The organism is Streptomyces bikiniensis, from assembly GCF_000716625.1.
Classification (GTDB): Bacteria; Actinomycetota; Actinomycetes; order Streptomycetales; family Streptomycetaceae; genus Streptomyces; species Streptomyces bikiniensis.
The window spans coordinates 1-57,671 of the sequence record NZ_JNXJ01000017.1 but is presented as its reverse complement, the minus strand read 5'-3'; the positions used below and the strand labels follow the sequence as shown (position 1 = coordinate 57,671).

The 57,671-nt window shown below is 75.4% G+C and carries 39 protein-coding genes and 1 tRNA gene (1 of these 40 running past the window's edge); 21 read left to right on the top strand and 19 right to left on the bottom strand.

Going from position 1 to position 57,671, the window contains the following annotated elements; all coding sequences use genetic code 11:
* From OO47_RS16005 to OO47_RS15965, 9 genes are all read left to right on the top strand, one after another.
* On the top strand, window positions 1-940 hold the 3' portion of the coding sequence (locus tag OO47_RS16005) for a coiled-coil domain-containing protein (protein ID WP_030210571.1). 380 nt of this gene lie to the left of the window's left edge; only the last 940 of its 1,320 coding nucleotides appear in the window; its start codon lies off the left edge, out of view; its stop codon occupies window positions 938-940.
* Window positions 937-3,558 (top strand): tetratricopeptide repeat protein, encoded by a 2,622-nt coding sequence (locus OO47_RS16000; protein ID WP_030210569.1) that lies wholly within the window; start codon window positions 937-939, stop codon window positions 3,556-3,558. The genes OO47_RS16005 and OO47_RS16000 overlap by 4 nt, the downstream gene beginning before the upstream one ends.
* 2 nt (window positions 3,559-3,560) lie before the next feature.
* Window positions 3,561-4,928 (top strand): PP2C family serine/threonine-protein phosphatase, encoded by a 1,368-nt coding sequence (locus tag OO47_RS15995; protein WP_030210563.1) that lies wholly within the window; start codon window positions 3,561-3,563, stop codon window positions 4,926-4,928.
* Between the two features lie 109 nt (window positions 4,929-5,037).
* Entirely contained in the window at window positions 5,038-6,354 is a 1,317-nt protein-coding gene (locus tag OO47_RS15990; RefSeq protein ID WP_030210560.1) for a VWA domain-containing protein, read from the top strand.
* Window positions 6,355-6,395: 41 nt separating this feature from the next.
* On the top strand, window positions 6,396-7,757 hold the full coding sequence (locus tag OO47_RS15985; protein WP_030210559.1) for an FHA domain-containing protein: 1,362 nt from the start codon (window positions 6,396-6,398) through the stop codon (window positions 7,755-7,757).
* Window positions 7,758-7,829: 72 nt separating this feature from the next.
* Window positions 7,830-8,234: a globin gene (locus OO47_RS15980; protein WP_030210558.1), complete on the top strand. Its 405-nt coding sequence runs from the start codon at window positions 7,830-7,832 to the stop codon at window positions 8,232-8,234.
* 545 nt (window positions 8,235-8,779) lie between these two features.
* Window positions 8,780-12,142, top strand: coding sequence for an ABC transporter permease (locus OO47_RS15975; RefSeq protein WP_030210557.1), 3,363 nt, complete (start codon window positions 8,780-8,782; stop codon window positions 12,140-12,142).
* Window positions 12,143-12,930: 788 nt separating this feature from the next.
* The gene (locus OO47_RS15970) at window positions 12,931-15,711 is read left to right on the top strand and encodes an FtsX-like permease family protein (protein ID WP_030210552.1); all 2,781 of its coding nucleotides are present in this window, start codon (window positions 12,931-12,933) and stop codon (window positions 15,709-15,711) included.
* A complete protein-coding gene (locus tag OO47_RS15965; RefSeq protein WP_030210550.1) occupies window positions 15,708-16,715 on the top strand; it encodes an ABC transporter ATP-binding protein in 1,008 nt (335 codons plus the stop codon). The genes OO47_RS15970 and OO47_RS15965 overlap by 4 nt, the downstream gene beginning before the upstream one ends.
* Window positions 16,716-16,791: 76 nt before the next feature.
* On the opposite strand, the gene OO47_RS15960 is transcribed toward OO47_RS15965, so the two are convergent.
* The 7 genes from OO47_RS15960 to OO47_RS15930 all read right to left on the bottom strand — a co-directional run bounded on the left by OO47_RS15960 (window position 16,792) and on the right by OO47_RS15930 (window position 26,199).
* Window positions 16,792-17,463, bottom strand: a complete 672-nt coding sequence (locus tag OO47_RS15960; RefSeq protein WP_030210547.1) for a hypothetical protein — start codon at window positions 17,461-17,463, stop codon at window positions 16,792-16,794.
* Complete coding sequence (locus tag OO47_RS15955) at window positions 17,460-17,885, bottom strand: acyl-CoA thioesterase (protein WP_030210544.1); 426 nt, start codon at window positions 17,883-17,885, stop codon at window positions 17,460-17,462. Before OO47_RS15955 ends, OO47_RS15960 begins: the two co-directional genes overlap by 4 nt.
* A gap of 7 nt (window positions 17,886-17,892) precedes the next feature.
* Entirely contained in the window at window positions 17,893-19,557 is a 1,665-nt protein-coding gene (gene ettA / locus OO47_RS15950; RefSeq protein ID WP_030210542.1) for an energy-dependent translational throttle protein EttA, read from the bottom strand.
* Window positions 19,558-19,849: 292 nt separating this feature from the next.
* Window positions 19,850-21,301, bottom strand: a complete 1,452-nt coding sequence (locus OO47_RS15945; RefSeq protein WP_030210540.1) for a Cys-Gln thioester bond-forming surface protein — start codon at window positions 21,299-21,301, stop codon at window positions 19,850-19,852.
* 225 nt (window positions 21,302-21,526) lie between these two features.
* A complete protein-coding gene (locus OO47_RS37790) occupies window positions 21,527-22,117 on the bottom strand; it encodes a single-stranded DNA-binding protein (protein ID WP_078489677.1) in 591 nt (196 codons plus the stop codon).
* 325 nt (window positions 22,118-22,442) lie between these two features.
* On the bottom strand, window positions 22,443-24,587 hold the full coding sequence (locus tag OO47_RS15935; RefSeq protein WP_407696309.1) for a YfjP family GTPase: 2,145 nt from the start codon (window positions 24,585-24,587) through the stop codon (window positions 22,443-22,445).
* A 1-nt stretch (window position 24,588) separates the two neighbouring features.
* Window positions 24,589-26,199: a dynamin family protein gene (locus OO47_RS15930; RefSeq protein ID WP_030210531.1), complete on the bottom strand. Its 1,611-nt coding sequence runs from the start codon at window positions 26,197-26,199 to the stop codon at window positions 24,589-24,591.
* Window positions 26,200-26,501: 302 nt separating this feature from the next.
* Here OO47_RS15930 and OO47_RS15925 point away from each other — a divergent pair.
* Window positions 26,502-26,574, top strand: a tRNA-Arg gene (locus OO47_RS15925).
* Between the two features lie 251 nt (window positions 26,575-26,825).
* Complete coding sequence (locus OO47_RS15920) at window positions 26,826-28,637, top strand: TerD family protein (protein WP_030210528.1); 1,812 nt, start codon at window positions 26,826-26,828, stop codon at window positions 28,635-28,637.
* 468 nt (window positions 28,638-29,105) lie between these two features.
* Here OO47_RS15920 and OO47_RS15915 read toward each other — a convergent pair whose 3' ends face one another.
* The gene (locus tag OO47_RS15915) at window positions 29,106-30,092 is read right to left on the bottom strand and encodes a LysR family transcriptional regulator (RefSeq protein ID WP_051715691.1); all 987 of its coding nucleotides are present in this window, start codon (window positions 30,090-30,092) and stop codon (window positions 29,106-29,108) included.
* Between the two features lie 101 nt (window positions 30,093-30,193).
* Between OO47_RS15915 and OO47_RS15910 the strand changes: the two genes are divergently transcribed.
* From OO47_RS15910 to OO47_RS38430, 3 genes are all read left to right on the top strand, one after another.
* Entirely contained in the window at window positions 30,194-31,114 is a 921-nt protein-coding gene (locus OO47_RS15910; protein ID WP_030210518.1) for a zinc-binding dehydrogenase, read from the top strand.
* 14 nt (window positions 31,115-31,128) lie between these two features.
* Window positions 31,129-32,244 (top strand): alpha/beta fold hydrolase, encoded by a 1,116-nt coding sequence (locus OO47_RS33370; protein ID WP_037624243.1) that lies wholly within the window; start codon window positions 31,129-31,131, stop codon window positions 32,242-32,244.
* 177 nt (window positions 32,245-32,421) lie between these two features.
* Window positions 32,422-32,556, top strand: a complete 135-nt coding sequence (locus tag OO47_RS38430) for a hypothetical protein (RefSeq protein ID WP_267883694.1) — start codon at window positions 32,422-32,424, stop codon at window positions 32,554-32,556.
* A 13-nt stretch (window positions 32,557-32,569) separates the two neighbouring features.
* Here the strand turns inward: OO47_RS38430 and OO47_RS15890 are convergent, their stop codons facing one another.
* Window positions 32,570-33,919 (bottom strand): esterase-like activity of phytase family protein, encoded by a 1,350-nt coding sequence (locus OO47_RS15890; RefSeq protein ID WP_030210515.1) that lies wholly within the window; start codon window positions 33,917-33,919, stop codon window positions 32,570-32,572.
* 200 nt (window positions 33,920-34,119) lie between these two features.
* Between OO47_RS15890 and OO47_RS15885 the strand changes: the two genes are divergently transcribed.
* From OO47_RS15885 to OO47_RS15875, 3 genes are all read left to right on the top strand, one after another.
* The gene (locus OO47_RS15885; protein WP_030210512.1) at window positions 34,120-34,560 is read left to right on the top strand and encodes a hypothetical protein; all 441 of its coding nucleotides are present in this window, start codon (window positions 34,120-34,122) and stop codon (window positions 34,558-34,560) included.
* Window positions 34,561-34,773: 213 nt separating this feature from the next.
* A complete protein-coding gene (gene pucL / locus OO47_RS15880) occupies window positions 34,774-35,691 on the top strand; it encodes a factor-independent urate hydroxylase (RefSeq protein ID WP_030210509.1) in 918 nt (305 codons plus the stop codon).
* Window positions 35,692-36,065: 374 nt separating this feature from the next.
* Window positions 36,066-37,343 (top strand): IS701 family transposase, encoded by a 1,278-nt coding sequence (locus tag OO47_RS15875; RefSeq protein ID WP_030210508.1) that lies wholly within the window; start codon window positions 36,066-36,068, stop codon window positions 37,341-37,343.
* Window positions 37,344-37,504: 161 nt separating this feature from the next.
* Here the strand turns inward: OO47_RS15875 and OO47_RS15870 are convergent, their stop codons facing one another.
* The 3 genes from OO47_RS15870 to OO47_RS15860 form a co-directional block, all read right to left on the bottom strand.
* Entirely contained in the window at window positions 37,505-39,535 is a 2,031-nt protein-coding gene (locus tag OO47_RS15870; protein WP_030210506.1) for a helix-turn-helix domain-containing protein, read from the bottom strand.
* Window positions 39,536-39,723: 188 nt separating this feature from the next.
* Window positions 39,724-40,605, bottom strand: coding sequence for an AfsR/SARP family transcriptional regulator (locus OO47_RS15865; RefSeq protein ID WP_030210504.1), 882 nt, complete (start codon window positions 40,603-40,605; stop codon window positions 39,724-39,726).
* A 619-nt stretch (window positions 40,606-41,224) separates the two neighbouring features.
* Window positions 41,225-42,898 carry a vWA domain-containing protein gene (locus tag OO47_RS15860; protein ID WP_078489676.1) on the bottom strand — a complete coding sequence of 558 codons (1,674 nt, stop codon included), beginning with the start codon at window positions 42,896-42,898 and terminating at the stop codon, window positions 41,225-41,227.
* A gap of 151 nt (window positions 42,899-43,049) precedes the next feature.
* Here OO47_RS15860 and OO47_RS15855 point away from each other — a divergent pair, with 151 nt between their 5' ends.
* Complete coding sequence (locus OO47_RS15855; RefSeq protein WP_030210499.1) at window positions 43,050-43,775, top strand: helix-turn-helix domain-containing protein; 726 nt, start codon at window positions 43,050-43,052, stop codon at window positions 43,773-43,775.
* 15 nt (window positions 43,776-43,790) lie between these two features.
* On the opposite strand, the gene OO47_RS15850 is transcribed toward OO47_RS15855, so the two are convergent.
* Complete coding sequence (locus OO47_RS15850; protein ID WP_030210498.1) at window positions 43,791-44,675, bottom strand: ABC transporter permease; 885 nt, start codon at window positions 44,673-44,675, stop codon at window positions 43,791-43,793.
* Window positions 44,672-47,452, bottom strand: coding sequence for an alpha/beta fold hydrolase (locus tag OO47_RS15845; RefSeq protein ID WP_030210495.1), 2,781 nt, complete (start codon window positions 47,450-47,452; stop codon window positions 44,672-44,674). The genes OO47_RS15850 and OO47_RS15845 overlap by 4 nt, the downstream gene beginning before the upstream one ends.
* Before the next feature lie 130 nt (window positions 47,453-47,582).
* Here OO47_RS15845 and OO47_RS15840 point away from each other — a divergent pair, with 130 nt between their 5' ends.
* A complete protein-coding gene (locus tag OO47_RS15840) occupies window positions 47,583-48,020 on the top strand; it encodes a GNAT family N-acetyltransferase (protein WP_030210493.1) in 438 nt (145 codons plus the stop codon).
* A 256-nt stretch (window positions 48,021-48,276) separates the two neighbouring features.
* Here OO47_RS15840 and mmsA read toward each other — a convergent pair whose 3' ends face one another.
* Genes mmsA through iolC form a run of 4 tightly spaced genes read right to left on the bottom strand, consistent with a single transcriptional unit; the run spans window position 48,277 to window position 53,566 of the window.
* A complete protein-coding gene (mmsA, locus tag OO47_RS15835; RefSeq protein WP_030210491.1) occupies window positions 48,277-49,788 on the bottom strand; it encodes a CoA-acylating methylmalonate-semialdehyde dehydrogenase in 1,512 nt (503 codons plus the stop codon).
* Between the two features lie 13 nt (window positions 49,789-49,801).
* Entirely contained in the window at window positions 49,802-51,664 is a 1,863-nt protein-coding gene (gene iolD / locus OO47_RS15830) for a 3D-(3,5/4)-trihydroxycyclohexane-1,2-dione acylhydrolase (decyclizing) (RefSeq protein ID WP_030210489.1), read from the bottom strand.
* 40 nt (window positions 51,665-51,704) lie between these two features.
* Window positions 51,705-52,568: a 5-deoxy-glucuronate isomerase gene (iolB, locus tag OO47_RS15825; RefSeq protein WP_030210487.1), complete on the bottom strand. Its 864-nt coding sequence runs from the start codon at window positions 52,566-52,568 to the stop codon at window positions 51,705-51,707.
* Window positions 52,569-52,579: 11 nt separating this feature from the next.
* Entirely contained in the window at window positions 52,580-53,566 is a 987-nt protein-coding gene (gene iolC / locus OO47_RS15820; RefSeq protein WP_051715703.1) for a 5-dehydro-2-deoxygluconokinase, read from the bottom strand.
* Between the two features lie 161 nt (window positions 53,567-53,727).
* Between iolC and OO47_RS15815 the strand changes: the two genes are divergently transcribed.
* Window positions 53,728-54,696 carry a sugar phosphate isomerase/epimerase family protein gene (locus OO47_RS15815; RefSeq protein ID WP_051715689.1) on the top strand — a complete coding sequence of 323 codons (969 nt, stop codon included), beginning with the start codon at window positions 53,728-53,730 and terminating at the stop codon, window positions 54,694-54,696.
* 274 nt (window positions 54,697-54,970) lie between these two features.
* Complete coding sequence (locus OO47_RS15810; protein WP_030210480.1) at window positions 54,971-55,168, top strand: helix-turn-helix transcriptional regulator; 198 nt, start codon at window positions 54,971-54,973, stop codon at window positions 55,166-55,168.
* A gap of 158 nt (window positions 55,169-55,326) precedes the next feature.
* Here the strand turns inward: OO47_RS15810 and OO47_RS15805 are convergent, their stop codons facing one another.
* Window positions 55,327-57,531: an MMPL family transporter gene (locus OO47_RS15805; protein ID WP_051715688.1), complete on the bottom strand. Its 2,205-nt coding sequence runs from the start codon at window positions 57,529-57,531 to the stop codon at window positions 55,327-55,329.
* Window positions 57,532-57,671: the final 140 nt, after the last annotated feature.

Sequence of the window (57,671 nt, the reverse complement as noted above, 5' to 3'; positions counted from 1 at the left end):
GCTGGAGGGCCTGGTGCGGCGGATGAACGAGCTGTACGCCTCCTCGCTCGACCTGGTCGTCACCGCCGACGCCGTCTGGTCGGCGCTGCCCGCCCGGATAGACCTGCTCGCCGCCGAGCTGGGCCGGACGCGGTCCCTCGCGCACTCGGTGGGCGTGCGGCCGGGCGAGCACCCGGCCGGGGATGAGCTGGAGGAGATCACGGCCGAGCTGTCCCTGCTGCGCTCCCAGGTGATCACGGACCCGCTGGCCTTCTGGCGTCCCGCGGCGGGGAGTTCGACGCCCGGCGGGGGCCGCCCCGACACCGGGCGGTACGACCGGGCCGCCCTGGCCCTGGAGGACGTGCGGCGCGAGATCGAGGCCGTCCTCGCGGTCCGGCAGGACTCCGAGGACCGGCTGCTCCGGCTGCGGGACGTGCTGTCGCGGGCGGACCGGACGCTCGCCGAGGCGCGGGCCGCGCGCGGCGAGGTCCTCGCGAAGATCGCCGCCTCCGAGGTGCCGGCCGTGAGCGGGCCGCCGACGGCGCTCCAGGAGCGGCTGGTGGCCGCCGCCGAGTACCGCAGGCACGCCCAGTGGCACCGGCTCTCCCCGCTCCTGGACTCCCTGGAGCGGGAGGCGGAGGACGAACTGCTGCGGGCCCGCGAGTCGTTGACGGCGGTGACCGCGCCGCTCGCGGTCCGGGCGGAGCTGCGCGGCCGGCTCGACGCGTACCGGGCGAAGGTGGCACGGCTCGGGGCGGCGGAGGACCCGCTCCTGATCGAGCGGTACGACACGGCCCGGCGGATGCTGTGGAGCGCGCCCTGCGACCTGCGGGTCGCGGAGGAGGCGGTGCTGCGCTACCAGCGGGCGGCGGCCGAGGTGCTGTCCGCCTCCGGGGGCGCGGAGGGCCCGGGGGCGGAAGGCGCGGGGAACGCGGAAGGCGCGGGAGGGCGACAGTGGTGAGCGGGGAGACGGGCGCGGGGACCTGCCAGCGCCCCTCGTGCGAGGGCTCGTACGAGGACATGGGCGGCGGCGAGCTGTACTGCGACACCTGCGGGCTCGCGCCGGTCGTCGCGCCCGGCGGGATGATCGGCCCGACGCGGACCGGGCTGGCCGTGCCCGGCCGGTCCACCCGCACGGGAACGGGCGCGGGGTCGGGTACGGGCACGGAGACGGGCACGGGCACGGGGACAGGAGCGGGCGCGGGGATCGGCGGGCTGGACTCCCGCTCCGCGCGCAGCGGTTCGCGGGCCTCGTCCCGCTCCTCGACTTCGCGCCGGTCGGTCTCGGGGCGCCTCTCGCGCTCGCTGTCCGGGACGTCCACGGGCCGTTCGGTGTCGGTGCGCAGCTCGGGCCCGTCGACCGGGCAGTCCGCCCGGAACCGGCTCGGCGCGGGCCTGGTCGCGGTCCCGGAGGTGCCGCGCCCCGACCCGCGGGCCGCGGTGATGGAGAACCCCGAGGTCCCCGAGCGGAAGCGGTTCTGCTCCCGCTCCGACTGCGGGGCCCCGGTGGGCCGCGCGCGGGGCGACCGGCCGGGCCGCACGGAGGGCTTCTGCACCAGCTGCGGGCACCCGTACTCCTTCGTGCCGAAGCTGCGGGCCGGGGACATCGTCCACGGCCAGTACGAGGTGGCGGGCTGCCTGGCGCACGGCGGTCTGGGCTGGGTCTACCTCGCCGTCGACCGGGCCGTCTCGGACCGCTGGGTCGTCCTCAAGGGCCTGCTGGACACCGGCGACCAGGACGCCATGGCAGCGGCGATCTCCGAGCGCCGCTTCCTCGCCGAGATCGAGCACTCCAACATCGTCCGGATCTACAACTTCGTCGAGCACCTCGACCAGCGGACCGGCTCCCTGGACGGCTACATCGTCATGGAGTACGTCGGCGGCAAGTCGCTCAAGGAGATCGCCAACGGGCGCCGGACGCCCGACGGGCGGCGCGACCCGCTGCCGGTGGAGCAGGCCTGCGCGTACGGCATCGAGGCCCTGGAGGCGCTCGGGCACCTGCACAGCCGGAACCTGCTGTACTGCGACTTCAAGGTCGACAACGCCATACAGACCGAGGACCAGCTGAAGCTCATCGACATGGGCGCGGTCCGGCGGATGGACGACGACGAGTCCGCGATCTACGGCACGGTCGGCTACCAGGCGCCGGAGGTGGCCGAGGTCGGCCCCTCGGTGGCGAGCGACCTGTACACGGTGGCGCGCACGCTCGCCGTGCTGACCTTCGACTTCCAGGGCTACACGAACGTCTTCGTGGACTCGCTGCCCGACCCGGAGAACATCGCGGTCTTCCGGACGTACGAGTCGTTCTACCGCTTCCTGGTACGGGCCACCGACCCGGACCCGGCGCGCCGGTTCGCCTCCGCGCAGGAGATGGCCGAGCAGTTGACGGGCGTGCTGCGGGAGGTGGTGGCGGTCCAGTCGGGGCGGCCCCGGCCGGCGCTCTCGACGCTGTTCGGCACGGAGGTGCGGGTCACGGACACGGAGCTGTTCGCGGAACCGACGGAGGACGTGTCCCTGCTGGGGGCGCGGCGGGTCCGGGGGGGCCGGAAGGCGCGCCCGGGGACGGGGGGCGCCACCGGTGCCGGTGCCGTGGTTCCGCCGCAGACCGGTGCCGGGGCCGTGGTTCCGCCCGGGGCCGGGCTCGGGGGGCTGCTCGCGCCGCTGGACACGCCCGCCGTCGCGCTCGCGCTGCCCGTGCCGCACGTCTCCCCGGCCGACCCCAACGCCGGTTTCCTGGCCGGTCTGGCGGCCGCCGCGCCGGGCGAGCTGCTCGGGGCGCTCCAGGCCGCGCCCGCGCCCTCCGTCGAGCTGCGCCTGCGCACCCTGCGGGCCCAGCTGGAGCTGCGCGACCTGCCGGCCGCCGCCCGGACGCTCGCCGGTCTGGAGGAGCGGGACCCGGACGACTGGCGGGTCGTCTGGTACCGGGGCGTCGCCTCGCTTGTGACCGGGGACCACGAGCACGCGGCCCTCGCCTTCGACGCGGTGTACGACGCCTTCCCCGGCGAGCCGGCGCCGAAGCTGGCCCTGGGCGTCTGCGCCGAGGTCCTCGGCCAGTTGGACAACGCCGCCGAGTACTACCGCCTGGTGTGGACGACCGACCCCGGTTTCGTCAGCGCGGCCTTCGGGCTCGCCCGGGTGCGGCTCGCGGCGGGCGACCGCGCCGGGGCCGTACGGACCCTGGAGTCCGTGCCGGAGGCGTCGATCCACTACACGGCGGCCCGGGTCGCGGCCGTGCGGGCGCGGCTGCGGCGGCGCCCGCCGTCCGAGCCGCTCGGCGCCGACCTGACGGCCGCCGCGGCACAGGTCTCGGCGCTCCAGGGCTTCGGCCTGGACGCGGTGCGCCGGGAGCGGTTGGCGACGGAGGTCCTCGGAACGGCCCTCGACTGGGTACTCTCCGGGAGTCCCGGTGCGGCACCGGGCGGCGGCGCGCTGCTGCTCGGGAGCGAACTGGACGAGCGCGGACTGCGCTTCGGCCTCGAACGCGCGTACCGGGTGCTGGCCCGGCTCGCCCAGCAGGGCGGGGAAAGGATCGAACTGGTGGAGCGGGCCAACCGCTTCCGCCCCCGGACGTGGGTGTGAGGATGTCCCAGAAGCCGAAGCCGTCGCACGGACTCGCCGCCTGCCCGGGCTGCGCGGAGCCGCTGGATTCGGGTGACCGGTTCTGCGGGGCGTGCGGTTACGACCTGTCGGCCGCACCGGCCGCCGGGGAGGGCCCCGACCGCCCGACCGTGGCGATCGGCACGCCCGTGAACTGGCCGGACGCCCCGCCGCGCGAGCCCGGTTCGCTCTCGACCATGACCCAGCACCCCGGCGACCTGCCGGGCACCGACTCGGGCGGCCACGACCTGCCGGCGGACGGCGCGGCTCCCGCCGCCCCCGCCGCCGGTCCCGCCGACCCCGGTCCCGCCGCTCCCGGCCCCGCCGCCACCGGGGACTTCGAGCTGGCGGCGCCCGATCCCCGGGCGGCCGTACGGGTCGACGACCCGGTGCCGGCTCCGGCTTCCGTACCGGTTCCCGAGGCGGTGACGGGGGCGGCGCACGGTGCCGGGCTCTGCGTGGCCTGCCGGGCCGGGCGGGTGGACACCGACGGTTACTGCGAGAACTGCGGGCACGCGCAGCCCCGCGAGCGCGACCACATGGAGCGGGAGTTCGGCGGCGTGGCCGCCGTCAGCGACCGGGGGCTGCGCCACCACCGCAACGAGGACGCGTTCGCGGTCTCCGCGACCACCCTGCCCGACGGCTCCCCCGCCACCCTGGCCGTCGTCTGCGACGGCGTCTCCTCGGCGACCCGCCCCGACGAGGCCTCCGCCGCCGCCGCGGAGGCGGCCGGGGCCGCGCTGTGCGCCGCGCTGCCCCGCGGCACGCACCCGCAGCAGGCCATGCACGAGGCGATCGTCGCCGCCTCCGAGGCCGTCAACTCCCTCGCGGAGAAGGCGGCCGACGGTGAGCCCCAGCGCAACGCGCCCGCGTGCACCATCGTCGGCTCCGTCGTCGCGGATGGCCTGCTCGTCGTCGGCTGGGTCGGCGACAGCCGCGCCTACTGGGTGCCCGACGACCGGACCGCCCCGGCCGCCCGGCTCACCGAGGACGACTCGTGGGCCGCGCAGATGGTCGCGGCGGGCCTGATGAACGAGGCCGAGGCGTACGCGGACGAGCGCGCCCACGCGATCACCGGCTGGCTCGGCGCCGACGCGTACGAACTGGACCCGCACACGGTCGCGTTCAAGCCGGACCGCTCCGGCGTGGTGGTGGTCTGCACGGACGGCCTGTGGAACTACGCGGAGGACCCCGCGGACATGGCGCGGGTCGTCCCGGCCGACGCGGCGGACCACCCGCTGCACGGCGCCCGGGTCCTGGTCGGGCACGCCCTCGACGGCGGGGGGCACGACAACATCACGGTCGCGCTCGTCCCGTTCGCCGTCCCCCCGCAAGGGGCAGGATCCGCCTGAGCGTTCACCGGCCCCGTCCTTCCCCCTCGCCGTCGCCGTCGCCGTCGCCGTCGCCCAGTAGCTGTTGCACCGCCGTTGTCCCGTCGCCGTTGCCCGAGGAGCCGAACTGATGGCGAACTTCTCCAAGCCGAGCGTGCCCCGGTTCTCGGTGGACGTGTACCAGAACGAGTTCCTGCCGGAGGGCGGCCGGGACGTCAACGCGATCGTCACGGTCACCTCGACCGGCGGCGGCGCCGTCGGCGCGGGCGCCCACGGCGCGGCCGGCGTGGTGATCATGGTCGACTGCTCCGGCTCGATGGACTACCCGGCCGCCAAGATGCGCGGGGCGCGGGAGGCGACGGCCGCCGCCGTCGACACCCTGCGCGACGGCACCTCCTTCGCCGTCGTCGCCGGCACGCACGTGGCGAAGGAGGTCTACCCGGGGAACGGGCGGCTCGCCGTCGCCGACGCCCGCACCCGGGCCGAGGCCAAGGAGGCGCTGCGCCGGCTCACCGCGAGCGGCGGCACGGCGATCGGCACCTGGCTGCGCCTCGCGGACCGGCTGCTCTCCTCCACCGACCTCGCCATCCGGCACGGCGTCCTGCTCACCGACGGGCGCAACGAGCACGAGTCCCCGGGGGCGCTGCGGGCCGCGCTCGACGCCTGCGCGGGCCGGTTCACCTGCGACGCGCGCGGGGTCGGCACCGACTGGGAGGTCAAGGAGGTCACCGGGATCGCCTCGGCGCTCCTGGGCACCGCCGACATCGTCGCCGACCCGGCCGGCCTCACGGCCGACTTCACGGCGATGATGGAGCAGGTGATGGGCAAGGGCGTGGCGGACGTGGCGCTGCGCCTGTGGACCCCGGTCGGGGTGGAGATCGCCTTCGTGAAGCAGGTGGCGCCGACGGTCGAGGACCTCACCGGGCGGCGCACGGAGGCGGGGCCGCGCGCCGGGGACTATCCGACGGGCTCGTGGGGCGACGAGTCCCGCGACTACCACGTGAGCGTGCGGGTGCCGCGGGCCGCGGTCGGCCAGGAGATGCTGGCCGCCCGGGTCTCCCTGATCGCCCCGGACCCGGCGGGCGGCGATCCGCGCCCGCTGTCTCAAGGGCTGGTACGGGCGGTGTGGACGGACGACCTGTCGATGTCGACGTCGATCAACCCGCAGGTGGCGCACTACACGGGTCAGGCCGAACTGGCGGACGCCATCCAGGCGGGTCTGGATGCCCGCAAATCGGGCGATCACGACGGCGCGACGGCCAAACTGGGCCGTGCCGTGCAGCTCGCGGCGGCCTCCGGCAATGCCGATACGGCGAAACTGCTTTCGAAGGTGGTCGACGTGGTCGACGCGGTGGCGGGTACTGTGCGTTTGAAGGCGAAGGTCGCCGAAGCGGACGAGATGACACTCGAGACCCGCTCCACGAAGACCGTTCGCGTCAAGAGGTAGCCCGGTCACCGGGCCGGACGACGAGAGGGGGAAGCACCGACATGCCGACCTGCCCGAACGGACACCAGTCGGTCTCCGACGACTGGTGCGAGGTCTGCGGCCATCGCATGGCCGCGGCGGGCGCGCCGACGGGTGCCGTACCGCCGTCTCCCCCGCCGCCGCCCCCCGCGTACGGATACCCCGGCCCCGGCGGCCCGGGTGGACCCCATGGCCCTGGCGGCCCGGGCGGTCCCGGCGGTCCCGGCCTGCCTCCGGCCGGTCCCCCGCCGAGCGCTCCCGGCGGCTTCGGTCCCGGTGGCGACCCGAACGCCACGGCCCAGGCGGAGCTCTGCCCGCAGTGCCGCACGCCGCGTGAGCACATGGCGCCGTTCTGCGAGGAGTGCCGCTGGAACTTCCTCACGAACACGGCGACCTCGTACACGCCGGTGGCCCCGGCCAACCTTCCGCCGCGGCAGCCCGGGCCCCCGCCCGGCCTGAACCTGCCGCCGGGCTTCCAGACCCCGCCGCCGGGCGCCCCGCAGGCGCCGCAGCAGCAGGACCCGTTCGGGTACCAGGGCTCGCGGCCCTCGCAGGTGAACCGGCCGGCGGAGCCGCTCGGCGCCGAGCCCACCCACCACCAGTCCCCGCCGCAGCGCCCGCAGCAGCACCAGGGGCCGCCGCAGCCGCCGGGACAGCAGCAGGCGCCCCAGCAGCCGCCGGGGCAGCAGCAGCACCAGGCCCCCCAGCAGCACCAGTCGGCGCCCCCCGCGTACCTCCAGGCACCGGCCCAGGCGCCCGCCCAGGCCCCGGCGCCCCCCGCGCCGCCGCAGCCGCGCGCGGACGACGACTGGCTCCTGCCGCCGCCGTCGCAGCACCAGCCCCCGCAGGCTCCCGCGCACCAGGGCCCGCCGCAGCCCCCCGCACACCAGGGGCCCCCGCCGCAGCAGCACCAGGCACCCCAGCCGCCCCCGCAGCAGCACCAGGGGCCGCCGCAGCAGTTCCATGCGCCGGAGGCGCCCCGGAGCTGGAGCGCGGTCATCGGTCCGGACCGCGCGTACTTCATGGCGATGATGCAGCGCAGCGGCCCGGAGGCCACGGGCCTGAACCTGCCCGCGTACTCCCCGGACAAGCACCTGCCGCTCCAGGGCAACCAGGTCTCCATCGGCCGCCGCCGGCACTCCACCGGCGAGTCCCCCGACATCGACCTGTCGGTGCCGCCGGAGGACCCGGGCGTCTCGCACCAGCACGCGGTCCTGGTGCAGCAGCCGGACGGCTCGTGGGCGGTGGTGGACCAGAACTCCACCAACGGCACCACGATCAACGGCGGTGAGGAGCCGATCCAGCCCTACGTCCCCGTCCAGCTCCAGGACGGCGACCGGGTGCACGTCGGCGCCTGGACCACGATCACGATCCGCCGGGGCTGACCCCGCGGAGGGGCGGGGGCCGGGGGTCTTAGGCCTCCGGTCCTCGGTCGGGGCATCTGAGACGATGGAGCGGTGAGCGAGATTCCCGGGGAAACGGCACAGGAGCGGACCTTCTACGAGCAGGTCGGCGGCGAGGAGACGTTCCGCCGTCTCGTCCGCCGCTTCTACGAAGGCGTCGCGGAGGACCCGCTGCTGCGCCCGATGTACCCCGAGGAGGACCTCGGCCCCGCCGAGGAGCGCTTCGCCCTCTTCCTGATCCAGTACTGGGGCGGGCCCCGCACCTACAGCGACCGCCGGGGCCACCCCCGCCTCCGCATGCGCCACGCCCCGTTCGCCGTCGACCGGGCCGCCCACGACGCCTGGCTCCGCCACATGCGGACCGCCCTGGACGAGCTGGACCTCGCGCCCGCGTACGAGGCGGAACTCTGGCGGTACTTCACCTACGCCGCCGCCTCGATGGTGAACACGGCGGGCTGACCCCGCCCCTCCCCCCCTCCCCCCCGCCCTCCGGTCCGCACGATTCGCGTCGTACGGCGGCATGTTCCGGTCAGCAGGGCGGCGGCGTGCCCCGCCCCGCCGGGGCGACCCGCTTCCTGGCGGGCCTCGGCCCGGACGACCTCACCCTGAGGATCGTGGAAACCGGGCACGGGGACGGTCGTACGGACGGCCGTACGGGCGGTCGCACCGCCGCGTCCCCCGGCGGGCCCGCCGCCGCCCGGCCCCCGTGCTCGTCGGCACCTGCCGGGCGCTCGCCGCGCTCGGGCCGCTGCGCGCCTGTCCGCGCGGCGGGGCGGGCGCCAGGTGCGTACGGGCAGCGCCGGGGGCACGTCCGGGCAGCCCCCGCGTACGGAAGGGCACATTCCGGAGTCGGGGCACCGGATAACGGTCACGATCGCGTCAAGGTGGGCCCGCAAGCGGTTTCCAGCCGTACGTGCGTTCTGAAAGCATCCGGGGGGGGAGTTTCAGGGGCGTTCGGAGAGCGTTCGACGCGCGCACCGCGATCAGGGCGGCCAGGGGGACGGGTGACGGGGTTCGTATTTCTGCGTGTCGGGGCGCACCGGCTGCTGCTCGCCGCCGCGCTGCTCGCCGTGCTCCTGACCACCACCGTCCTCGCCACCCTCGCCGCCTTCTCCGGTTCCATCGGGGACGCCGCGCTCCAGGCGGGCCTGCGGGGCCGGTCCGCGGCCGCCGCCTCGCTGCTCGTGAGCGGCCGGGTGCCCGCCGAGAAGCGGGCCGGCGCCGACGCCGCCGTGCGCGACGGGACGCGGGCGTCCTTCGACGGGCTGCCGGTGACCGTGCGGCGGCTCGAAAGCTCGGGGCCGTACGCCCTGCCCCGGAGCCTCCGGCCGGCCGCCGCCCGCGAGGGCGAGCCCGACCTCACCCACTTCGCGGCGCTCGACCGCTCGCGGCTCTCCCTCGTCCGGGGCTCCTGGCCCTCGGCCGCCCGGACCGGCGGCGTGGTCGAGACGGCGCTGCCCGAGGAGGCGGCCCGGCGCCTGAAGGCCGGCCCCGGCACCCTGCTCGACCTCACCGACCGGCTCACCGAACGGCGGGTGAGGGCCCGGATCACCGGCGTCTACCGGCCCGTCGACACCACCGACCCGTACTGGCGGCTCGACCCGGCCGGCGGCCGCGGCGTGCGGACGGTGTCGTTCACGACGTACGGGCCGCTGCTCACCGACCCGGCCGTCCTCGCCTCCGGTGCCCTGGCGCCCGGCGACACCTCCTGGCTCGGCACCGCCGACTTCACCGGCTTCACCACGGACCGGATGGACGCGCTGCGCGCCGCCGCGACCGAGGGCCCGAAGGCCCTGGCCGAGAACCGGGCCGCGTTCGGCGCGACGGTCTCGGCCTCCACCGGGCTGCCGGCCGTCCTCGACCAGACCGGGCGGGCGCTGCTCGTCTCCCGCTCCACCCTCCTGATCGTCGCCGTGCAGCTGGTGCTGCTCGCCGCGTACGCGCTGCTGCTCGTCGCCCGGCTGCTCAGCACCGAGCGCTCCGGCGAGACGGCCCTGCTGCGGGCGCGCGGTGCCTCGCGGCGCCGGATCGCCGGCCTCGCCGCCGCCGAGGCGCTGCTGCTCGCCCTGCCCGCGGCGGTCGCGGCCCCGCTCCTGTCCGGGCCGCTGACCCGGCTCTTCGCCGAGCGGTCCGCGCTCTCCTCGCTGGGCGTGCGGCTCGACACCTCGCCCTCGCCCGGGGTGTGGCTGGTCGCCGCCGTGGTGGCGCTGTGCTGCGCGGCGGCCGTCGTGGCGCCCGCGCTCGCCGCCGGGGACGGCGCGGCCGTCCCGTTGCGCGAGGCCCGCTCGGCGTCGCTGCCCGGCGCGGTGCGGGCCGGGGCGGACCTCGGGCTGCTCGCCGTCGCCGCCGTCGCGTACTGGCAGCTCCAGCGGCCGGCCGCGGCGGGCGGCACCCTCGGCGCGGACGGGGGCGGCGGGGGCTCCGTCGATCCGGTGCTCGTCGCCGCGCCCGCCCTCGCCCTGCTCGCCGGGACCGTCCTGACGCTGCGGCTGCTGCCGCCCGCCGCCCGGCTGGCCGAGCGGCGGGCGGCCGGCGGGCGCGGGCTCTCCGCCGCCCTCGCGGGCTGGCAGTTCAGCCGCCGCCCGCTGCGGGGCGCGGGCCCCGTCCTCCTGCTCGTGCTCGCCGTGGCGATGGGCATGCTGGCCGTCGGGCAGAGCGGTTCGTGGGAGCGCTCGCAGCACGACCAGGCCGACTTCCGGGCCGGTACGGACATCCGGGTCCTGAGTCCCGGTCCCGGCGAGCCCACGCGGACCGAGCGTCTGGGCGCCGTGCCGGGCGTCACGGCCGTGGCGCCCGTGCACCGCACCGACACGGACGCGTCCGGCCGGAGCGCCACCGTCCTCGCCGTGGACACCCGCGACGCCGCGGGCGGGATGCTGCTGCGCCCCGACCTCGCCGGGACCACGGCCCCGTCGCTGCTCGCCCCGCTGGCCCCGAAGCCCGGGCCGCGCCCCGGGCTCGCGCTGCCCGCCGGGAGCCGGGCGCTCGCCGCCGACCTGCGGGCCGCCGCGCCGGCGGGCAGCGGGCCCTCCCGGGTCACGGCCGTCCTGGAGGACCCGAGCGGCGTCCCGTACCGGCAGGCCCTGGGCTCGCTGCCCTCCGACGACCGCGTCCACCGGCTGTCCCTCGACCTCGGCGCCCTCACCGCCGCGCCCGGCGCCGACGGCGGCCGGGGCTCCGGCGGGCTGCTCACGCTCACCGGCCTGGAGTTCGACGGCGGGATCGCCAAGGGCCCGCGCCACAACCGGACCGTCCGCGTCGAGGGGCTGACCGCCACCGGGGCGGACGGCGGGACGCGGACGCACGCGCCCGCGGAGGTCCTGGCCGGCTGGTCGTCCGAGATCGAGCAGACCGAGAGCGGCGAGGGCGGGACGAGCCGCGCGGCGGCCGGCGGGCCCGGTCGGCCCGCACCCGGCGGCGGCCCCGCGCCGTACTCCGTCTCGTTCGAGGCGCGGGGTCCGGCGGCCGGCGATCTCCACGCGGTGCCGGAGGAGTACGCCCTGCGCCTCGGGGCCCCCGCGTCGAAGCCGCCCGAGCGGCTGCCCGCCGTGGCCACCGGGGCCTTCATGGCGGCGACCGGCGCCAAGCCCGGCGACACCGTCGCGGTCACCGTCGGCGGCCTGCGCGTCCCCGTCTCCGTCGACCGGGTCGTCGAGGAGCTGCCGACCACCGGGCCGGGCGCCCGGACGGCCGCCGACCCGTCCGCCGCCGCGTCCGCGGACGGCGGCGCGGTCCTCCTCGACCTGGCCGCCGTCAACGGCTACCTGGCCGGGACCGGCGACGGGACCGCGTCCCTGCCGGCCACCGAGTGGTGGCTGACCACCGCCCCCGGGCGGACGGCCGAGGTCGCCGCGGCCCTGCGGGCCCGCCCCGACGCGGACCCGGCGCAGGTCCTCGTACGCGACGAGATCGCCGCCGAGCTCCTCGGCGACCCGCTCGGCGCGGGCCCCGACGCGGCCCTGACGGCGGTGGCGGCGGCCGCCGCCGCGCTCGCCGCCGTCGGCTTCGCGGTCGGCTCGGCCGGCGCGCTGCGGGAGCGGTCCGCCGAGTTCGGGGTGCTGCGGGCGCTCGGCACGCCGCAGCGGCGCCTGGCCCGCCTGATCGCCGCCGAACAGGGGCTGCTCATCGGCATCGGACTGCTCGTCGGCACCGGACTCGGCACCGTCCTGGCCCGGGCCGTCGTCCCCCTCGTCGTCCTCACCGGCCAGGCCGCCCGCCCCGTCCCCCCGGTGCTGGTCGAACTGCCCGTCGGCCGGGTCGCCCTGCTGATCGCCGGGGTCGCCGCCCTCCCCCTGGCCATCGTCGCCACGATCGCCCTGCGCCGCACGGACCCGGCCGTGACCCTGCGCCACCAGGGGGCGAACTGATGCCACCGACCGACGAACACGGGGGCGGGGTGCCGGGCGGGTCCCCGGAAGCCGAGCCCCCGGGCACGGGCGGCATGCCCGCCCCCGGTCCGAACCGGACCTCCGGCCAGGCCCCGAACGAGGCCCCGACCACGGGCGGGACACCGGCCCCGGACACGAGCCGAACCCCGGACGGGTCCTCAGGCCGGGCCCCGGACGAGGCCCCCGGCGCAGACGGGGCACCGACCCGGATCGCGAGCCGAACCCCGGACCGGTCCTCCGGCCGGATCCCGGACGAAGCCCCCGGCCCAGACGGGGCACCGACCCGGATCGCGAGCCGAACCCCGGACCGCTCCTCCGGCCGGATGCCGGGCGACGCCCCGGGCACGAACGGGCCCTTCGGCCGGTCCCCGGACAGGGTCGCCGCCCCGGGCCGGGGCCCCTCCGCCCCCGGCGGCGACAGCACCGACCAGCCCGACGTACGCAGGAAGGCACCCGACATGCCCCGGCCCCGGTCCTCCCGGCCCGACCAGCCTTCCGGCCCCGACCGTCCCTCCGGAGCCGGCGACCGGCCCACCGGACCCGAGGATCGGCCTTCCGGGACCGGCGACCGGTCCACCGGACCCGGCGACCGGCCTTCCGGACCCAAGCACCGGTCTTCCGGTTCCGACAACCGGCCTTCCGGGACCGGCGACCGGCCCACCGGGCCCAAGCACCGGCCATCCGGGACCGGCGACCGGTCCACCCGACCCGGCGGCCGGCCCCCCGCGCCCTCCCCGGTCTCCGCGCGCAGCGCATCCGCGCCCTGGGTGCGGACCCGGCTGCGGACCGCGCCCCGGGCCGCCGCGGCGCTCGCGCTGCTCGTCCTGGTCACCGCCTACCTCGCGGCGGCGCTGCCGCGCGCCGTCGACCGGTACGAGACGGAGGGCCTCCGGCACGACGTCGCGTCCGCCGCGCCCCGCGACAGCGTCCTCGAACTGACCTCGCCGCTGCCCGTCGCCACCCCGTCCCAGTACGCGGCGGCCCTGTCCCCCGAGACCCTCCGGAAGCGGAGCGACGAGCTGCGGGCCCTGCTGCCCGACCCGATCCGTACCGACCCGGCGCAGACCGCCCACGGCGTCCGCACGGTCGCCCGGCTCGAAGGGCTCGACCCCTGGCTGCCCCGGCCCGACGGGATCTCCCCCCGGTTCGTGCTCTCCTCCCCGTCCGGCCTGGACCGCCACGCGACGCTCCGGCAGGGCAGGCCCGCAGCGGGCGGCCCCCTCCGCCCGGAGGCGGTGGTGACCGTGAAGACCGCCGAGGCCCTGCGCCTGAAGCCCGGCGCGGTCGTGCACGTGCCGAGCCGGAACGGCGAGCGGGTGGCCGTCACGGTCACCGGCGTCGTGGAGCCGCACGGCCCCGAGACCCCCTACTGGGCGGTGGAGCCGCTGCTGCGGGCCCCGGCGCTCGCCCCGCTGGTGGGCGACGAGGTGAAGCACTTCTGGCAGGCGGCCCTGCTCCTCTCCCCCGGCTCGGCCGCCTCGCTGCTCGCCACCGCCGGCGAGCCGGAGGTCTTCTTCCGGTACGCGCCGACCGCCGGCCACCTCACCGCGCGGGACACCGACCGGCTCTCCGCCGCCCTCCACTCGGTCGGCGGCGGCCCCGACCTGGTCAGAATGACCAGGGCCGTGGGCGGCAACGCCACCGTCACCACCGGGCTCGACGAGATCGTCGACGCGTACCGCTCGATGCGCGACGCGATCGACCCGGTCGTGGCCGTCGCCGTCTTCGGGATCGGCGCGGTCGCGGCCGTCGTCCTCGCCATGACCGGCGGCCTCTTCGCCGCCCGCCGCGACGCCGAGCTGGCGCTGCTGCGCTCCCGGGGCGCCTCCCTCACCGGCATCGGCCTGCGGCTGCTCGGCGAGACGTCGGCGGTCGCCGTGCCCGCCGCCGCGCTCGCCCTCGGCCTCGCGGTCGCGACGGTCCGCCCGCCCGGCGGCACCTACGGGGCGGCCGGCGGGCCGGGCGGACCCGGTTGGCTCGGCGGGATCCCCCTCACCCCCTCCCTCCTCGCCGCCTCCGCCGTCGCCCTGGTCGCGATGCTCGTCCTGCCGCTGCGGGCGGTCGTGCTGCACCGGCACCCGCGCCTGCACGGCGGCCGCGACGACCTGCTGACCGCACGCCCCTCCCGGCGCCGCACCGTCCTCGAACTCACCCTGCTCGCCCTGGCCGTGGGCGCCGTCGTCTCGCTGCGGCTGCGCGGCGCGGGCGACCCCGGCGACCACCTGGTGAGCGCCGCCCCCGTCCTGGTCGGCCTGATCGCCGCCATGGTGCTCGTACGGGTCCATCCGCTGCCGCTGCGGTGGCTGGGCCGCCCGGCCCGCCGGCTGCGCGGGGCGGTCGGCCCGCTGGCCCTGGCCCGCGCCGGCCGCTCGTCCTCGACCGGCGCGCTCCCGCTGCTCGCCCTCGTCCTCGCCCTGACCACGGCGGCCTTCGGCGGTTCCGTCCTCGCCGGCGTCGCCGACGCCCGCGACCGGGCCGCGCTCCTGTCGACCGGCGGGGACGCCCGGATCGACGGCTCGGTCGAGTGGACCCCGCTGCCCGCGGGCCTGGCCGAGGCCGTGCGCGGTACGGCGGGGGTGCGGGACCTGGCGCCGGTGCAGATCGAGTACGGGGTGGCCCTGCCGTCCCACCGGGGCTCCTCCGCCCGGGCGATGAGCGCCCCGCTCGTGGGCGTCGACCCCGCCTCGTACACCCGGCTGGCACAGCGGACCGGCTTCGGCCCGTTCCCCGCGGAGCTGCTGGCCTCGACGGGGAAGGGCGGGCCGGGCGCCACGGCCGACACCGGCCGGGTGCTGCCCGCGATCGCCTCGCCGTCGGTGGCCGAGCGGATCGGCCGCGAGCCGCTGGAGGTCGTGGCGGCGGCCGGGACGTTCCGGGTGAAGGTGGTCGGCGTCCGGGCGGCCACCCCGGCCGTGCCCGGCGCGGACTTCCTCCTCGTCAACGGCACCGACCTCACCCGCAGGGCGGCCACCACGCTGCTCGTCGCGGGCCCGGTGGACGGGACCGCGCTGCGGAGCGCCGTGCGGGCCCGGACGGACGCCTTCCGGGTGACGCTGCGGAGCGAGGAGCGGGCCGGTTACGTGGACTCGCCGCTCCAGACGGGCGCCGAGCGGATCTATCTGGGCGCGATCGGCACGGGCGCCGGTTACGCCGTGGTGGCCGTGCTGCTCTCCCTCGCGCAGAGCGCACCGGAGCGGAACGCGCTGCTCGCCCGGCTGCGGACGATGGGCCTGACCAGGAAGCAGGGGCGGCGGCTGCTCGGTCTTGAGGCGCTGCCGCAGGCCGTCCTCGCGGCGCTCGGCGGCGTGCTGGCGGGCTGGGCGACGGTGCCGCTGCTCGCGCCGGGCGTCGACCTGTTCCGGCTGGCGCTGGCGACGGCCCCGGGGCTCGCCCGGATCGACGGCGCCCCGCTGCGGGCGGACCCGTGGTCGCTGCTCGTGCCCGCGCTCGCCGTCGTGCTCCTGACGGCGCTCGCGGCGGCCGGGCAGGCCTGGTGGGCGGGGCGCAGGGGCTCGATCAAGGAACTCAGGGCGGGAGACGCACGATGACGAAGACCGGGATCCAGGGCGGGGCCGGGACCGCAGGCCCCGGGAACACCGGGGCCTCGGGGGACGCCACCCTCGAGGAGCTGGAGCGGCGGGCGACGGCGCGGCGGGACCGGCCCTCGTACGGGCACGACGCGCTCATCGCCTGCGACCGGCTCGTCCGCGTCTTCACCACGGACGGGGTGGAGGTGCAGGCGCTCCAGGGGCTCGACCTCCTCGTGAAGGAGGGCGAGCTGATGGCCCTGGTCGGCGCGTCGGGCTCCGGCAAGTCGACGCTGATGAACATCCTGGCGGGCCTGGACGTGCCGACCGCCGGCGCGGCCCGGGTCGCGGGCCGCGACCTGCTCGCGATGGACGGCGGGGCGCGGCTGCGCTACCGGCGCGAGGTCGTCGGCTTCGTCTGGCAGCAGACCGCCCGCAACCTCCTCCCCTATCTGACGGCCGCCCAGAACGTGGCGCTGCCCATGCAGTTGCGGGGCCGGTCGAAGGCGCGGCGGAAGACGGAGCGGGCGGAGGAGCTGCTGGCGATGCTGGGCATCACGGAGATCCGCGACCGGCGGCCGCACCAGCTCTCCGGCGGCCAGCAGCAGCGGGTGGCCATCGCGGTCGCCCTGGCCAACGACCCGGCCGTGCTCCTCGCCGACGAACCGACGGGCGAGCTGGACTCGGCCACCGGCGAGCAGGTCTTCGCGGCCTTCCGCCGCGCGAACGAGGAGCTGGGCACGACGATCGTGATCGTCACCCACGACCAGGCGGTGGCCTCCGAGGTGCGCCGCACGGTCGCCATCCGGGACGGCCGGACCTCCTCGGAGGTGCTGCGCCGCACGGAGGTCGACGAGCAGGGCCGGGAGTCCCTGGTGGCCCGGGAGTACGCGATGCTCGACCGCGCGGGCCGCCTCCAGCTCCCGGCGGAGTACACGCAGGCGCTCGGCATGGAGCACCGGGTGGCCCTGGAGCTGGAGCAGGACCACATCGGGGTCTGGCCGGACGACGCGGACCGCCGATAGGCCCCGCCGACGCGGACTGCTGATAGGCCCCGCCGACGCGGACCGCCGACAGGCCCCGCGGGGCGGGCGGCCGGGGTCAGCGCCCCGGGGCCACCGGCAGCGCCATCGGTACGGTACGGAGGGCGACGGAGCCGTACGGCGTGCGCAGCCGCAGCCACGGGCCCGAGGCGAACAGCGCGACCGGGCCCTCCTCCGCCCCGGCGGGCGGCAGGAAGCCGAGGGACTGGGCGGCGTGGACGGCCCGCAGGGGCAGTCCGGTGCCGCCGAGGGTCCTGGACCAGATCTCGCGGCCGATCCGCTCGCGCTCGGCCCGGGTGCGCCGCTCCTCGGGCAGCTCCTCGTCCCGCGTGCGGAACTCGGCGACGGCCGCCGCGACCGCGCCCCGCATCTCGGTGGCGCCCGGCAGGCCCGCGACCGGCCGCCAGCCGGAGCGCGGCGGCAGGACGCCCGCCCAGGGCGGCCCGGTCACGGTACCGGGGACGACCGCCTTGCCCGCCGTCTCCTCGATGCCGTCGAGGAGTTCGCCGGCGGAGACGGTGACGTCGAGGTCCACGGCGTCGACGAGCCGGGCCGTGCGGATCGCGAGCACCTCGAACGACGGCGGACGTCCGAAGACGGCCAGCGCCCCGCCGCCCGCCTGGAGGCGGACGGCGGCGGCCCGGTCGTAGTGGACGAGCCGGGTCAGGAAGGCGGCGAGGGCCGCCGCCTCCCGGGCGTCGGCGAAGTGCAGCGGCGCGAGGACGGTCATGCGGCGGAGGTCATCCCGTCGTCCACGTACTCCTCCAGGAAGGAGCGCTCCTCGGCGGTGATCCGCCGGGGCCGCTGCGCCTCCAGGTCGAAGGGCACGACGACCGTGGACGCCCGTACGTAGACGGTGTCGGGGTCCTTGATCTCGTACGCGATCGTCAGCGACGCCGCGCCTATCTTCGTGACCCACGACTCGACGGTCACCGGCTCGTGCCGGTGGACCAGCGGCCGCACGTAGTCGATCTCGTGGCGGGCCACGACGGACCCGCCGGAGAACGAGGGGGAGCCGTTCCCCGGCGCCAGGCGGAACATGAAGTCGATCCGCGCCTCTTCCAGGTACCGCAGGAAGACGACGTTGTTGACGTGCCCGAAGGCGTCCATGTCCGACCAGCGCAGGGGGCAGCTGTAGAGGTGCCTCGCCATGGGTCCGTCAGCCCCGGGTCAGCTTCTTGTGGGTGGCGCGGTGCGGACGGGTCGCGTCCGGGCCGAGCCGCTCGATCTTGTTCTTCTCGTACGACTCGAAGTTGCCCTCGAACCAGAACCACTTGGAGTCGCCCTCGTACGCCAGGATGTGCGTGGCGACCCGGTCGAGGAACCAGCGGTCGTGGGAGACGACCACGGCGCAGCCGGGGAAGTCGAGGAGCGCGTTCTCCAGGGAGGACAGGGTCTCGACGTCGAGGTCGTTGGTGGGCTCGTCGAGGAGCAGCAGGTTGCCGCCCTGCTTGAGGGTGAGCGCCAGGTTGAGGCGGTTGCGCTCGCCGCCGGAGAGCACGCCGGCCGGCTTCTGCTGGTCCGGGCCCTTGAAGCCGAACGCGGAGACGTAGGCGCGGGACGGCATCTCGACCTGGCCGACGTTGATGTAGTCCAGCTCGTCGGAGACGACGGCCCACAGCGTCTTCTTCGGGTCGATGTTGGAGCGGCCCTGGTCGACGTACGAGATCTTGACCGTCTCACCGATCTTGATCTCGCCGGAGTCGGGCTTCTCGAAGCCCTGGATCATCTTGAAGAGCGTGGTCTTGCCGGCGCCGTTGGGGCCGATGATGCCGACGATGCCGTTGCGCGGCAGGGTGAAGCTGAGGTCGTCGATGAGGACCTTGTCGCCGAAGGCCTTGGAGAGGTTGTTGACCTCGACGACGACGGAGCCCAGGCGCGGGCCCGGCGGGATCTGGATCTCCTCGAAGTCCAGCTTCCGCATCTTGTCGGCCTCGGCGGCCATCTCCTCGTAGCGGGCGAGGCGGGCCTTGGACTTGGCCTGGCGGCCCTTGGCGTTGGAGCGGACCCACTCCAGCTCTTCCTTGAGGCGCTTCTGGCGCTTCTCGTCCTTGCGGCCCTCGACCTTGAGGCGCTCGGCCTTCTTCTGGAGGTAGGTCGAGTAGTTGCCCTCGTACGGGTGGGCGCGGCCGCGGTCGAGCTCCAGGATCCACTCGGCGACGTTGTCGAGGAAGTACCGGTCGTGGGTGATGGCCACGACGGTGCCCTTGTACTGGGCGAGGTGCTGCTCCAGCCAGTTCACGGACTCGGCGTCGAGGTGGTTGGTGGGCTCGTCGAGCAGCAGGAGGTCGGGGGCCTCCAGGAGCAGCTTGCAGAGCGCGACGCGGCGCTTCTCGCCACCGGAGAGGTTGTTGACCGGCCAGTCGCCGGGCGGGCAGCCCAGGGCGTCCATGGCCTGCTCCAGCTGGGCGTCGAGGTCCCACGCGTTGGCGTGGTCCAGGTCGTCCTGGAGCTTGCCCATCTCCTCCATGAGCTCGTCGGTGTAGTTCGTCGCCATCTCCTCGGCGATCGCGTTGAACCGGTTGAGCTTGCCCTTGATCTCGGCGACGCCGTCCTCGACGTTCTCCAGGACCGTCTTGGACTCGTCGAGCTTCGGCTCCTGCATGAGGATGCCGACGGAGTAGCCGGGCGACAGGAAGGCGTCGCCGTTGGAGGGCTGCTCCAGGCCGGCCATGATCTTCAGCACGGTGGACTTACCGGCGCCGTTCGGGCCGACCACACCGATCTTCGCACCGGGCAGGAAGCTCAGCGTCACGTCATCGAGGATGACCTTGTCGCCGTGCGCCTTGCGCGTCTTGCGCATGGTGTAGATGTACTCAGCCAAGAGAAACCGTCCGGCAAAGAGTGAGTGGGCAGATACACCCCATCTTGCCTGACCGCCACCCCCGGGCGGAAACCGGTAGGACCGGAGGCCGGGCGCGCGGGCCGGGCATGCGGGCCGGGCGCGCGGGGTTTTCCGGGGGCGGCCACGCGGTCCGGACGCGCGACGACCCCGGACGCGGGTGCGGCCCGGGGTCGTGCGGGGATCACGGGGAGGACGTCGTGTGACGCACCTCACTCCGCGGGTCGTGCTCGGGTCCGGTGCCGGACGCGGGGTCCGGCGCCGGGGCCCCGGCTCAGTGGTCGGTGGTCTTCTTCTTGCTGAGGAGGAACACCGCGCCGCCGCCGACCACGACGAGCACGGCGGCGATGCCGGCGATCACCGGGGTGGCGTTGGAGCTGCCGGTCTCGGCGAGGTCACCGCCTCCGGTGGTGCCGGTGGAGCCGCCCGCGGTGTCACCGCCGGTGGTGCCGTCCGCGGCGGACGGAGAGGGGGCCGGGGTGGTGGGCCCGGTGCCGGGGGTGGTCGCGGAGGGATTCGGGCCGGGAGGGGCCGTCTCGCAGTCCAGGACGCCCTCGAAGGTCTGCTCGAAGTCGTTCGGGCCGGTGATGGTGAACTTGTAGGCCTCGTCCTCGGCGAGCTCGACCGGAATGGTCTTGGTCTCGCCACCGGCGACGGTGTGGGAGGTGCCCTTCAGCTCGAAGGTCCAGTCCTCGTCGCCCTCGTTGGAGGCGACGACCTCAAGGCCGCCCCCGGCGCAGTCCTTGGCGACCGTGACGGCCGGGACGGCGCCCTTCTTGGCCCAGGCCGCGGCGGCCTCGGCGGTGACGGTGGAGCTGCTGGAGCCGGCCAGGATCATGGTCTGGCTCTTCTCCTCGACGCTCACGAAGGCGCGGCCGAGCGGAACCTTCGTGGTGGCCTCGGCCTTGATCTCGGCCGTGCCGTCCTCGGTGCCCTTCGGCACGTCGACGAAGACCTCGTCGCCGTCCTTGGCCTTCGTGACCGCCTTGCCGTCCTTGCCGACGACGCCGGTGCCGGCCGGGGCGCCCGGAACCACGGAGAGGGTGGTCTCGGCGGCGTTGGTGGAGACCTTGATCGGGCCGAGCCTGTCGCCGGCCTTGCCGGCGACCGAGGACGGGGACAGGCTGAGGGAGGCCTTGGGCTCCTCGACCTTGGCGGCGCTGCCGAACAGGTACTCGGTCAGCCGCTGCGCGTTCTCGTCGACCGGCGTCGCGTCGACCTTGTCCGAGTAGCGCCAGATCGCGGCCTGCGTGGCGGCGGCGGCGGTCTCCTTGGTCAGGCCCTTGACGCCGGCCTTGTCGCCGAGGGCTGCGACCGAGACGTTCGGGTAGGAGTTCTCCAGGATCCAGAGGATCTTGCCCGCGTCGGGGTTGTCGTGGAGGGACGACTGGTCCCAGCCGACCTCCTTGTACTTCTTGCCGTCGAGCGCGTTGGTCCGGAAGTCGATGCAGTAGGTCTGCAGGGTTCCGCCGTTCTCGACCTTCATCTCGAAGAGGCCGCCGCTCTCTTCCCGGACGTGTTCTTCGCCGTCGGCCTTCTCGGTGACCTTCACCTGGGCGGAGACCTTCAGCTGGCCGAGCACGGCGGAGGCGCCGCCGTTGTCACCCGGCCCCTCTTCGGCGGCGGCGGGTCCTGCGATGCCCATCGCACCGGCGGCGACGAGCCCCGAGACCAGGGTGGCAGCGGCGAGGCGGCGCGCCGTGCCCCGCCCACGAACTGAAAACATCGGATTCCCCTCCGGGCGAGCCACTCCGCGAACGGCCTTGTTCCGCGTGGGAGGGGCGCACGCCAACAGACTCACAGACTCGATGGGCTCACGTGCCACATGAGTACCCGGGAATCCTAGGGACGCGGAAGCCGCGGGTACCCGGCCATACGGTCGGACAACCATTCCGTCTCGGAATCGTTACCACGTACCGCGAGTTGGTCGACAAATCGCCACGACACAAGGTCAGGGCACGGTCACCAGCCGGTGTTCGGTGTTCGCTTCCTCGCCTTTTCCTCCGTTTCCCTTCTCGGAGTCCCCTGTTCCCACCGCGATTCCCTCCACCGCCACCGCCACCGCTTCCGCCATCGCCTCCGTCCACGGATCCCCCTCCGGCGCCGGCCCGAGCACGGGGCCGGCCCCGGTTTCGGTCCCGGTCCCGGCGTACGGCTGCCCGTCGGTCCGCGCCCGGGGCTCGGTCCGCGCCGCACGCCGGAAGGCCGCCGTCCCCCGGGTCAGGTCGTGCCCCACGGCCAGCGCGTCCACGTCCACGAAGGTCTTGCGCTGCCCGTCGCGCTCGTCCTCCCGGACCCTCAACCGGCCGTGCACCACGAGCGGTTCCCCGACCGAGACCGAGGCCGCGAGGTTGGCCCCCAGGGAGCGCCAGGCCGACACCGTGTAGAAGCTGGTGTTCCCGTCGGACCAGAGGCCCCGCTCCCGGTCCCAGCGGCGCGCGGTCACCGCGAACCGGAACCGGGCCACCCCGCCCGTCGCCGTCTCCCGGTACTCCACCGCCGTCGCCACGTTGCCGACGAGCGTCACGGTCGTGTCGTTCATGGTCCCGCCCCCATCCGTCTCCGCCGGACGCCCTTCGGTCGGGCGCCCTTCCGGTCCCATGGTGGGGCGAAGCCGGGAATCCCGCCGGAGCCTGTGGAAAACCCCGTAACGGTGCACAACTCCCTTACCCGGAAGGGTGAAAGCAGGCAAAGCGAACCGGGGGCCGAACGGCGGGAGGCCCGGGGGCCGAACGGCGGGAGGCCCGGGGGCCGAACGGCGGGAGGCCCGCCGCCCGGCTGCCTCGTCCGGCTGTCTCGTCCGGGCCCCCGCCCGGCTGTCTCGCCCGGCCACCTCGTCCGGGCCCCCGCCCGGACACCTCGCCCGGCTATCTCGCCCGGGCCCCCGCGCGGGTGGCGCCCAGGCGCCTCGTACCGGAGCGGTACCCGCCCACAACGCGGGCCGGCGCGCCCAGGGCGCGGACCGGCGGGCGGGTGCCCACCACCGTCGCGTACTGCTCGCGCACCTCCCGGTAGCGCACCAGCTCGGCCGCCACCGGGTCCAGCACCCGGGCCCGGCCGCAGGCGGCGGCCGCCTCGCGCAGCCGGCGCTCGGCCTCCTGCCCGTACCGGCGCGCCGGGCCCTTCACCGCGCCCTCGCAGGCCCATTCGACGAGCGGACCGCCCACAATCCCGGCGAGCATCACGAGAACCGGCGGGAGCAGTCCGGGCTCCAGGACGCCGATGATCTGCCCCATCAGCCAGAGCGCGCCGAAGACCTGGAGGAGCGTCATCACGACCTGGGCGAGGACGGCCGCGGGCCACCAGGCGGGCCGGGGCGGCCGGGCGGCCGGGTCGCCGAGGGAGACGGCCAATTCGTCCAGGGCCTCGGGGAGGCCGTCCGCCCCGCGCGCCGCCGCCTCGCGGACGGCCTGCGCCCACGGGGCGGGGAGCCCGTACGAGGCGTCGTCGGCGACGATCCGCACGGCCTGCTCCACGCGCTGGCGTGCCGTCAGCTCCTCCTCGGCCGGAGGCGCGGGGTGCGGGTCGGTGGAGCCGTGCGCGCGCTTGCGCTCGTACCAGCGGTACAGCCGCAGCCAGGGGGTGCCGCAGGCGCGGATGGCGCCCCGGCGCCAGACCCGCTCGGCGGCCTCGCCGGCGGCCTGGGCGCCGACGGCGGCGGCGAGGCGGTCCGTGAAGGCGTCCCGGGAACGCTCGTCGAGACCGGCGCGCCCCTCGGCGACGTACGCGGGGCGCAGTTTGGCGGCGGCGGCGTCGATGTCGGCGGAGAGGCGCCGCTCGGGGGCGGTCTTCTCCTGGACGAAGCGGGCGAGGAGTTCGCGCAGTTCGGGGACGCCCTCGCCGGTCAGGGCGGAGAGGGCGAGGACGGTGGCGCCGGGTTCGCCGTGCTCGCCGAGGGCCACGCCGTCCTCGTCCAGGAGGCGGCGCAGGTCGTCGAGGACGAGGTCGGCGGCGTCGGTGCCGAGCCGGTCGATCTGGTTGAGGACGACGAAGGTGACCTCGGCGTGCCCGGCGAGGGGGCGGAGGTAGCGCTCGTGGAGGGCGGCGTCGGCGTACTTCTCGGGGTCCACGACCCAGATGACGGCGTCGACCAGGCCGAGGACCCGGTCGACCTGGTCGCGGTGGGCGGTGACGGCCGAGTCGTGGTCGGGCAGGTCCACGAGGACGAGGCCCTGGAGCTCGGTGTCACCCGTGCCGCCCGCGAGGGGCCTGCGGCGCAGCCGGTTGGGGATGGCGAGCCGGTCGAGCAGTCCGGCGGCGCCCTCGGACCAGCTGAGCGCGATGGGCGCGGCGGTGGTGGGGCGGCGCAGGCCGGTCTCGGAGACGGCGACGCCGGCGAGGGCGTTGAAGAGCGTGGACTTGCCGCTTCCGGTGGGTCCCGCGACGGCGATGACGGTGTGCCGGGAGGAGAGCCGCTGGCGGGCGGCGGCCTCGTCCAGGACGCGCCCGGCCTCGGCGAGGGCGTCGCTCTCCACGCGCGCGCGTGAGAGGCCGACGAGTTCGTGGAGGGCGTCGAGGCGGTTGCGGAGGGGGCGGCCGTAGTGCCCGCCGAAGGGGGTCGGCACGTCCTCGGCCCCCGCCCCGGGGCCTCCCCCTTCGAGGCCTTTCCCGGCCTCCTCCTTGAGGGTGGCGCGCTCGCTCGCGCGGCGGGCGATCAGACCGTCGTCCCAGCGCCCGAGGTCGCGGTCACGATCGCGGTCCTGGCCGGGGTCACCGGGGCGACGGCCACGGTCCCGGTCGAGGCCGGGGTCACGGCCACGGTCCTGGTCGAGGCCCCCTGGGTGACGGCCCCGGCCCCCGTCCTGACCACGACCGAGGTCGCCGGACCGACGGCCCTGGTCACGGTTCCGGTCGCCACTCCGGCCCCGGTCCCGGCCCAGGTCCGGGTCCCGGCCCGGACCCCGACCCAGGTCCCGGCCGAGGCCGAAGTCGCCGGAGCGACGGTCCTGGCCGGGGTCGCCGGGGCGGCGCTCCCGCCCCTGGTCGCGCTTGCGGCCGTCTTCCAGCTGCACGTCACTTCTCCTTCTGGAGTACGGAGAGCGCGGCGATCAGCTCCGCCTGCGGCTCGGGGGTCACGTCGAGCGCGTCGAGGGGGGCGAGGCGCCGGTCGCGTTCGGCGTGCAGGACACGGTCGACGTACGAGACGACGAGTTCGCCGCCCTTGTCGCGGAGGCGCAGGGCGACCTGGGCGCCGAGGAGTTCGGCGAGGCGTTCGCCGGCGGGCCGGGTCCGGCGGCCGCCGAGGAGGGAGGCGGCGAGGAGGGCGGCGACGGTGTCGGCATCGGGCAGGGCGCCGCGGGAGCCGGCGGGGCGCTCCACGTCCCGTACCTCCTCCTCGGCCAGCTCTTCGAGTACGCGGCGCCAGCGGCGCACCTCGACGCCGATCCGCTCGCCGGTCTCCCGGTCGGCGCAGGTCCGCACCGGGCCCAGGGCTTCGGCGGCGGGTTCGTGGCGCCAGCCGTCCCGCACCCGCTCCTCGGCGGCGGAGACCGCGCAGTGGAGGAGGGCGGCGAGGGATTCGGCGAGGGCGTCCAGGAGTTCCTCGGCGGTGCTGTCGCGGGGGTAGGCGCGCCAGCGGGTGCGGGCGTCGCCGGCGAGGACGGCGCCGCGGCCGAGCTGCTTGCGCACCCGCCGGCCCTGCTCGTGGTAGGCGGCCTCGACGACGCCGCCGAGGCGGACGGCGGCGGCGTACTGGGCGGAGACCGCGCCGGCGAGTTCGGGGAGCCGGGCGTCGAGGGAGTCGATGACGCCGAAGGCGGTGCGGTCGGCGGCCTGCTGGTGGGCGGCCGGGTCCTCGGCGCGGTGGGCGAGCCAGCCGCGGAGGGCGGTGACGGCGCTGTCGGGCAGCAGTCCGCTGCCGCCGCCGGTGGACTCGGGGAGTTCGGGGATGGTGAAGCGGGGCACGTCGCCGAGCCCGGCCCGGTCGAGCAGGGCGCCGTACTGGCGGGAGACCTCGCCGATGACCTGGTGGGGGACGCGGTCGAGGACGGTGACGAGGGTGGCGTCGTACTCCTTGGCGGTACGGAGGAGGTGCCAGGGGACGGCGTCGGCGTACCGGGAGGCGGTGGTGACCATGACCCAGATGTCGGCGGCGCAGATCAACTCGGCGGCGAGGAGGCGGTTCTCGACCACGAGGGAGTCGATGTCGGGGGCGTCGAGCAGGGCGAGGCCCCGGGGCAGGGAGGAGGCGGTCTCGACGCGGAGGGCGTTCTCCTCGGGGGCGGGCTCGTCCACGGGGTGGTCGTCGTCGGCCTGGGGCAGCCAGACGCGGGTGAGCTGCGGCAGGACGCGCATCCCGGCGAACCAGTGGTGGTCCTCGGGGTGGCAGACGAGGACGGGGGTGCGGGTGGTGGGCCTGAGCACGCCGGCCTCGCTGACGCGCCGCCCCACAAGGGAGTTGACGAGCGTGGACTTCCCGGCGCCGGTGGAGCCGCCGACGACGGCGAGGAGCGGGGCGTCGGGGTCCTTCAGCCGGGGCACCAGGTAGTCGTCGAGCTGGGCGAGCAGCTCGACCCGGTTCTGGCGGGCGCGGTCCGCGCCCGGGAGGGGCAGTGGGAGACGCACGGCGGCGACACGGTCGCGCAGGGCGGAGAGTGCGTCGATCAGCTGAGGCCGTTCGTCCAAGGTCACCACATGCGAAGAATGCCCAATTTATGAGTGTTTTTGAAGCGTATGGGGGCCCTGCGCGCCGAAGAAAAGGGCGGTGACCGGAAGACGGGGCATAACGAGTGCACAACACCCGCCCCGAGCGATGCGAAAAGCGCTGCGCGAATCGCACCTGCCTGCGATTATCGTTCCGCTTCACCGAACCTCCACATCGTGCCACGCAGGCGAAGCAACCGGGCCAAGGCGATCGGAGCCCTATCCTTGTCCCGGCAGGTCACACCCCACCCACCAGGGGCTCCTGGCCACACGGCCACCGACCGGCCCCCGTAGCTCAGCGGATAGAGCAGGTGCCTTCTAAGCACTTGGCCGCAGGTTCGAGTCCTGCCGGGGGCGCTTTTCCTGTACGACCAGGCCCTCCTTCGGGAGGGCTTTCTGCTGGTCAAGAGCGTCTTCCAGCCATCGGTGGAACGGCCGGGCAGAGGGCGGGAAGGCCGGATCCGTCCGACGGCGACCGGGCGCGGACGCCTTCCGCCAACCGCTTCTCCCGAAAGCGGCCCGAAGTTCGGGAGCGGCCCCCGGGGACAAAGGAGACAAAACAGCATTCTGGTTGAAGTGGGGACCGTGTCCGGATCATTCTTGCTGCCGTGTCCCTCGTCACCACGCTCGACGTGTCCCGCCTGCCCGACTACGCGTACGACTGGGCCCTGGTCGACGTCGAGACGTCCGGTCTGGTCGCCCGGCGCGATCGGGTCCTCTCCGTCGCGGTGCTCACCTTCGGGCCGGACGGGGTCCAGAACGGTGAGTTCTCCACCCTGCTGAACCCCGGCTGCGATCCCGGCCCCGTGCACGTCCACGGTCTGACCGCGGAGCGGTTGAGCGGCGCCCCGACCTTCGAGCAAGTGGCCGGGCGGATCGGCGCGCTCCTGCAGGACCGCGTCATGGTGGCCCACAACGCGCAGTTCGACTACGACTTCCTGGCCCACGAGTTCGCCCGCGCCCGGCTCCACCTCCCGGTCTCCCAGCGGCTGTGCACCCTGGCCCTGAACCGGCGCGTGGAGCCGCCCGCCGCGGACCTCGGCCTGGCGTCGCTGGCCGCCCACTACGGCGTGCCCCGGACCCGCGCCCATGACGCGCTGGACGACGCCCGCGTCCTCGCCGGGATCTTCCGGTCCTCCCTCTCCGAAGCCGCGCGGCTGGACGTCCCGCTGCCGCTGGTGCCCTGCCCGCCCCGGCAGGACCCGCGGTTCGCGCCGAATCCGCCGAAGACCCCGTGCGCCTACCGGAACCCCGGCCGTCCGGCGCCCGGCGGACCGCTCGTCCAGGGCATGAAGATCGCCGTCACGGGCGAGACGGCGACCTCCCGGGCCGAGCTGGTGGCCCGGGCCGTCGCCGCCGGGCTGAACATCATGTCGTCGGTCAGCCGGCACACCAGCGCCCTCGTCACCAACGACGCGGCCTCGGGCTCGGCAAAGGCGCGGCGGGCGATCGCCGAAGGCGTCCCGGTCCTCGACGAGCACGCCTTCCTGAAGCTGCTGGGCGAGGTGCGCCCCGGGACGCCGCACGAGGACCGGACGCCGAAGGCGGCCCCGGGGACGGCCCCGGAAGCGGTCCCCGGGGCGGCGTCGTCTCCCGTCCTGGTCCCGCCGCCGCCCGCGCGCCCCGTCAAGCCGTTCGGGCGGCGGCGGGTCCTGGTCCTGGGCGGTACCCACGAGGAGGCGTCCGCCGCCCGGGCCCGGATCGTCGACATGGGCGGTGCCGCCGCGATCAACCTCTCGGCGGGCGTCACCGACGTCGTCCTCCTCCCCGGGGGCGAGCGCGACCGCCGCATGGCCCGCGTCACCTCGCTGGGGCTGCCGGTCCGTGAACCCGCCTGGCTCGGAGCCCCCGTCTCCGAGCCGGCCGGGGCCCTCGCCCCGGCCGGCGCGGCGACCGACGTCCTGCCGCGCGGCGGGGTCCTCGACCTCCCCGCACCGTCCACCGCCGGCCACTGGCACGTGAGCGCCTCCTGGGCGCAGCAGACCACCTGCGAGATCGACGTCGTCGCCTTCGTCCTGGACGAGGACGAGCAGGTCTCCTGCGACGGGGACTTCGTCTTCTACGGTGCACCGGAGAGCCCCGGCGGATCCGTCCGCCTCCTCTGCGACGGCCCGACCGAGCAGACCGTCGCCGTCGACCTCGCGGCGCTGCCTCCGGCCGCCCGCAGGGTCGCGATCGCCGCCGCCGTCGACGGCGCCGCCACCTTCGGGGACATCGGAGCGGTCCAACTCGTCCTCGCCCCGGGCGTCGACGCTCCGGCCACGGCCCAGGCCACCCTGGACGCCGCCACCAGCGAACGCACCCTGCTCCTCGCCGAGATCTACCGCCGGGGCCCGCGGTGGCGCTTCCGCGCCGTCGGCCAGGGGTACGACCACGGCCTGGAGGCTCTCGTACAGGGATACGGCGTCGACGTGGAGTAGTGGAGCAGTGAAGTAGCCGACGCGGGGTGCTCGGACGGCGAGCGGTCCTTCCTCCGTCCCGCGCTGCTGTCGGAGCGGGCGTCCGGTGCGGGCGTCCGGTGCGGGCGTCCGGTGCGGGCGTCCGGTGCGGGCGTGCTGTGCGGGGGCGGGTGATGGTTCGCCGTGTCGCCTCGTCGCCGTATCGCCTCGCGGCCGGAGACCATCGGTTTCGTCCCTCGTGCACTCGTCCCCGGAAGGCTCCTTCCGGTCGGGAGGGGAGCGCCCCGCGTGCGCGGACCCCCGTACCGCGCACGCGGGGCGCACCGGGAGCGGCCCGGACGGGTCGAGCCGTGCGGATCCGGCCCGTACGGTCGGGGCGGCATGCGGCCCCCCAGCCCCATGCCGCCCTCCCCGTCCCGTACGGAACGGATCCGGCCCCCGCGGTCCGGCCCCCGGTGTTCGGAAGGTCGATCGTGGACAGGGAAGACGTTAGGGGGCGGGCACATCCGCGCGCGTCCCACCAGGAGTTGATCCCGGGTAAACCTGTGCGGTACTCCCCGGGGGTGGTTCCGGGAGCCAGTCGCGGGCCGGGTCGTACTCCAGCCATCTGCTCCGCCGCGCCTCGGCGGCGCAGGCCGCGGTGAGGCGGTCCAGGCCGGGGTGGCCGTCGCCGGTGCGCCAGAGCAGGGACCAGGCGTACAGCGGGGTGGGATCGACCAGGGGTACGGAGCGGAGGCCGGGGACCTCCGGCAGGGGGACGTCGGCGGGCAGCAGGGCGAAGCGGCGCGGGTCCTCCGCGATCCCGGCGAGGAAGTGCCCCAGGCCCAGGTTGACGCTCGCGGCCCTCGCGCGCACGCCGAACCGGTCCGCGAACCGGTGGAGGAAGTCGAGCCGGTCCAGCGGGCCGGGCGCCCACAGCACGCCGGAGCTCAACCGGTCCGGGCGGAGGGACGGTTCGGAGGCGAGGGGGTGGTCGGCGCCCAGTACGGTGTCCACCGGTTCGAGGCGGACCAGGCGATGGGTCAGGCCCGCGCGCAGCGGAGGGTGGACCCGGCCGAAGGCCACGTCCACCCCGCCGTCGAGGAGCGCGTCCGTCACCGACGGCAGGTCGCGGCCGTGGCCCAGTACCCACGTGCCCGCTCTCCCCGCCACTTGGGCCAGGGTGCGGGTCGGGGCGTACAGGTGGCCCCAGACGTCCACGCGGAGCGGGCGTTCCTCGCGGGTCACCGAGGCGACCGCCGCGTCGGCGGCCTCCAGCGTCCGCCGGGCCGGCCGGAGGAAGCGCTGCCCGGCGCCGGTGAGGGACACGCCCCGGCCGTCGCGCAGGAACAGCGGGGTGCGGAGGAGGGATTCGAGGCGCGCGATCCGTTTGGACAGGGCCTGCTGGGAGATGCCGAGCGTCGCGGCCGCCCGCCCGAAGTGCAGCTCCTCCGCGGTGCGTACGAAGGCGCGCACCTGCGCCACGTCGAGATCCACGGTCCCCACCGTAGCCCTGGCCCCGGGCGACAACCCGTGGTTGTCGGTCCCTCCCTTCCGTTGTTGGAGGGGCGGCCGGGCGCCGGGTTTCCATGCTCGGCATGCAGAGACTGATTCCCACCGGGGAGGCGGCGCGTCCGGTCGCCTTCGCCGAGGTCCCCCAGCCCGTACCGGAACCGGGGGAGGTACTGGTCAAGGTGGAGGCGTTCGCGCCGAACCGCGGCGAGACGTTCCTCCTCGAAGCCCCCGAGCCGGGGTTCCTGCCCGGCAAGGACGTCGCCGGGCTCGTCGTCCAGGAGGCGGCGGACGGCTCCGGGCCCGCCGTCGGCACCCGCGTGGTCGGGCATCCGGCGCGGGGCGGCTGGGCCGAGTACGCCGCCGTGCCCGTCCACTCCCTCGCGGTCCTCCCGGACGGCGTCGACGGCGTACGGGCGGCGGCCCTGCCCCTGGCCGGGATCACGGCCCTGCGGCTGCTGCGCGCGGTCGGCGCGCCGGCCGGCCTGCGGATGCTGCTCACCGGCGCCTCGGGCGGGGTCGGACACTACGTCACCGAACTGGCGGTCGCGGCCGGGGCCGAGGTGACCGCGGTGACGGCCACTCCGGAGCGCGGTGCGCGGCTCGCGGAGCTGGGCGCGCGCGTGGTGCACGGCGTCGCGGAAGCGGCGGGGCCGTTCGACGTCGTCCTGGAGTCCACGGGCGGGCCCGACCTGCCCCTCGCCCTCACGAAGGTGCGGCCGGGCGGCACGCTCGTCTGGTTCGGCCAGGCCGGCCGCGTCCCGGCGACCCTCGACTTCTTCGCGCTCCTCGGCGGGCCCGAACGCGTCACGATCCGGCACTTCCACTACGCCGGCGCCCCCTACGGGCCCGATCTCGCGACGCTGGTGCGCCTGGTGGACCAGGGCCGGCTGCACCCGGAGATCGGCCGGACCGCCTCCTGGGAACTGACCGCCGACACCCTTGTCGACCTGCGGGAACGCCGTATACGCGGCAAGGCCGTCCTGCTGACGGGAGAAGCACGGTGAACGCATACGACGACATGGCCGGCTTCGCCGACGCGCAGTGGACCCGCGTCACGGGCGCGGGTGTCGACCCGCACGAGTACCGGCGCGTCACCGGCGGCCTCGCCTCCGTCGCCGACTGGGGGCCGGCCTTCCTGCGCGCCGGGCAGGAGCACCTGGGGCGCGCCGAGGGAGCCGGATCGCCCCGCTCGGCGGGTACGCACCTGCTGGCGGCGGCCCGGTGCTTCCACGTCGCGACGCTGGCGCCGTACGCGGAGGCGGCCCGTGCCGCGGCCGCGGCGGACGACGCCCTGGGCCGGGCGCTCGCCGTCCTGGAGCCGGGGGCGCGGCGGGTGAGCGGGGAGGGGTTCACGGGATGGCTGCGGTTTCCCTCCGCCGCGCCCGGTGCCTCCCGTGCTTCCGTCGCTTCCGCCGTGTCCGGTGCCTCCGGTGCCGACGTACCCGGCGCCGATGCGGTCGGTGCCGACGTACCCGGCGCCGATGCCTCCGGTGCCGACGTACCCGGTGCCGACGCGGTCGGGACCGTGATCGTCGTCCCCGGGCTCGACTCCGCCAAGGAGGAGTTCCTCGACCTGGTGTCCGCGCTCCTCGCCCGGGGCCTCGCGGTGTTCGCGATGGACGGGCCCGGGCAGGGCGTGCTCGCGGCGACGTCGGTCCTCGTACCCGAGTACGAGAAGGTCGTGGGCCGGGTCCTCGACGCCCTCGGCGTCCCGCGCGCCGGTCTCGTCGGCCTCAGCCTGGGCGGTTACTTCGCGGCCCGGGCCGCGGCGCTCGAACCGCGCGTGGCGGCGGTCGCCACCGTCAGCGGCCCGTTCCGCCTCGACTGGAATGAACTCCCGCAGCCGATCAGGGACATGGTGGCCCGGCGTACGGGAGGGGCCGACGCGGCACGGGAGTTCACCCGGCACGTGGACCTCACCGGCCTGGCGCCCCGCGTCACGGCGCCGCTGCTCGTCGTGGACGGTGGGCAGGACGTCATCCCCGGCGTGACGAACGGCGAGCCGCTGGCCCGGTCGGCCCCGCACGGCACCCACCTCTCCGTCCCGCACGGCGACCACCTCCTCGGGAACGCGCGGCCCGACTGGCTGCCCCGGCTCGCCGACCACCTGGCGCACGCGCTGACGGGAGCGTGAACACGGGCCGCTCCGGCCGCCCACGCGGAGCGATGCGCGTCACGAGGCGCCGGACGTGCTGGGCGCGCGCGTCCGGCCGGTGGCCGGGGCCGGGAAGGCGGCCCGCTTCCACCTGGGCGGCTCCGCGAAGGCCGGGGCCGCGATCGCCTGTGAGTCCACGCCGATCCGGCGCTCGCCGTGTCCCCGGACGGCGCGTTCGACGGGGTCACGGCGCTCCGGGTCGTGGACGGCCGCATCACCGGCCTCCACCACGTCCGCAACCCCGAGAAGCCGACCCGCGTCACGGCGGAGACCCCCCTCACCCTGCGGTGAGGGGGGCGGGACCTCAGCGGACCGGGCGGTCGAGGCGCATCTTGACGAGGGTGGTCTCCACGCCGCTGTCGACCAGGCGGCCCCGCGCGTCGAAGGCGCCGGGGCCGTCCGTCATGCCGAAGTCGTTGTCGTTGAGGAGGACGAGCGTCGAGGAGCCCTCGACGGCGGCGCCCTCGATCTTGCCGGGAACGCCCTTCACCGTGTTGAGGTCGACGACCAGCCTCTTCCGCAGGACCGGCACGCCCGCCGCCGCCGGGTCGTCCAGCTGCTCCAGGGTGGGCCGCGCGCCGGTGTCCCAGGCGGAGCCGAGGATGTCGTCGGAGCGGCGGAGGCGGACCTCGTGGAAACGGGCGGACTTGTCGGTGCGCTCCTGGACGAGGAGGCGGTCGCCGCCGAGCGCGACGAGCGCGGAGAGCTTCAGCTCGGAGGTCTTGGTCTGGCCGGGCTCGACCGTGCCGACCGGGTCGAAGCGGTAGGCGTACTCGGCGGTGACCCGGTTCGCGCGCGGCGAGAAGCGCAGCAGCCGGGTGGTGCGGGAGTCCTTGCCGGCGGCCTCGTCGGGGTGGAGCAGCGGGCTCTGGAGGCCGAGGACGAGGTCGCCGTCGGGGAGGAGCGCGAGGCCTTCGAAGCCGCGGTTGGTCTTGCGCTTGAGGAAGACCGCGGGCAGCGACTCGACCACCGGGTAGTCGGCGCCGGTCAGCCTGAGCCCCTCGGGCACGTGGCGGGCGAGCACCCGGCCCTTCGCGGAGACGTGGACGAGGGAAGGACCGTACTCGTCCACCAGCCAGAAGCCGCCGTTCCGGTCCCGCACGATGCCCTCGGTGTCCAGGCCGTTCGGGTTGTACGGGAGCGGGGTCGAGGCGTCGTACGTGTACGGGGCCTCGTCGCGGCCGAGCTGGTTGGACAGGCCGGTCACGGGGGCGCCGTGCGAGGTGGTGAGCGGGATGGTCCTCAGGACCTGGATCCGGCCGCCGACCGCGCGGACCTTCACGATGGCCGGGTCGAAGCCGGGCACGGGGAAGGTGCGGCGCTTGTCCTTGCCGACCTCGATCTGGCCGTTGGGGCCCCGGTCGGTGACGGTCCAGTACTCGCCGCGCCGCTCCGCCGGGAACAGGTCGCTGCCGATGCCGCCCAGGTCCACGCCCCGGTCGTCCGCGACGCCGCCCGGCAGCATGCCGTTGCTGAACGCGGCCAGCGGGACGTCGGGCAGGGTCGAGGTGGAGACGACGCGGCCGGCGGAGCCGCCGTGGCCGCGGTGCGCCGACGCCCCGTCCGCCGTCCCCCCGACCACCGTGAGGGCGAGCGCGGCGGACAGCGGCAGGACCACGGCGGCGGGCCGGCGGCGCAGGAGGCGCGGAATCATCTGGGGGAACTCCCTCGGAGCACACGGAACTGCGGACATGGGGAACGGCGCCGGTGACGGCGGGCCCATGGTCTGTTTCCGGCCACAACACGGAGCGACGCGTGCACGACACCGGGGTGACCCCCGAGTGAACGCGCAGATCCCCCACCAAAACGGAGACACGTTCGAACTCCCTCCCCGCGCGGGAGAATCGCCCCACGGTGATCACCCCGCGCGCCCTCAACCGCTCCACCCTCGCCCGGCAGTTGCTCCTCGGCCGCAAGCGGATCGGCGTCGAGGACGCCCTGCGCCCGCTGGAGCAGGTGGAGGAGGACGCCGACGGCGGAGAGGGCGAGGACGAGGTGGCCCAGGAGGCCGGCGGCCACCAGGAGACCGGCGATGCTCTCGGCGCTCACTGCCTGGCCACCCCCTTGGCGACGAGGGCCACCGGCGCGAGGACCGCGATCGTGGTGGCGGCGAAGGCCGCGTCGGCCATCGTGACCCCCGGGTGGAGAGGGTCCCGGCCGCGGGGCGCGGGACGGAGGTTCTCGGACGGGACGAGGAAAACCCCGCCCGGGCCGTCCACCGCCCCCGTCGACGGCCCCCTGACGCCGTACGTCTCCTTCTCGACGCCTCCCGTACGCTCCTTGACGCCCTCCTGACGCCCGGGCCCCGCCGTCACGCACCCATTGCAAGCCGCCGGAAGTGCACATATCTTCGAGGCCACACCTACGGACCGGGATGCTCGTCAGTCCCGGGGCGGTCCGCCGTTCACGGGCCGGACGGCGGGGAGCGGACCCTCGGGACGACGGGGACGCTGGACGCCGGGCGTACGGGATATCCGTATCCACGTACCCGCGGGAGCTGAGCAGCACATGAGCAAGCACGTCCTGGCACAGAACCAGTACGGCAAGGCCGAGAACCGCATCGTCACCGTGACCCGCAAGGGCGACGACGGGGCCTGGCACGAGATCCGCGACCTGAACGTGTCGGTGGCGCTGCGCGGCGAGTACCGCGACGTGCACCTGACCGGCGACAACGGAAACTGCCTGCCGACCGACACCACCAAGAACACGGTCTACGCCTTCGCCAAGGAGCACGGCGTCGCCTCCCCCGAGGCCTTCGCGATCCACCTCGCCCGGCACTTCGTGACCTCGCAGCCGGTCGTCCACGAGGCGCAGGTCCGGGTCGAGGAGTTCGCCTGGGAGCGGATCCCGGTCCCGACGCGCAAGGAGCAGCACTCCTTCGTCCGCAAGGGCCAGGAGGTCCGCACCGCGCAGGTCACGTACTCGGACACCACCGGCCTCCAGGTCCTCTCGGGCCTGAAGGAGCTGACGGTGATGAACTCGACCAACTCCGAGTTCCACGGCTTCATCAAGGACCGGTACACGACGCTCCAGGAGGCGTACGACCGGATCCTGGCCACCAAGGTCACCGCCCGATGGGCGCACTCGGCCACGGCGGCGGCCGACCCGGAGCACGACTGGGACCGCTCGTACGAGAAGGTGCGCCGGCACATGCTGGAGGCGTTCGCGGAGACGTACAGCTACTCGCTCCAGCAGACGCTGCACGCGATGGCGGACCGGGTCCTGGACCACGTCGCCACGGTCAACGAGGTGCGGCTCAACCTGCCGAACAAGCACCACTTCCTGGTGGACCTGGAGCCGTTCGGCCTGAAGAACGACAACGAGGTGTACTTCGCGGCCGACCGGATGTACGGCCTCATCGAGGGCACCGTCCACCGCCAGGGCGTCCAGCCGGTGATCGCGACGAGCGACTGGATCACCGCCTGAGCCGGGAGCCTCCGGCGGAAGGCGGGGCGCACGGGTCCGGTTCCCGGCCTGGGGCCTTGACCGGACCGGCCCGTGCCGCCCCGCTCCGCGATGGTCCGGCCACGCAGCGCGACGGGTCAAAGTCCGGCCGGTGAGTCTGTCAGTTCTCCGCGAGGCCTCCCCGAAGGCCTCGCGGAGGCCCCGCGGGGCCTTGCCGGAAGGCCCGTCGCGGGATCGCCGGGAGGGCTGTGACCTGCGCGGAAGGAGGGGGCGGTGGTCCGGCCACCATCCGGCGGCCGAATCGGGTGCCGGGTACACCTCGTCCCCGGGGGCGGTGACGGGCGACGGTGGTGGTGCAGCGGGAAGGAGCTGCGCAACCTTCGGGCAGGAGTGTCGTGAGTACATCCGTCGCAACCAAGCGCAGGGCCGCCATCGGGACCGTCGCCCCGGCCGTCTCCCTGGGCGCCTTCGGGTCCGCCGGCGCGGCCGCCGCGCGCGAGGGCGTCTACGCCGAGCTGTGTGCCGCGCTCTTCTCCAACTTCGCCCGCCGCGACCAGCGCCTGAAGGCCGAGCAGTACCTGCACGGCCTGCTCACCGCGCAGGGCCGCAAGTCGATCCGCAACATCGCCGCGCAGATCGGCGGTCCCGCCGCCGAGCAGAGCCTGCACCACTTCGTCTCCAGCTCCACCTGGGACTGGCAGCCCATGCGGGCGGCGCTCGGCCGCCACCTGGAGCGGAACGGCTGCCCGCAGGCGTGGGTGGTGCGGCCGATGCCGATCCCGAAGGCCGGGGAGCACTCGGTGGGCGTGGACCGGCGCTTCGACCCGGAGCGCGGGCAGGTCTTCCACGGGCAGCAGGCCTTCGGCGTGTGGTTCGCGGGCGAGGACCTGAGCGTCCCGGTCAACTGGCGCCTCTTCCTGCCGGACCCCTGGGTGAACGACCGGAAGCGGCGCGACCGCGCGGAGGTCCCCGAGGAGGCCGGCGAGGAGACCATGGAGGAGTGCGCGGTCTCAGCGGCGCTCGACACCGCCCGCTGGCCCGACATCAGCCGCAAGCCGGTCCTCATCGACATCCGGGGCGGCGCGGGCCGGTCGGCGCTCGCCCGGCTCGCCGGGGCCGGGGTGCCGGTCGTGGCCCGGATCGGCCCGGGCTCCCGGCTCGCGATCGCGGACCGCTCGCTGCCCGGCTTCGGGGCGGGCCCGCTGTCCGCCGTGCAGATACTGGAGTCCCTCAAGGGACTGCGCCGGCCGGTGAGCTGGGTGGACACGGTGGGGGGCGTGCGGACCTCGCGCACCTCGCTCGCCACGGCCGTCCGGGTGGCGCTGCCGACGCCGGGCGGGGAGCGGATGCGCCCGCTGGTGCTGCTCGGCGAGTGGGACGACCCGCGGCGGGCCCCGTCCCGGGTGTGGATCAGCGACCTGACCGGTTCGCAGGCGGGCACCCTGCTGCGCCTGACCAAGCTCGTCCGCCGGGTGGAGCGGGACTTCGCCGAGGTCGGGGAGGAGGCGGGCCTCCGGGACTTCGTGGGCCGTTCGTTCCGCGGCTGGCACCGCCACATCACCCTGGCGTCGGCGGCGCACGCGGCGACGGTCCTGTCCGGGCAGTGGGAGTCGGGTTACGGCTCGGCGCGGGGGTACGGCCCCGGCTACGGCGCGCGGCGGACGGCGAGCTGAGGACCGGAGGCCCACCGGGCGACGACCGGCCCCGTCCGGGCTTCCCGTCAAGCCTCCTGCTCGGGCCTTCCATTCGGGCCCCCCGATCAGGCTTCCCGATCAAGCCTCCCGCTCAGGCCTTCCATTCAGGCCTCCCGATCAGGCCCCGGTCCGGCCCCCGTTCAGGCGCCGCGCTCCCGGGGGCAGGGCGGTTCGGGGGTGACGCGGCCGCGGGCCAGGGCCTCCCGGGTGCGCTGGAGCCGGAGCGCCAGCTGCACCTCCAGGACCTGGCCGGGCTTCTGCCACTCGGGCCCGAGGAGGTCACCGATCCGCTCCAGGCGGCGGGAGACCGTGTTGGGGTGCACGTGCAGCGCCTCGGCGGCGTTCGTCGGACTGCCGCCCGAGGCGAAGTACGCCTCCAGGGTGTGCGTGAGGTCGGTGAACCGCTCGGCGTCGTAGTCGAGCACGGGCCCGATCGCGGACTCCACGAAGCCGTCCACGTCGTTGTCGTCGGAGAGCAGCAGCCCCAGGAAGCCCAGGTCCCGCACGGAGGCGGCGGAGCCGGTGCCGCCGAGGGCGCTCATCGCGTCGAGGCAGCGCCAGGCCTCCCGGTGCATCCGCCCGACGGCGTCCGGGCTCCAGCCGGGCCCGGCGGAGGCGACGGAGACGGGGTGCCCGAGCAGCGGGGACAGCTCGGCGGCGACGGCCCGGGCGGCGGCCGAGGCGTCGTCCCCCGGCAGCAGCAGCACGATGCAGCCGCCCTGCACGGTCTTCAGCCCGGAGAGGCGGTACGCGTACGAGGACGCCCACACGACCGCCCGGCCCTGCTCGCCGCCCTCGGGCCGGGCGAGCACGAGGACGTGCGGCCGGCGCAGGTCGACGCCGAGGCGGCCGGCCCGCTGGGCGATCTGCTGCGGCGCGTGCGGCGGGTCCGCGATGAGGTCGTCGAGGAGTTCGTCGCGGACGGGGCCCTCCGCGACGGCCGTGGAGCGCCGCATGAGGAGGAGGAAGGCGACGGACTGGGCGGCGAGTTCGAGGAGCCGTTCGTCCTCCCCGGTGAGTCCGCCGGCGGCGTGGACCACGAGGCCGCCGAGGTCCTCGGAGCCCGCGATGACCGGCGCGACCCAGATGTCGTCGGCGGCGAGGACCGGGCGGCGGCGGGCGTGGGCGTCGAGCGAGGCCTTCTCGACCGCCTCCTCGGCGGCCTCCTCGTCGAGGCCGGGGACCTCCCCGACCAGGGCGAGGGACCGGCCGCCGGGGTCCCGGATCAGGACGCTCGCGTCGAGGGCGTCGGCGGCGGCCTTGGCCACGCTGCGCAGGTCGCCGCCCGCGAGGACCAGGTTCATGATGCGGCCGTGGGCCTCGCTGACGTGCCGCATCCGGGTGAGCCGGGTGCGCACCCGGGCGCTGTCCCGCTCCAGTTCGGAGACCTCGGCCCGGGTCCGGTCGAGGAGGCCGGCCTTCTCGACGGCGAGGGCGGCCAGGTCCGCGAGCGCGGCCAGGAGCCCGATCTCCTCGGAGGTGTGGTGGCGGACGCGCCGGTCCGCCCCGAAGAGGGTGCCGACGACGGTGTCGCCGCTGCGCAGCGGGGCGGCCACGATCGCGTGCAGCCCCTCGGCGCGCAGGGCCGCCTCGGCGGCCTCGTCGAAGGCGGGGGCGTGGACGCCCGCGTCGAGGGAGCCGGAGGGGGCGAACCGCTCGTCGGCGAGGTAGTCCGGGGTCCAGACGGGCACGCCGTGGAGCTGGACGGCGCCGCCGAGCCCGTACCCCTCGGCGATCCTGAGGCCGGGGGCGAGGCGGGGGCCCTCGGCGCGGCCGGGGCGCGTGCCCTCGGTGGTGTGGACGTAGCAGGAGCCGTGCGGGCCGCGCAGGGTGACGTACGCCAGGTCGAGGCCGAGGAGCCGGCGGGCGCGGCGGGTGATGACGTGCAGCAGTCCGTCGAGGTCGTAGGAGAGGGTCAGGTCGCGGGCGGTGTCGGCGAGGGCCTCGAGCCCGGCCTCGCGGCGCGCTTCGTGGGCGCGTTCGGCGTGGACCTGGCCGGCGAGGACGACGGCCCGCTCCAGGCGGCCGAGCTTCTCGGGGCCGAGGCCGTCGCGGCGGGCCTCGTCGAGGAGGGCGTCGAAGCGGGCGGACGGGGCCTGCCGGGCGAGGAGTTCGAGGACCGTGAGCAGCGGGTCCGCACCACCGGCTCCGTCCGCGCCGTGCGTGGTCATGGTCCGAGCTCCCGTATGTCGAGCAAAATCGGGCACCTGGGAGGAAACCCGTCCTGTCCGCCGAAACTAATTCGGCTTCGGGAACCGGTCAACGGTGAACTGCGGCACGTAGTTCCCGCCGGGGCGCCGGAGGGGTCCCCGCCGGGGCGGCCGAGGGGTTCTCACCCGGGTCCGGGGCCGACGGGCCGTCAGCCGACGGAGCCCGCCGGGACGAGGCGGGGGCGGGCCGGGGCGTACTGGGCGGGGACCCGGAGACCGGGGACGGGCCGCCCGCCGGTGTGCCGTCCGGCCAGGACCGAGCGCTGGAGGCGCCGCAGCCGCGCCGAGGGCTCCATGCCGCTCTCCGCCTTGAGGGCGAGGCGCAGCCGTTCGTAGACGACGAGGGCCTGGTCGTGCTGGCCGCAGCGCAGCAGGGCGGCCATGAGGTGGGCGTGCAGGGGCTCGTTGGTGCGGTGGCGGGCGACGAGTCCGGTGAGCTCCGGGACGAGTTCGGCGTGCCGGCCGAGGCCGAGCTGTGCTTCGAGCCACTGGTCGAGGACGCTGAGCCGGGAGGTTTCGAGGCGCTCGATCTCCCTGCGGAGGCGGGGCCCGGCGGCGACGCCCGCGTAGGGGTCGCCGCGCCACAGGGCCAGGGCCTCGCCGAGGCGGAGCGCGGCGCGCGGGAGGTCGCCGGCCTCCATGGCCCGGTAGCCGGCGCCGGCCGCGCGCTCGAACTGCCAGACGTCGTGGGCGCCGCCTCCGGTGTCGAGCCGGTAGCCGCCGGGCTGGGAGACGAGGACCGCGTCGGCGGTGCGCCGGTCGGACCAGCCGGCCCGCGGGTCGGCGGGACCGGTGCCGCGCAGGGCGTCCGCGATGAGGGCGCGCAGCCCGGCTATGTGGGCCTGGAGCTCGGCGCGGGCGCCGCGCGGCGCGCCGGACGGCCACAGCTCCTCGGTCAGGACCGTCACGGGGACGACCTGGTCGGCGCTGGCCGTGAGCAGGGCGAGGAGCTGCCGGGGCACGGCCGCCGTCGGGGTGATCGACACCCCGTTCTCACGTACCGACAGTCCCCCCAGGATCCGGACGTCCACCTTGCCCCCTCAGTGCCTGTGCGGTGTCTGCGCGCGGGATGACTCTCGATGATTAGAAAAGACCCCCGTAGGCATGTCAATAAGAAACCGTAGGGTACGGAATCACCTCCTGGGATATCGGGGTGATTCACCCCCTTTGTCCGGTTATCCGCGCATCGGTTTTTCGCCACTGGCTGAGAAGTCACCCGTGGCGAAAGGCTGTTTCCGGACTAGGGGGTACGCTTTCGGGGGTCCTCCGGGGGAGGCCGAGGGCCTTCGACCCACGACTTCGCGCCATAAACAGACGGCTCGGTACGGTTCGAAGACCGGCGCGGTCCCGGCTCGGCGCGGCCCGGGGAGGCGGCAAGGGGGGACGAGCGGGCCGCGAGGGGAGACGAAGGGGCGACGCGGGGGCGGCGAGGAGAGACGAAAAGGCGGCGGGCGGCGGGGGCGGCCCGTGGGCCGTTCCGTCCCGCCGCCCGCCGCGCGATGCCGGACCGAGCGTGTGCCGGACCGAGCGTGTATCGGACCGAGCGTGTGCCGGACCGAGCGTGTGCCGGACCGAGCGTGTGCCGGACCGAGCGTGTGCCGGACCGAGCGTGTGCCGGGCGTACGCCGGGGGCGCGCCCCCGGCCGTCCGTCAGCTGTACGGGTCGCCCGACCGCAGCTCCCCCTCCCCCGGCCCGCCGGGCTCCGACGGCTCCTCCGCCGGGCCGCGCAGGGACTCCGCCTTCCGTACCGCCTCGGCGAGCTCCCGCACCACCGCCGAGCCGGACCGCCCGGCGATCGCGTCGGCGTGTCCCGCGAGCGTCCCGAGCCCCGGCGCCCCCGGCAGCGCCCCGCCCCGCAGGGCGTCCGCGAAGTAGGCGGCGATCGCGGTCAGCTGGAGGCTGTCGTGGCCGCCGCCCCAGATGTCGGCGGTCAGCGCGCCGGTCGCGACGGTGCCGGAGCGCTCGCGCGGGGCCCGGGTGACGGGGTCGAGCCAGCGGACGGTGGCGGTGGCGACGGTCCCGGACGCCCCGGGCCTGGTCCGCACCGCGTACAGCGCGGTGACCGTGTGACCGGCCCCGATCTCGCCGCCGTCCACCCGGTCGTTCCGGAAGTCCTCGTCCGCGACCTCCCGGTTCTCGTACCCGATCAGCCGGAACTTCTCGACGGTCCGCCGGTCGAAGGCGACCTGCGCCCTGGCATCACGGGCGCGCAGCTCGACGTGGGCGGGCAGCTGGTCCACGAAGACCTTGCGGGCCTGCGCCGAGTCGGAGACGTACGTCGTCTGGCCGTCGCCCCTGTCGGCGAGCCTCTCCATGAGCGCGTCGCCGAACTCGCTGCCGACGCCGACGCCGAAGAGGGTGATCCCGTACTCCCTGCGCTCCTCGTCGATGCGGGCGAGGATCGTCTCCGCCTCGGTGGAGCCGGTGTTGGCGAGCGCGTCGGAGAGCAGCACGACCCGGTTGGTGGCGCCCTCGCGGTGGCCGGCGACGGCGGTGTCGTAGCCGGTGCGGACACCGGCCTCCACGTTGGTGGACGCGGCGGTCTCCAGGGAGCCCACCACCTCGCGGATCCGGTCCCGGGCCTCTCCGACGCGGGTCATGGGCAGCCGGGTCTCGGCCTCGGAGCTGAAGGTGACGAGCGCGATCGAGTCGTCGTCGCGCAGCTCGCCGACGAGGAGCCCCAGGGACTCCTTGACGAGGTCGAGCCGCCCCGGCTCGTCCATGGAGCCGGAGACGTCCACGACGAAGGTGAGCGCGGCGGGCGGGCGTTCGCCGCTCCGGTCCGCGCCCCGGGTGGCGAGCCCGACCCTGACCAGGGACCAGCCGTCACGGCCGGTGCGGGCGCCGTCGAGGGTGACGCCGAAGCCGTTGTCGGCGGGGCGCTCGTAGTTCGGGCGGAAGCTGTTGACGAACTCCTCGGGGCGCACGGTCGCCGGATCGGGCAGCCGCCCCTCGGCGAGGGCGCGGCGGGCGTAGCCGTACGAGGCGGTGTCCACGTCCAGGGCGAAGGTGGACAGGTAGTCGGGCGCGGGCGAGGGGGACCGCTGCTCGCCCTCGCGGGGTGCGGCCGTCCCGGTGCGGCCGCCGTCGGGGACGGCCGGTGCGGTGCGCCCGTCCTCCTTCGCGCTCCGGTCGGCGCCGCCTCCGCCGCCGGCCGCGCCGCAGCCCGTGAGGGCGATCCCGGCGGCGAGCAACCCCGCGAGCACGGCCGGAACCCGGGTCCGGCGGGGCCGGTTCCCTCTCTCCTCGTTCCGCTCCACGTCATCTCCCCCTCTTCGTAGGCCATTTGTGAATGTGACGAACGAAGGTCCCGGAAGGAGCATGCGAAGGAGTTGCGGATGGATCTCGATGCGGCAACGGCGACACGGGTGAACCTCGGTGGCATGGATTCGCCATCCTTCTCAACAGGGGTTGTCACCGTGTGAAGTCGCATGCGTACATTGAGTGGACATCGATCGGCGGGGGTGGTCAGCGGTGGCAGAGAGCGTGGGCTCCGTGATGCTCGCCCGTTCGGCGATGAACCGGGCCGCGACCGAGGGACAGCGGCCCGCGGGGCGTCCGGTCCGGGGCGCGCGGCGCATCAGCGCCGCGCTCGCCGGGCTGGCCGCCTCCACCCGGCACGAGCTGCTGACCTTCGACGACCCGGTCGCGTCCGCGGGCTACGCGATCCCCGGGCCGTTCCTGGAGCTGGCGGGAGCGTGCATGCGGGCCGCGGCGGAGCGGGCCGACGAGGTGCGCAGGATCGTGCCGCGGCACGCGCTGGCCCGGATCGAGGGAGGACTCCGGCTCCCCGGGCAGGCCCGGCTGGTGGAGGCGATCCCGTTCAAGATGATCCTGGTCGACCGGGCGGTGGCGGCGATCCCGCTCGACCTGGAACTGCTCTACAACGGGATGCTGCTGGTCCGGGACCCGGTGGTGGTCCGGGCCCTCGTCCGGGTCCACCAGGTCTGCTGGGCGATGGCCGAGGACCCCGCGGCGTACGCGGTGCCGTCCCCCTCGCCGCCGCCGGACGACCTGCCGCCCCAGCTGCGCCCGGTGCTCGACGCCCTGCTCGCGGGGCTCACGGACGAGACGGCGGCGGCCCGGCTCGGCATGTCCGCGCGGACCTACAGCCGGCGGGTCGGCGAACTGATGGCGGCCCTCGGCACGACGAGCCGCTTCCGCGCGGGCGCGGAAGCGGCTCGGAGGGGGTGGTTGTGAGGACCGTTCACCCGGTCAGGACACGATGTCCTTGCGGGCGAAGCCCCGGAAGGCGAGGGCGAAGAGGACCAGGGCGTACGTCAGGGAGATCGCCGTGCCCTTCACCATGCCGCCCCACTCCAGCTGGGGCTGGAGCGCGTCGATCCAGGCGAACTGCCAGTGCGCGGGCAGGAAGTCGCGCCAGTCGCCGAGTGCGGTGACGGCGTCCAGGACGTTGCCGACGATGGTGAGGCCGACGGCTCCGCCCACCGCGCCGAGCGGGGCGTCGGTGCGGGTGGACAGCCAGAAGGCGAGCCCGGCGGTGACCAGTTGGGAGGCGAAGACGAAGGCGGTGGCGATCCCGATCCTGAGCAGGGCGTCCCCGGCCGGGACCGAGCCGCCGGTCGGGAGCTGGAGCGGGCCCCAGCCGTAGGCGACCGTGCCCGCCGCCAGGGCCACCAGCGGGAGGAGGAGCATCGCGGCCGCGCTGTAGCCGAGCGCGACCGCCAGCTTGGAGGCGAGGAGCCGGGACCGGGGCACGGGCGCGGCGAGCAGGTAGCGCAGCGAGGACCAGCTGGCCTCGGAGGCGACCGTGTCCCCGCAGAACAGCGCCACGGGGACGACGAGGAGGAACCCGGCCGAGACGAAGAGGCAGGTGGCCGCGAAGTTGGCGCCGGAGGTCGTCGCCGTGTCGATCAGGGAGACGCGGCCGTCCCGGTCGCCGTCCCCGGTGCCGCCGATCGCGAAGGCCGCGATCAGGACGAACGGCAGGGCGACCAGGATGCCGCCCATCACCAGGGTGCGGCGCCGCTTCCACTGGCGCAGGGCCTCCACGCGCAGCGGCAGGGTGCGGCCGGGCCGGTAGCCGGGGGCGGACTCGGCCGCGCTCCCGGGCGGGGTGAGGGTGCTCGGGGTGCTCATGCGGCTCCTCCTCCGATCAGGGTCAGGAACGCGTCCTCCAGGCGCCGGTGCGGCCCGACCCCGGTCAGCGGCACGTCCAGGCGGACGAGTTCGCCGATGAGGGCGGTCGCGTCGGCGCCGTCGAGCCGGACCAGGAGTCCGCCGTCGGCGCGGGCGGCCGAGCCGACGCCCGGCAGGGCGCCGATCTTCTCGACGAGGGCGTCGGGGACGGGCGGGACGGGCTCGCCCTCGGGGGTGCGTTCGGCGAGGGTCACGAGGAGGGTGTCGCCGGAGCCGGTGATCTCCGCGACCGGACCGGCCTGCACCAGTTGCCCCCGGTCCATGACGACGAGGTGGGTGCAGGACTGCTCGACCTCCGCCAGGAGGTGGCTGGAGACGATGACGGTGCGGCCCCCGGCCGCGTACCGGATCATCACCTCCCGCATCTCCCGGATCTGCGGCGGGTCGAGGCCGTTGGTCGGCTCGTCCAGGATCAGCAGGTCCGGCAGGCCGAGCATGGCCTGGGCGAGGGCGAGGCGCTGGCGCATGCCCTGCGAGTAGGTGCGCACGGCGCGTTCCAGGGCGCCGCCCAGGTTCGCGATCCGCAGGGCCTCGTCCACGTGCGCGTCCTCGGCGGGGCGGCCGGTGGCCTTCCAGTACAGGTCGAGGTTCTCCCGGCCCGACAGGTGCGGCAGGAAGCCGGCGCCCTCGACGAAGGCGCCGACGCGGGAGAGGACCGGGGCGCCGGGCCGGATCGCCTGGCCGAAGACCCGGATCTCGCCCTCGTCGGGGGCGATGAGGCCCATCAGCATGCGCAGGGTGGTGGTCTTGCCGGCGCCGTTCGGGCCGAGGAGCCCGAGGACCTGGCCCTGCTCGACCCGGAAGGACAGGTCCTTGACGCTGTACCGTTCGCCGCCCTTGTACTTCTTGGACAGGCCGGTGATCCGGAGCGGTACGGCGGCGAGTGCCGGGTCGGGGGCGGGGGCGGCGGTCCTGCGCCGGGCCGTCAGGAGCAGGACGGCGGCGACGGCCAGGCCGATCAGCGGGAGGCCCCACACCCACCAGGGCAGGGCGGCGGCCCGGGTGGTGAGGCCGGGTGCGGCGGGCACGGCGAGGGGGCCCTCGACGGCGACGGTGTAGGAGGCGGGGGCGGCCGGGGAGGCGTAGCCGAGGTCGGTGGCGGCGACGACGAGGCGCAGCCGGTGCCCGGCCTCCACCTCGTGGTCGATCGCGGGCAGCGTCAGGGTGACGCTCCTGCCGTCCCGGGCGTCCTCGACGCGGACGGGGGCGACGAGCTGGGCGGGCAGCACCTGCTGCCGCCCGTCGGGGCCGACGTCGTACACCTTGGCGAAGAGGACGGCGGAGCCGTCGGCGGCGGTCGAGGTGACCTTGACGCGGACGGTCGGCGCGCCGGTGATCCGCAGCGTCTCCGCCTGCGGCTTCGCGTCGAAGCGGGCGTGCTGGCCGGGGAAGTCGAGGGAGAGGCCGACGCCGAGGGAGGAGAGGCCGGAGAGTCCGCCGCCGAGGCCGGGGACGGCGGAGACGGCGGGCGGGGCGCCGCCCGGCGGGTTGGCGAAGGTCTGCGGGGCGCCGGAGAGGGCGAGGGCCGTGGTGCCGGAGGCGAGGCCCGGGTAGCGGTCGGCGGTCGCGGCGCGGAGGGTGGCCCGGCCGTTGGTGGAGTCGACGCCGCCGGTGCGGCTGACGCGGAAGGCGGGGCCGGTGTCCACGGAGGCGTCGCGCTTCAGCCAGCGGTCGAACCAGGCGCCGACGCGCCGCTCGACGCGTTCGGCCTCCTGGTCGCCGCCGTCGTGGCCGCCGGAGGTCCAGTCGACGGCGACGGGGGCGCCGTTGGCGGCGAGGGCCCGGGCCATGGCGTCGGACTGGGCCAGGGTGAACAGCGAGTCGGACTGGCCCTGCACGAGGAGCGCGGGCACCTTGATCCGGCCGCCGACGGCGGACGGACTGCGGGCTTCGAGCAGCGCGCGGGCGGCGTCGTCGGGCTTCCCGGAGACGGCGACGCGCTGGTAGAGCGCGCACAGCTCGGCGGTGAAACGGCCGCAGGCGGGGGGCTTGGCGGGGGCGGCCCTCCCGGCCCCGGCGGGGGCCTTCCCGGCGGCCGGGGCCTCACCGGTGGCGGGCCCGTCCCCCGTACCGGAGCCGGTCCCCGTGCCCGGGCCGATCCCGGCGCCGGCACCGGCCCCGTTCCCGGCCGAGAAGAAGATGCCGGCCCAGAGCTTCTTGAAGACGCCGTTCGGGAAGAGGGCGTCGGCGAGGTTCCAGTACGTGATCCGGGGGGCGATCGCGTCGACGCGCGGGTCGTGCCCGGCGGCGAGCAGGGAGATCGCGCCGCCGTAGGAGGCGCCGCTGACGCCGACGCGCGGGTCGCCCGCCTCGTCGAGGAGGACCTCGGGCCGCGCGGCGAGCCAGTCGATCAGCCGGCTGACGTCCTTCACCTCGTGGTCGGGGTCGTTGAGGCCGATCTCGCCGGTGGAGGCGCCGAAGCCGCGGGCGGACCAGGTCAGGACGGCGTAGCCCTCGCGGGCCAGGCCCTCGGCCTGGGCGCGCACGTCCTCCTTGGAGCCGCCGAAGCCGTGGCCGAGCAGGACGGCGGGCCTGCGCCCGTCGCCGTCGCCGGTGAAGTACGAGGTGTCGAGCCGTACGCCGTCGACGTCGAGCGTCCGGTCCGCGCGGTGCACGGGCGGTGGATCGTCCGAGGCGACGGCGGTCCAGGTGCCGGCACCCGCGAGGACGGTGAGCGCGGCGGTGACCGCGGCCCACCGGGGAAGTCGGAGTCGCATGGTCCCGAGCCTAAGCGGCACCCCTGGGGACCGCGGTGACCCGAAGGCGGAGGTCCCGCACCTCCTGGGGTCGTACGGGGTACGGTCCGCGTACCGCAGGCGCGGTACGAGGGACCCTGGAGGGCACGTGATCGAGATCCGGCGGGCGACGACGGTGGCCGAACTGGTCGCGGCGGAGCACCTCTACGACGGCCCGGCGCGGGAGGAGTGGGCGGCCCGCTTCCTGGCGGCGCCGGGGCACCTGATGCTCGTCGCCTACACGGAGGACGGCTTCCCGGCCGGCTTCGTGTCCGGGGTCGAGATGGTCCACCCGGACAAGGGCACGGAGATGTGCCTCTACGAGCTGTCGGTGGACGAGGCGCACCGGCGGCGCGGCACGGGCCGGGCCCTGACGGAGGCCCTGCTCGCGGCGGCCCGGGAGCGCGGCTGCCGCGGCGCCTGGGTGGGCGTGGACACGGACAACGCCCCCGCCCTGGCGACCTACCGCGCGACCGGGGCGGCGGACGAGGGGGTCTTCGCGATGCTGGGCTGGACCCTGCCGGACGGAGAGGCGGCGCCTCCTGCCTGAACGGGCGGCTCCACCGGGCGCAGGGCCTCCGGTCCGCCGGTCTCCTTGAACGCGACCGCCCTCGTCCGTCTCCCCCTGTACGGGCGCCCCGCGGCCGCCGGCCGCTCGCGCACGTGATCGTCTCCGGTGCTTCCGATCGCCGGAACCGCCGGCCGGGGCCACGTGTGCCCCTGCCGGGGAAGGCGGCCGGCGTCGTGCCCGGGAAGGCCGAAGGCCCCCGGGGCGCGGGTGCGCTCCGGGGGCCGTGCCCGTCCCGTCAGTGGTTGCGCGGGAAGCCCAGGTCGACGCCGGCCGGGGCCTCGGAGGGGTCGGGCCAGCGGGTGGTGACGACCTTGCCGCGGGTGTAGAAGTGCACGCCGTCGTTGCCGTAGATGTGGTGGTCGCCGAAGAGCGAGTCCTTCCAGCCGCCGAAGGAGTGGTAGCCCACCGGGACCGGGATCGGGACGTTGACGCCGACCATGCCGGCCTCGACCTCCAGCTGGAAGCGGCGGGCCGCGCCGCCGTCGCGGGTGAAGATCGCGGTGCCGTTGCCGAACGGCGAGGCGTTGATGAGGGCGAGGCCCTCCTCGTACGTCTCGGCGCGCAGCACGCAGAGCACCGGGCCGAAGATCTCGTCCTGGTAGGCCTTGGCCGTGGTGGGGACGCGGTCCAGGAGGGAGAGGCCGATCCAGTGCCCGTCCTCGTGGCCGTCGACGGTGTACCCGGTGCCGTCGAGGACGACCTCGCAGCCCTCGTCCGCCGCGCCGTGGACGTAGGAGGCGACCTTGTCGCGGTGGGCGGCCGTGATGAGCGGGCCCATCTCGGAGGTGGGGTCGGTGCCGGGGCCGATCTTGATCTTCTCGGCGCGCTCGCGGATCTTGTCCACGAGCTCGTCCGCGATCGAGCCGACGGCCACGACGGCCGAGATCGCCATGCAGCGCTCGCCGGCGGAGCCGTACGCCGCCGAGACGGCCGCGTCGGCCGCCGCGTCGAGGTCGGCGTCCGGGAGGACCAGCATGTGGTTCTTGGCGCCGCCGAGCGCCTGGACGCGCTTGCCGTTGGCGGAGGCGGTGGTGTGGATGTACCGGGCGATCGGGGTGGAGCCGACGAAGGAGATCGCGGAGACGTCCGGGTGCTCCAGCAGCCGGTCCACGGCCACCTTGTCACCGTGCAGGACGTTGAAGACGCCGTCCGGCAGACCGGCCTCGGCGAGCAGCTCGGCGATCTTCAGGGACGGGGAGGGGTCCTTCTCGCTCGGCTTGAGGACGAACGTGTTGCCGGTCGCGATGGCGATCGGGAACATCCACATCGGCACCATGGCCGGGAAGTTGAAGGGCGTGATGCCCGCGACGACGCCCACCGGCTGGCGGATCGAGGCCACGTCCACGCGGTTGGAGACCTGGGTGGAGAGCTCGCCCTTGAGCTGGGTGGTGATGCCGCAGGCCAGGTCGACGATCTCCAGGCCGCGCGCGACCTCGCCGAGCGCGTCGGAGTGCACCTTGCCGTGCTCGGCGACGATCAGCTCGGCGATGGCGTCGCGGTTGGCGTCGAGCAGCGCGCGGAACTTGAAGAGGATCGTGGTGCGCTGGGCCAGCGAGGAGGTGCCCCAGGTGGCGAAGGCGGTCTTGGCGGCGGCCACCGCCGCGTCGACCTCCTCGACGGAGGCGAGCGCGACCCGGGTGGTCACGGCGCCGGTGGCCGGGTCGGTGACCGGACCCCAGTTGCCCGACGTGCCCTCGACGGTCTTGCCACCGATCCAGTGGTCGACGGTCTTGACGGTGTTCGTCATGACGAAATGCTCCTTAGAGATGGCGGCGTCGGGCGGTGACGTGCCGGTCGTACTCCTCCCGGGCCTCGACCGCCGCCTTGCGGGTCGCGGTCTCGGCCACGGGCACATCCCACCACGCCGGGGCCGGGGGCGGGCCCGACACTGTGTCGGGCGTTTCGGTCTCGACGTAGACACATGTGGGAACCGTCGCCGCCCGCGCCTCCCGGAGGGCTTCCCGCAGGCCACGGACGGTGCGGGGGCGCAGCACCCGCATGCCGAGGGAGGCGGCGTTGGCTCCGAGGTCGACGGGGAGCGGCGGCCCGGTGAACCCGCCGTCCGCGTCCCGGTACCGGTAGTCGGTGCCGTACCGCTCGGCGCCGACGGCCTCCGAGAGGCCGCCGATGGAGGCGTACCCGTGGTTCTGGAGGACGACCAGCCTCAGCGGCAGGCGCTCCTGCACGGCGGTGACGATCTCGGTGGGATTCATCAGGTACGTCCCGTCCCCGACGAGCGCCCAGACGGGCCGGCCGGGGGCGGCGAGGAGGACGCCGATCGCGGCGGGGATCTCGTATCCCATGCAGGAGTAGCCGTACTCGACGTGGTACTGGTCGGCCGAGCGGGGCCGCCACAGCTTGTGGAGGTCGCCCGGGAGCGATCCGGCGGCGTTGATCAGGATGTCGCTCGCGTCGACCAGGGTGTCGAGTGCGCCGAGGACCTGGGTCTGGGTGGGGCGGGCGTCCTCGTCGGGGGCGGCGTAGGCGGCGTCGACCCGCTCCTGCCACCGCCGTTTGGACGCGGCCCACCTCCCCGTGTCCCGTCGGCTGTCGCCCAGGGCCTCCGTGAGGGCGGTCAGGCCCTCGCGGGCGTCGGCGACGAGCGGCAGCGCGGCCTGCTTGTGGGCGTCGAAGCCGGTGACGTTGAGGTTGAGGAAGCGGGCGCCCCCGGGGAAGAGGGTGCCGGAGGCGGTGGTGAAGTCGGTGTAGCGGGTGCCGACGCCGATGACGAGGTCGGCGGTACGGGCCAGGGCGGCGGCGGTCTCCGTGCCGGTGTGGCCGACACCGCCCACGTCGCAGGGGTGGTCGTACGGCAGGGCACCCTTGCCGGCCTGGGTGGTGGCGACGGGCAGACCGGCGCACTCGGCGAAGGTCCGCAGGGCCTCCTCGGCTCCGCTGTACCGCACGCCGCCGCCCGCGACGACCAGGGGCCGCTCGGCGGCCCTCACCGCCCGTACGGCCGCGTCGAGTTCGGCCGCGTCGGGGCGGGGGCGGCGGACGCGCCAGGTCCGCTCGGCGAAGAACTCCTCGGGCCAGTCGTACGCCTCCGCCTGCACGTCCTGGGGCAGGGCGAGGGTCACGGCGCCGGTCGCGGCGGGGTCGGTGAGGACCCGGGCGGCTTCGAGGGCGGCCGGGACCAGGGCCTCGGGGCGGCCGACCCGGTCGAAGTACACCGAGACGGGCCGCAGGCAGTCGTTGACGGACACGTCGCCCGCGGACGGGAGTTGGAGCTGCTGGAGGACGGGGTCGGCGGGCCGGGTCGCGAAGGTGTCGCCGGGGAGGAGCAGGACGGGCAGGCGGTTGACGGTGGCGAGGGCGGCGCCGGTGACGAGGTTGGTGGCGCCGGGGCCGATGGAGGTGGTGACGGCGTGCGCGGAGAGGCGGTTCGACTGGCGGGCGTAGCCGACGGCGGCGTGGACCATGGCCTGTTCGTTGCGGCCCTGGTGGAAGGGCATGAGCGCGCGGTCCTCAACGAGCGCCTGCCCGGTCCCGGCGACGTTCCCGTGCCCGAAGATCCCCCAGGTGGCGGCGATCAGGCGGCGGCGCTCGCCGTCGCGCTCGGTGTACTGGGCGGCGAGGAAGCGGACGAGGGCCTGGGCGGTGGTGAGCCGGACGGTGCTCATGCGGGCCTCCTCGCGTCCTGCGGGGCGGGTCGGGCGGTGCTCACGCGTACCCCTCCGCGTACTCCGGGTGGAAGCGGATCTTCCACTCGCGTTCGGTACCGGGGCCCGCCATCACGTTGAGGTAGTACAGGTCGTGACCCGGCTGGGCGATCGAGGGGCCGTGCCAGCCGTCGGGGACGAGGACCGCGTCGCCGTCGCGGACCTCGGCGAGCAGGTCGGCGCCGCCGGGCCGGGAGGGCGAGATCCGCTGGTAGGCGAGGCCGTGCGGGCCCTGGACCTCGTAGTAGTAGATCTCCTCCAGGACGGATTCGGCGCCGGGCAGGTGCTCGTCGTGCTTGTGCGGCGGGTAGGAGGACCAGTGGCCGCCGGGCGTGACGACCTCGACGGCGATGAGCCGGTCGCAGTCGAAGGCGTCGGCGGAGGCGAAGTTCCGCACCTCGCGGGCGCGGTCGCCGCTGCCCCGGGTCTCCACGGGAACCTCCGGCGCGGGACCGTAGCGGGCGGGGAGTCGTCGCCCGCACCTCGCTCCTGCCAAAGCGAAGCGGCCCCCCGCGCCGGAGGCGATCTGGGCGTGGGCGTCGCGCGGTACGTAGGCGAAGTCGGTCACCCCGTCGAACACGCTCGCGCGGCCCCGGAGTTCGAAGATCCCGCCGTCGACGCGCACGCTACAGGCACCGGAGAGGGGAAGCACGGTCCATTCGGAATCCCCGCTCGCGAAGGAGTGGACCTCTCCCGGCCGGAGGGTGAGGACGCGGAGCGCGGAGTACGCCCATCCGGCCCGCGCGGGGTCGATGTCGACGGCGTACGGGCCCCGGGCGGCGGTCCCGGCGGGGAGGTGGAGGGACGCGGGGTGGTGGAGGGACGCGGGGTGGAGGGGTGCGGAGTGGTCGGGGCTCGGGCTCATGGCGGTCATCCCTACCCCCTTTCCGGAAGCGTTCCCGTACCGGTCGTTCCCGCACTGGTCGTTCCCGTCCCCCGGGCGAGGGCTTCGGCGATCTCCGCCGGGTCCGGCATGGCGGAGGAGCAGGCGAGCCGGCCCGCGACGATCGCGCCGGCGGCGTTGGCGCGGCGCAGGGCCTCTTCGAGGTCCCGGCCGGTGAGGAGGCCGTGGACGAGCGCCCCGCCGAACGCGTCGCCCGCCCCCAGGCCGTTGACGACCTCCACCGGCAGCGGCGGCACCTCGGCGCGGGTGCCGTCGGAGGCCAGCGCGAGGACGCCCTTCGGGCCCTGTTTGACGACGGCGAGCCGGACGGTGCCGCCGTCGGAGGCGAGCAGGGCGCGGGCGGCGGCCTCCGGGTCCCGCTCCCCCGTCGCGACCTCGCACTCGTCGAGGTTGCCGACGGCGACGGTGGCGTGGCGCAGGGCCTCGGCGTAGTACGGGCGGGCCTCGTCCGGGTCCGTCCAGAACACCGGCCGCCAGTCCAGGTCGAACACGGTGGTCCCCCCGGTGCCGGCTCTGGCCCGCAGCGCCTCCAGGGTCGCGGCACGGCTCGGCTCGGCGCACAGTCCGGTGCCGGTGGCCCAGAAGACCCGGGCGGAACGGATCGCGCCGAGGTCCAGCTCGTGCGGGTGGATCTCCAGGTCGGGGGCCTTGGGCAGCCGGTAGAAGTAGAGCGGGAAGTCGTCGGGCGGGAAGACCTCGCAGAAGGTGAGGGGGGTGGGGTACGCGGCGACCTCGGTCACCCAGCGGTCGTCCACCCCGAAGCCCTTGAGCTCCCGGTGCAGGAAGGTGCCGAAGGGGTCGGCGCCGGTACGGGAGACGAGCGCGGTGCGCAGGCCGAGCCGGGCGGCGGCGACGGCCACGTTGGCCGGGGAGCCGCCGAGGAACCTGCCGAAGCTCTCGACCTGGTCGAGCCCGACGCCGGTCCGGAGCGGATAGAGGTCCACGCCGAGGCGCCCCATGGTGATCAGGTCGTACGGCTCCGTCTCCACGTGCCACCCTTCGCCCTCGGCCCCGTCCCCAGGTCTAGTCGTCCGCCCGGAGGCGTGTCAACGACATGTCCGGACATACGGGCCTCCGAGCGCGCTTGACGGTGGTCCCGGCCCCGGTCAGGGTGGCTGTCATGACGAAGCCGTCGCCACAGCCGTCGTCCCGGTCGTCCCGGTCGTCCCCGTCCTCGACGCCTTCCCCCCCTTCCGCGCCGACCCGCATCCGCGTCGGTTCCGCCCCGGACTCGTGGGGGGTGTGGTTCCCCGAGGATCCCCGGCAGGTGCCCTGGCAGCGCTTCCTCGACGAGGTGGCGGGCGCGGGGTACGAGTGGATCGAGCTCGGCCCGTACGGCTATCTGCCCACCGATCCGGCGGTGCTCGCGGAGGAGACCGCCCGGCGCGGTCTGCGGGTCTCGGCGGGGACGGTCTTCACCGGCCTGCACCACGGCTCGGACGTCTGGGACCGGACCTGGGTGCACGTCGCCGAGAACGCGGCCCTGGCACAGGCGATGGGGGCGGGCCACCTGGTGGTCATCCCGTCGTTCTGGCGGGACGACCGGACGGGCGAGGTCCTGGAGGACCCCGTCCTGACCGCCGGGCAGTGGCGGGACCTGACCCGCCTGACGGAGCGTCTGGGCCGGGAGGTGCGCGAGCGGTACGGGCTGCGGACCGTCGTCCACCCGCACGCGGACACGCACCTGGACGGCGAGGAGAGCGTGACGCGCTTCCTCGACGCCACCGACCCGGAGGCGGTCTCGCTCTGCCTGGACACCGGGCACTACGCGTACGCCGGCGGGGACAGCGTCGAGCTGATCGAGACCTACGGCGAGCGGATCGGCTATCTGCACCTGAAGCAGGTCGATCCGGCGGTCCTGGCGGAGGTGGTGGCCGAGGGGACGCCGTTCGGCCCGGCGGTGGCGCGGGGCGTGATGTGCGAGCCGCCGTCCGGGGTGCCCGCCCTGGAACCGGTGCTCGCCGCCGCCCGCGCCCTGGACGTGGACCTCTTCGCCATCGTCGAGCAGGACATGTACCCGTGCGCCCCGGACGTCCCGTACCCGATCGCCCTGCGCACCCGGCGCTTCCTCCGCTCCTGCGGGGTGTGACCGGGCCCGTACCGCGCGCGTACCGTCACGGGCCGGGCCGGCGCACGCGGACACACCGCCGGTCCGATGCATCACTTCCGTCACGCGCGTCCCTCCTTCGTCACGCTTTTCTCCGTTACGCGGGTTTCCCGTCACAGGCGCGTGACAGGCGCTCTCCTCCTGTCTGAGGGGGTCGTTGCAGGGGGCACAGACTCAGTGATCGCCAACGCCCACCCGCAGCGCCCCCGAACGGCACCCCCGCCGCCGCTGCGCGGTGCGCAGGGAGGTGCCAGGCATGACGGACAAGAGGCTCTGGTCGTACAAGGACATCGCGGCGCACATCCGGGTGCAGCCGGACACCGTCCGCTCCTACCGGAAGCACGGGCTGCTTCCGCCGCCCGACCACGTCGAGTCGGGCAAGCCCTTCTGGTACGCGGACACGATCCGCGCCTGGGTCGCGAGCCGCCCCGGCAACCGGGCCCGCCGCGACTGAACCGGGTCCGCCAGGACCGACCCGGGCCCGCCACGACCCGCCCGACCTGTTCCCCGTCCCCGTCCCCCGTCCCGTCCGACGCCGGGTCCCGGATCCTCCTTCCGGGCCCGGCGTCCCGTCTTTCGTGACGAGGCCGGCGGGCGGGCGTCCTGACGCCGTCAGCGGGCGGCGCTGTACTCCTTGTCCCTGGTCTCCCTGCCGTCGGCGGTCTCCTCCGGGGTGGCGGGACCGGCCGGGGTCCGGGCCGGGCCGTCCGACTCGCTGAGGCCGAAGCGGTCGTGGAAGCGGCGCAGCGGTCCCGGGGCCCACCAGGTGAGGCGGCCGGTCAGCTTCATCACGGAGGGGACCAGGAGGCTGCGGACCACCATCGCGTCCATGAGGACGGCGAGGGCGACCCCCAGGCCCAGCATCTTGGTGTTGGTGACGCGGGAGGTGCCGATGGCGACCATGACGACGGCGAGGATGACGGCGGCGGCGGTGATCAGGCCGCCGGTGCGGCTCAGGCCGAAGCGGACGGAGTGCTCGTGGTCGCCGGTGGCGTCGTGCTCCTCCTTGATCCGGGAGAGCAGGAACACCCCGTAGTCCATGGAGAGCCCGAAGGCCACGCAGAACATGAGCACGGGCAGGGTGGTCTCGATGTCGCCGGTGGGCGTGAAGCCGAGGAGCCCGGCGAGGTGTCCGTCCTGGAAGACCCAGACGACGGCGCCGAACATGGCCGTGAGGCTCAGGGCGTTGAGGACGACGGCCTGCACGGGGACGACGACGCTTCCGGTGAGCAGGAAGACCAGGAGCAGGGTGACGAGGACGATGGCGCCCGCCGCCCAGGGCAGCCGCTCGGCTATGGCGTCCTTGGAGTCGACCAGGACGGCGGCCGGTCCGGTGACGGAGGTGTCGAACGGCGCTTCGGCGGCGCGCAGTCCGCCGACGACCCGCTGGGCCCCGGCGCCGACGGCCTCGCCGTCGGGCACGACGGTGAAGTAGGCGCGCGCGGTGTCGCCGCCGCCCGTGGTGACCGGCCCGTCGACCCGGCCGACGCCGTCGACGACCTCGATCCGCTCGCGGTAGGCCGCGTACTGGGCGGGGGTGGCCGGGCCCTCGGCGAGGACGGTGATCCCGCCGCCGGGGTCGCCGGGGAAGCCGTCCCTCAGCTCGTCCTGGACGATCCGGGAGGAGGCGGTGGCGGGGAGCTGGCGGTCGTCGGCCGTGCCGAACTCCACGCCGAGGAAGGGCAGTCCGAGCAGGACGAGTCCGGCGGTGGTGAGGACGGCGAAGACGGGCGCCCTGCGCATCACCAGGCCCGCGGCGCGCGCCCAGCCGGCGCCGGAGGCGTCCTCGCGGGGCTCCCGGCCGCGCCGGACCAGGCGCCGCAGGTCCAGGGCGTCGACCCGGTGCCCGAGGAGCACGAGGGCCGCCGGGAGCAGGGTGAGCGCGGCGGTGGCGGCGAGGAGGACGACCGCGATCCCGGCGTACGCGAAGGAGCGCAGGAAGTACTGCGGGAAGACCAGCATCGCGGCGAGCGAGACGGCGACGGTCAGGGCGGAGAAGAGCACGGTCCGCCCGGCCGTGCGCAGGGTGGTGCGGACGGCGGTGTGCGTGTCGGCGCCGGCGGCCAGCTCCTCGCGGTAGCGGCGGACGACGAACAGGGCGTAGTCGATGGCGAGTCCGAGGCCGAGCGCGGTGGTCAGGTTCTGCGCGAAGACGGAGACGTCGGTGAACTCGGTGAGCCCGCGCAGGATCGCGTTGGTGCCGAGGACGGCGACGATGCCGACGCCCAGGGGCAGCAGGGCGGCGACGGCGCTGCCGAAGACCATGACGAGCAGGACGAGGGTGAGCGGCAGGGCGATGAGCTCGGCCCGCAGCAGGTCCTCCTCGATGAGCGTCTGCATCTCGTGGCGGACGGCGAGCTCGCCGCCGAGCGCGACCTCCACGGGGCCGTGGGCGCCCCGGTAGGAGGGGGCGATCCGGTCGAGGACGGCCGCGGCGTCCTTCTCCTCGCCGGTGATCCGGGCGGCGATCACGGCCTTGCGGCCGTCCTCGGAGCGGAGGGCGGGCGAGCCGGTGGACCAGTAGGAGCCGACGCCCTCGACGCCCGGTTCGGCGCCGAGCCGCTCGGCGAGCCGCCGGGCCTCGGCGGCGACGGCCGGGGCGTCGGTCCCGGCCGTGCCGGAGTCGACGAGGAGGAGCAGGTTCGGCCGGGAGCCGGGGAAGTGCCGCTCCAGGGCCTCGGACGCGTACGTGGACTCGGCGGCCGGGTCCTCCCAGCCGCCGCTGCCCATGCGGTCGGCGACCCCGCCGCCGGCCAGGACGGCGAGGACGGTGAGCACGAGCGCCGCGAACAGCGTGAGCCGGGGCCGCGCGGTCACGAACCGCGTCCAGCCCCCGGCCCGGGGGCGGCCCCCGCCCCCGGCGACCCCGCCGCCCCCGGATGCTGTTCCTCCGCCGTGCCCGGGCGCAGCTCCCCCGCCGCCCCCGGTCGCGGCGCCGGGCCCGGCGCCCGCCCCAC

Bases quoted from the DNA above. Each gene is read 5' to 3' on its own strand.
- OO47_RS15995 (WP_030210563.1), top strand. From the start codon at position 3,561: ATGTCCCAGAAGCCGAAGCCGTCGCACGGACTCGCCGCCTGCCCGGGC.
- OO47_RS15990 (WP_030210560.1), top strand. From the start codon at position 5,038: ATGGCGAACTTCTCCAAGCCGAGCGTGCCCCGGTTCTCGGTGGACGTG.
- OO47_RS15985 (WP_030210559.1), top strand. From the start codon at position 6,396: ATGCCGACCTGCCCGAACGGACACCAGTCGGTCTCCGACGACTGGTGC.
- OO47_RS15965 (WP_030210550.1), top strand. From the start codon at position 15,708: ATGACGAAGACCGGGATCCAGGGCGGGGCCGGGACCGCAGGCCCCGGG.
- OO47_RS15960 (WP_030210547.1), bottom strand. From the start codon at position 17,463: ATGACCGTCCTCGCGCCGCTGCACTTCGCCGACGCCCGGGAGGCGGCG.
- OO47_RS15955 (WP_030210544.1), bottom strand. From the start codon at position 17,885: ATGGCGAGGCACCTCTACAGCTGCCCCCTGCGCTGGTCGGACATGGAC.
- OO47_RS15945 (WP_030210540.1), bottom strand. From the start codon at position 21,301: ATGTTTTCAGTTCGTGGGCGGGGCACGGCGCGCCGCCTCGCCGCTGCC.
- OO47_RS37790 (WP_078489677.1), bottom strand. From the start codon at position 22,117: ATGAACGACACGACCGTGACGCTCGTCGGCAACGTGGCGACGGCGGTG.
- OO47_RS15910 (WP_030210518.1), top strand. From the start codon at position 30,194: ATGCAGAGACTGATTCCCACCGGGGAGGCGGCGCGTCCGGTCGCCTTC.
- OO47_RS33370 (WP_037624243.1), top strand. From the start codon at position 31,129: ATGGCCGGCTTCGCCGACGCGCAGTGGACCCGCGTCACGGGCGCGGGT.
- OO47_RS15890 (WP_030210515.1), bottom strand. From the start codon at position 33,919: ATGATTCCGCGCCTCCTGCGCCGCCGGCCCGCCGCCGTGGTCCTGCCG.
- pucL (WP_030210509.1), top strand. From the start codon at position 34,774: ATGAGCAAGCACGTCCTGGCACAGAACCAGTACGGCAAGGCCGAGAAC.
- OO47_RS15870 (WP_030210506.1), bottom strand. From the start codon at position 39,535: ATGACCACGCACGGCGCGGACGGAGCCGGTGGTGCGGACCCGCTGCTC.
- OO47_RS15860 (WP_078489676.1), bottom strand. From the start codon at position 42,898: ATGCTCCTTCCGGGACCTTCGTTCGTCACATTCACAAATGGCCTACGA.
- OO47_RS15850 (WP_030210498.1), bottom strand. From the start codon at position 44,675: ATGAGCACCCCGAGCACCCTCACCCCGCCCGGGAGCGCGGCCGAGTCC.
- OO47_RS15845 (WP_030210495.1), bottom strand. From the start codon at position 47,452: ATGCGACTCCGACTTCCCCGGTGGGCCGCGGTCACCGCCGCGCTCACC.
- mmsA (WP_030210491.1), bottom strand. From the start codon at position 49,788: ATGACGAACACCGTCAAGACCGTCGACCACTGGATCGGTGGCAAGACC.
- iolD (WP_030210489.1), bottom strand. From the start codon at position 51,664: ATGAGCACCGTCCGGCTCACCACCGCCCAGGCCCTCGTCCGCTTCCTC.
- iolB (WP_030210487.1), bottom strand. From the start codon at position 52,568: ATGAGCCCGAGCCCCGACCACTCCGCACCCCTCCACCCCGCGTCCCTC.
- iolC (WP_051715703.1), bottom strand. From the start codon at position 53,566: ATGGGGCGCCTCGGCGTGGACCTCTATCCGCTCCGGACCGGCGTCGGG.
- OO47_RS15815 (WP_051715689.1), top strand. From the start codon at position 53,728: ATGACGAAGCCGTCGCCACAGCCGTCGTCCCGGTCGTCCCGGTCGTCC.
- OO47_RS15810 (WP_030210480.1), top strand. From the start codon at position 54,971: ATGACGGACAAGAGGCTCTGGTCGTACAAGGACATCGCGGCGCACATC.